Origin of the sequence: Burkholderia sp. B10 (assembly GCF_004368385.1) — a bacterium.
GTDB classification, from domain to species: domain Bacteria; phylum Pseudomonadota; class Gammaproteobacteria; order Burkholderiales; family Burkholderiaceae; genus Burkholderia; species Burkholderia vietnamiensis.
Window position 1 is genome coordinate 1 of sequence record NZ_PQMX01000054.1, and the last position, 43,445, is coordinate 43,445.

Annotated in this window: 36 protein-coding genes and 1 pseudogene; 24 read left to right on the forward strand and 13 right to left on the reverse strand. The window is 68.4% G+C overall.

Annotated features, from left to right (window positions below):
• Positions 1-370 precede the first annotated feature (370 nt).
• From C3Y15_RS23055 to ilvD, 3 genes are all read left to right on the forward strand, one after another.
• Positions 371-1,963 carry an aldehyde dehydrogenase (NADP(+)) gene (locus C3Y15_RS23055; protein WP_059897351.1) on the forward strand — a complete coding sequence of 531 codons (1,593 nt, stop codon included), beginning with the start codon at positions 371-373 and terminating at the stop codon, positions 1,961-1,963.
• Entirely contained in the window at positions 1,956-2,978 is a 1,023-nt protein-coding gene (locus C3Y15_RS23060; protein WP_034193846.1) for an Ldh family oxidoreductase, read from the forward strand. Before C3Y15_RS23055 ends, C3Y15_RS23060 begins: the two co-directional genes overlap by 8 nt.
• A 248-nt stretch (positions 2,979-3,226) precedes the next feature.
• Entirely contained in the window at positions 3,227-5,086 is a 1,860-nt protein-coding gene (gene ilvD, locus C3Y15_RS23065) for a dihydroxy-acid dehydratase (protein WP_069224586.1), read from the forward strand.
• 154 nt (positions 5,087-5,240) lie between these two features.
• Here the strand turns inward: ilvD and C3Y15_RS23070 are convergent, their stop codons facing one another.
• Together C3Y15_RS23070 and C3Y15_RS23075 are read right to left on the reverse strand one after the other, a co-directional pair.
• Positions 5,241-6,071, reverse strand: a complete 831-nt coding sequence (locus tag C3Y15_RS23070) for an SH3 domain-containing protein (protein ID WP_069240113.1) — start codon at positions 6,069-6,071, stop codon at positions 5,241-5,243.
• Positions 6,072-6,104: 33 nt separating this feature from the next.
• Positions 6,105-6,563, reverse strand: coding sequence for a hypothetical protein (locus C3Y15_RS23075; protein ID WP_069240112.1), 459 nt, complete (start codon positions 6,561-6,563; stop codon positions 6,105-6,107).
• Between the two features lie 311 nt (positions 6,564-6,874).
• Here C3Y15_RS23075 and C3Y15_RS23080 point away from each other — a divergent pair, with 311 nt between their 5' ends.
• Entirely contained in the window at positions 6,875-8,431 is a 1,557-nt protein-coding gene (locus tag C3Y15_RS23080; RefSeq protein ID WP_059464050.1) for a sigma-70 family RNA polymerase sigma factor, read from the forward strand.
• 190 nt (positions 8,432-8,621) lie between these two features.
• The gene (locus tag C3Y15_RS23085) at positions 8,622-9,500 is read left to right on the forward strand and encodes a helix-hairpin-helix domain-containing protein (RefSeq protein ID WP_011881982.1); all 879 of its coding nucleotides are present in this window, start codon (positions 8,622-8,624) and stop codon (positions 9,498-9,500) included.
• A 34-nt stretch (positions 9,501-9,534) separates the two neighbouring features.
• On the opposite strand, the gene C3Y15_RS23090 is transcribed toward C3Y15_RS23085, so the two are convergent.
• Both C3Y15_RS23090 and C3Y15_RS23095 read right to left on the reverse strand, forming a co-directional pair.
• Entirely contained in the window at positions 9,535-9,960 is a 426-nt protein-coding gene (locus tag C3Y15_RS23090) for a helix-turn-helix domain-containing protein (RefSeq protein WP_011881981.1), read from the reverse strand.
• Positions 9,961-10,153: 193 nt separating this feature from the next.
• Positions 10,154-11,668: an acetyl-CoA hydrolase/transferase family protein gene (locus C3Y15_RS23095; protein ID WP_011881980.1), complete on the reverse strand. Its 1,515-nt coding sequence runs from the start codon at positions 11,666-11,668 to the stop codon at positions 10,154-10,156.
• Positions 11,669-12,313: 645 nt separating this feature from the next.
• Here C3Y15_RS23095 and C3Y15_RS23100 point away from each other — a divergent pair.
• The 13 genes from C3Y15_RS23100 (at position 12,314) to arsA (ending at position 24,529) form a co-directional block, all read left to right on the forward strand.
• On the forward strand, positions 12,314-13,069 hold the full coding sequence (locus C3Y15_RS23100) for a CDP-alcohol phosphatidyltransferase family protein (protein ID WP_011881979.1): 756 nt from the start codon (positions 12,314-12,316) through the stop codon (positions 13,067-13,069).
• Positions 13,066-13,875, forward strand: coding sequence for a 2OG-Fe(II) oxygenase (locus C3Y15_RS23105; RefSeq protein ID WP_069246514.1), 810 nt, complete (start codon positions 13,066-13,068; stop codon positions 13,873-13,875). The genes C3Y15_RS23100 and C3Y15_RS23105 overlap by 4 nt, the downstream gene beginning before the upstream one ends.
• Complete coding sequence (locus C3Y15_RS23110; RefSeq protein WP_011881977.1) at positions 13,872-14,873, forward strand: HpnL family protein; 1,002 nt, start codon at positions 13,872-13,874, stop codon at positions 14,871-14,873. Before C3Y15_RS23105 ends, C3Y15_RS23110 begins: the two co-directional genes overlap by 4 nt.
• Positions 14,874-14,908: 35 nt before the next feature.
• Positions 14,909-15,676, forward strand: coding sequence for a phosphocholine cytidylyltransferase family protein (locus C3Y15_RS23115; RefSeq protein ID WP_011881976.1), 768 nt, complete (start codon positions 14,909-14,911; stop codon positions 15,674-15,676).
• On the forward strand, positions 15,673-17,358 hold the full coding sequence (gene aepX, locus C3Y15_RS23120; RefSeq protein ID WP_059559461.1) for a phosphoenolpyruvate mutase: 1,686 nt from the start codon (positions 15,673-15,675) through the stop codon (positions 17,356-17,358). The genes C3Y15_RS23115 and aepX overlap by 4 nt, the downstream gene beginning before the upstream one ends.
• Entirely contained in the window at positions 17,355-18,536 is a 1,182-nt protein-coding gene (gene aepY / locus C3Y15_RS23125) for a phosphonopyruvate decarboxylase (RefSeq protein WP_069246515.1), read from the forward strand. The genes aepX and aepY overlap by 4 nt, the downstream gene beginning before the upstream one ends.
• A complete protein-coding gene (locus C3Y15_RS23130; RefSeq protein ID WP_059475218.1) occupies positions 18,536-19,600 on the forward strand; it encodes a 2-aminoethylphosphonate aminotransferase in 1,065 nt (354 codons plus the stop codon). The genes aepY and C3Y15_RS23130 overlap by 1 nt, the downstream gene beginning before the upstream one ends.
• 133 nt (positions 19,601-19,733) lie before the next feature.
• Complete coding sequence (locus C3Y15_RS23135; RefSeq protein WP_011881972.1) at positions 19,734-20,057, forward strand: metalloregulator ArsR/SmtB family transcription factor; 324 nt, start codon at positions 19,734-19,736, stop codon at positions 20,055-20,057.
• 117 nt (positions 20,058-20,174) lie between these two features.
• Positions 20,175-20,672 (forward strand): arsenate reductase ArsC, encoded by a 498-nt coding sequence (locus C3Y15_RS23140; RefSeq protein WP_011881971.1) that lies wholly within the window; start codon positions 20,175-20,177, stop codon positions 20,670-20,672.
• A 23-nt stretch (positions 20,673-20,695) separates the two neighbouring features.
• Complete coding sequence (gene arsB, locus C3Y15_RS23145; RefSeq protein ID WP_011881970.1) at positions 20,696-21,766, forward strand: ACR3 family arsenite efflux transporter; 1,071 nt, start codon at positions 20,696-20,698, stop codon at positions 21,764-21,766.
• Entirely contained in the window at positions 21,763-21,927 is a 165-nt protein-coding gene (locus C3Y15_RS31835) for a hypothetical protein (protein WP_014725083.1), read from the forward strand. The genes arsB and C3Y15_RS31835 overlap by 4 nt, the downstream gene beginning before the upstream one ends.
• Complete coding sequence (gene arsD / locus C3Y15_RS32605; RefSeq protein ID WP_046427275.1) at positions 21,911-22,756, forward strand: arsenite efflux transporter metallochaperone ArsD; 846 nt, start codon at positions 21,911-21,913, stop codon at positions 22,754-22,756. The genes C3Y15_RS31835 and arsD overlap by 17 nt, the downstream gene beginning before the upstream one ends.
• 9 nt (positions 22,757-22,765) lie before the next feature.
• Entirely contained in the window at positions 22,766-24,529 is a 1,764-nt protein-coding gene (gene arsA, locus C3Y15_RS23155; protein WP_059475219.1) for an arsenical pump-driving ATPase, read from the forward strand.
• A gap of 336 nt (positions 24,530-24,865) precedes the next feature.
• Here the strand turns inward: arsA and C3Y15_RS23160 are convergent, their stop codons facing one another.
• The gene (locus tag C3Y15_RS23160; RefSeq protein WP_014725086.1) at positions 24,866-25,549 is read right to left on the reverse strand and encodes a glutathione S-transferase; all 684 of its coding nucleotides are present in this window, start codon (positions 25,547-25,549) and stop codon (positions 24,866-24,868) included.
• A gap of 136 nt (positions 25,550-25,685) precedes the next feature.
• Here C3Y15_RS23160 and C3Y15_RS23165 point away from each other — a divergent pair, with 136 nt between their 5' ends.
• Together C3Y15_RS23165 and pip are read left to right on the forward strand one after the other, a co-directional pair.
• On the forward strand, positions 25,686-26,261 hold the full coding sequence (locus tag C3Y15_RS23165) for a TetR/AcrR family transcriptional regulator (RefSeq protein WP_011881966.1): 576 nt from the start codon (positions 25,686-25,688) through the stop codon (positions 26,259-26,261).
• Positions 26,262-26,782: 521 nt separating this feature from the next.
• Complete coding sequence (pip, locus tag C3Y15_RS23170) at positions 26,783-27,715, forward strand: prolyl aminopeptidase (protein ID WP_011881965.1); 933 nt, start codon at positions 26,783-26,785, stop codon at positions 27,713-27,715.
• 40 nt (positions 27,716-27,755) lie between these two features.
• Here the strand turns inward: pip and C3Y15_RS23175 are convergent, their stop codons facing one another.
• From C3Y15_RS23175 to C3Y15_RS23205, 7 genes are all read right to left on the reverse strand, one after another.
• On the reverse strand, positions 27,756-28,028 hold the full coding sequence (locus tag C3Y15_RS23175; protein ID WP_011881964.1) for a hypothetical protein: 273 nt from the start codon (positions 28,026-28,028) through the stop codon (positions 27,756-27,758).
• Between the two features lie 185 nt (positions 28,029-28,213).
• Entirely contained in the window at positions 28,214-29,305 is a 1,092-nt protein-coding gene (locus C3Y15_RS23180) for a transglutaminase family protein (RefSeq protein WP_011881963.1), read from the reverse strand.
• A complete protein-coding gene (locus C3Y15_RS23185; protein WP_045578446.1) occupies positions 29,299-31,902 on the reverse strand; it encodes a circularly permuted type 2 ATP-grasp protein in 2,604 nt (867 codons plus the stop codon). The genes C3Y15_RS23180 and C3Y15_RS23185 overlap by 7 nt, the downstream gene beginning before the upstream one ends.
• A 210-nt stretch (positions 31,903-32,112) precedes the next feature.
• Positions 32,113-35,541 carry a transglutaminase family protein gene (locus C3Y15_RS23190; protein WP_069246516.1) on the reverse strand — a complete coding sequence of 1,143 codons (3,429 nt, stop codon included), beginning with the start codon at positions 35,539-35,541 and terminating at the stop codon, positions 32,113-32,115.
• Between the two features lie 93 nt (positions 35,542-35,634).
• A complete protein-coding gene (locus C3Y15_RS23195) occupies positions 35,635-36,609 on the reverse strand; it encodes a transglutaminase family protein (protein ID WP_011881960.1) in 975 nt (324 codons plus the stop codon).
• 8 nt (positions 36,610-36,617) lie between these two features.
• Positions 36,618-37,559 carry an alpha-E domain-containing protein gene (locus C3Y15_RS23200; RefSeq protein WP_059694840.1) on the reverse strand — a complete coding sequence of 314 codons (942 nt, stop codon included), beginning with the start codon at positions 37,557-37,559 and terminating at the stop codon, positions 36,618-36,620.
• Positions 37,560-37,627: 68 nt separating this feature from the next.
• Positions 37,628-39,043, reverse strand: a complete 1,416-nt coding sequence (locus tag C3Y15_RS23205; protein ID WP_011881958.1) for a circularly permuted type 2 ATP-grasp protein — start codon at positions 39,041-39,043, stop codon at positions 37,628-37,630.
• 574 nt (positions 39,044-39,617) lie between these two features.
• On the opposite strand from C3Y15_RS23205, the gene C3Y15_RS23210 reads away from it, so the two are divergent.
• The gene (locus C3Y15_RS23210) at positions 39,618-40,610 is read left to right on the forward strand and encodes a LysR substrate-binding domain-containing protein (protein WP_034193833.1); all 993 of its coding nucleotides are present in this window, start codon (positions 39,618-39,620) and stop codon (positions 40,608-40,610) included.
• Here the strand turns inward: C3Y15_RS23210 and C3Y15_RS23215 are convergent.
• Positions 40,553-40,942 carry a hypothetical protein gene (locus C3Y15_RS23215; protein WP_124259927.1) on the reverse strand — a complete coding sequence of 130 codons (390 nt, stop codon included), beginning with the start codon at positions 40,940-40,942 and terminating at the stop codon, positions 40,553-40,555. The genes C3Y15_RS23210 and C3Y15_RS23215 overlap by 58 nt on opposite strands.
• A gap of 333 nt (positions 40,943-41,275) precedes the next feature.
• Here C3Y15_RS23215 and C3Y15_RS23220 point away from each other — a divergent pair, with 333 nt between their 5' ends.
• The 3 genes and pseudogenes from C3Y15_RS23220 to C3Y15_RS23230 form a co-directional block, all read left to right on the forward strand.
• A complete protein-coding gene (locus C3Y15_RS23220; RefSeq protein ID WP_034193832.1) occupies positions 41,276-41,707 on the forward strand; it encodes a hypothetical protein in 432 nt (143 codons plus the stop codon).
• 62 nt (positions 41,708-41,769) lie between these two features.
• Positions 41,770-42,534 (forward strand): hypothetical protein, encoded by a 765-nt coding sequence (locus C3Y15_RS23225; RefSeq protein ID WP_045578114.1) that lies wholly within the window; start codon positions 41,770-41,772, stop codon positions 42,532-42,534.
• A 102-nt stretch (positions 42,535-42,636) separates the two neighbouring features.
• Positions 42,637-43,445: pseudogene (locus C3Y15_RS23230) on the forward strand (biofilm secretin PgaA); the annotation flags it as partial.

Consider the following 43,445-nt stretch of genomic DNA (forward strand, 5'->3'; position numbering starts at 1 on the left):
GGCGCATGACTGGCCGGCGCCCCCGCCGCTCGTCCGGACCGGCCGCCACCCGCACCGGCCCCGGCCCCGGCCCCGATACATCCCAGGAGACGCACCCATGCCAGCGCAACGCAACGCCCATCCGCCCGTCCCGTTGTCCCGATCCGCGGCGGCTTCGGCGGCATCGGCCGGCTCGCGCATCCGTACGACACGGCGGTCGTCGCGGCCGTCGCGCTCGTCCTCCATTACTGGGGCGCCCGCACCGGCATCCGTGCCGACGAGCTGCAGCTCGACGACGACGAAGGCTGACGCCCCGCTTTCCGCTTCTATCCGCCCCTTCCCACTCCGGCCGCACGCAGTGCGCGCGGCGCCGCATTTTCCAAGGAACCCCATGCAACTCACAGGCCAGCTCCTGATCGGCCAGACGGCCGTCGCCGGACGGAACGGCACCTTTCACGCGATCGCCGCCGCGACCGGCGAGCCGCTCGCGCCCGCATTCGGCGGCGCGAGCCCGCACGACCTCGACACGGCCTGTGCGCTCGCCGACGCCGCCTTCGACACCTATCGCGACACGCATCCCGAGCAACGCGCCGCGTTTCTCGAGGCGATCGGCCGCAACATCGTCGCGCTCGGCGACGAGCTGATCGAACGCTGCGTCGTCGAAACCGGGCTGCCGCGCGCGCGCATCGAAGGCGAGCGCGGCCGCACGGTCGGCCAGCTCGCGCTGTTCGCGGCGCTGCTGCGTGACGGCGCTTACATCGATGCGCGCATCGACCCCGCGCGCCCCGAGCGCAAGCCGCTGCCGCGCGTGGACCTACGGCTACGCAACGTCGCGATCGGCCCGGTGGCCGTGTTCGGCGCGTCGAACTTCCCGCTCGCGTTCTCGGTGGCGGGCGGCGACACCGCGTCGGCGCTGGCCGCCGGCTGCCCGGTGATCGTCAAGGCGCACTCGGCGCATCCGGGCACGTCCGAGCTCGTCGGCCGCGCGATCCAGCAGGCCGTGCGCGACTGCACGCTGCCGGCCGGCGTGTTCTCGCTGCTGTTCGACGCGTCGCGCGAGATCGGTCAGGCGCTCGTCGCCGACGCGCGCATCAAGGCGGTCGGCTTTACCGGCTCGCGCGGCGGCGGCGTCGCGCTGATGCACATCGCGGCCGTGCGCCACGAGCCGATTCCCGTCTATGCGGAAATGAGCTCGATCAACCCGGTGCTGCTGTGCCCGGCCGCGCTCGCCGAACGCCACGATGCGATCGCGGCGCAGTTCGTCGCGTCGCTCACGCTCGGCGCCGGCCAGTTCTGCACGAACCCCGGCCTGGTGCTCGCGATCGACGGCCCGGCCTTGCGTGCGTTCGAGGGCGCGGCGGTCACCGCTATCCAGGCGAGCGCGGCGCAGACGATGCTGACGCCGCACATGCATGCGAGCTACACGCGCGGCGTGATCGCACAGCGCGCGCACGGCGCGGTCGAGCTGCTTGCCGAAGGCGCCGAAGGCGGCCGCTATCAGGCGCGCGCCGCGCTGTTCGCGACGTCGGCCGACGCGTTCGTCGCGCACCCCGAATTGCGCAACGAAGTGTTCGGCCCCGCGTCGCTGATCGTGCGCTGCCCGGACGCCGATACGCTGCATCGCGTGCTGAAGTCGCTCGAAGGCCAGTTGACGATCGCCGCGCACATCGCCCACGACGACGCGCCGCTGTTCGCCGCGCTGCGCCCGACGCTCGAGCGCAAGGCCGGCCGCATTCTGGTCAACGGCTTCGGCACGGGCGTCGAGGTCGGCCACGCGATGGTGCACGGCGGCCCGTTCCCGGCGACGTCCGACACGCGCACCACGTCGGTCGGCGCGCGCGCGATCGAGCGGTTCCTGCGGCCGGTGTCGTACCAGGACGTGCCCGACGCACTGCTGCCCGACGCGCTCCGCGACGGCAACCCGCTGAACGTGCCGCAACGCATCGACGGCGTGCCGGCGCCGCGGGCAGCGCGCGATGTCTGAGCCGCGCGCCGACGTCGTGCTGGCGCTCGACGACGTCCATGCACTCGCGCTGCGGGTGCTGATACACCACGGGATGTCGCTTGCGCACGCGCATGCGATCGCCGACGTCATCACGCAGGGCCAGCGCGACGAGTGCCACTCGCACGGCGTGTATCGGCTGCTCGTATGCGTGCGCACGCTGAAGAAAGGCAAGGTCGATCCACGCGCCGTGCCGACGCTGCGACGCCTGTCGTCGTCGATCGTCGCGCTCGACGCGCATCGCGGCTTCTCGCTGCTGAGCTTCAAGACGGGGCTGCCGGTGCTCGTCGGGATGGCGAAGCAACACGGCATCGCGGCGATGGCGATCAACAACTGCTACCACTTCTCGGCGCTGTGGCCCGAGGTCGAAGCGATCGCCGCCGAGGGGCTGGCCGGCATCGCGATGAACCCGAGCCACAGCTGGGTCGCGCCGGAAGGCGGCCGCGAACCGGTGTTCGGCACGAATCCGATCGCGTTCGCTTGGCCGCGCCCGGGCGGACTGCCGTTCGTGTTCGACTTCGCGACCAGCGCGATCGCGCGCGGCGACATCGAGCTGCACGCTAAACGGGGCGACGCGATCCCGCCGCACTGGGCGATCGACGCCGACGGCCGGCCGACCACCGATCCGCACGCCGCCCTGCGGGGCGCGATGCGCACGTTCGGCGGGCACAAGGGCTCGGCGCTCGCGGCGATGGTCGAGCTGCTCGGCGGCGCGCTGATCGGCGACCTGACGAGTCAGGAGTCGCTGGCGTTCGACGGCGGCGTCGGCGCCACGCCGTGCCACGGCGAGCTCGTGGTCGCGTTCGACCCGAAGGTGTTCCTCGGCGACGACCTCGACGCGGGTCTCGCGCGCGGCGAACGGCTGTTCGACGCGATCACCGCGCAAGGGGCGCGACTGCCGTCGCAGCGGCGCTTCGACGCCCGTGCGCGCAGCATCGCGCACGGCGTGCGGATTCCGCGGGCGCTGTACGACGAGATTCTCGCGCTGGTCGAGTGAGGCGTGGCGGTGCGGGCCGGCCTACACGGCCTGCCCTGCGCGCCGCGGCCCGCGGCCGCTCATCGCCTATTGAATGGCCAAACCCCGCGTCCCACCGCCCGCTCCGACCGCCGGCGCACGCCCGGCGGCTGTGGGATAATTGCCCCGTTTGCCCAGGGCGCAGCTCAAGAGGTTGTTCGCACGGGCGCGAGAGAGGCCTTTATTCCCGTGCCTCCACCCTTTTCCGCGATATTTCTTCAGCCATCACAATGCCCACATACCGCTCCAAAACCTCCACCGCCGGCCGCAACATGGCGGGCGCGCGCTCGCTGTGGCGCGCCACCGGCATGAAAGACGACGATTTCTCGAAGCCGATCATCGCGGTCGTCAATTCGTTCACGCAATTCGTGCCCGGGCACGTCCACCTGAAGGATCTCGGCCAGCTGGTCGCGCGCGAGATCGAGGCTGCCGGCGGCGTCGCGAAGGAATTCAACACGATCGCCGTCGACGACGGCATCGCGATGGGCCACGACGGGATGCTGTACTCGCTGCCGAGCCGCGACATCATCGCCGACTCGGTCGAGTACATGGTGAACGCGCACTGCGCGGACGCAATGGTCTGCATCTCGAACTGCGACAAGATCACACCGGGGATGCTGATGGCCGCGATGCGCCTGAACATCCCGGTGATCTTCGTGTCGGGCGGGCCGATGGAAGCCGGCAAGACGCGCCTCGCGAACCCGGTCACCAAGACCATCGAGCTGAAGAAGCTCGACCTCGTCGACGCGATGGTGATCGCAGCCGACCAGTCGTACTCCGACGCCGACGTCGCCGAAGTCGAACGCTCCGCCTGCCCGACCTGCGGTTCGTGCTCGGGCATGTTCACCGCGAACTCGATGAACTGCCTGACCGAAGCGCTCGGCCTGTCGCTGCCCGGCAACGGCACGGTGGTCGCGACGCACGCCGATCGCGAGCAGCTGTTCAAGCGCGCCGGCCGCCGGATCGTCGAGCTGACCCGCCAGTACTACGAACAGGACGACGTGCGCGTGCTGCCGCGCTCGGTCGGCTTCAACGCGTTCGAGAACGCGATGACGCTCGACATCGCGATGGGCGGCTCGACCAACACGATCCTGCACCTGCTCGCGATCGCGCGCGAAGCCGGCATCGACTTCACGATGAGGGACATCGACCGCCTGTCGCGCGTCGTGCCGCAGCTGTGCAAGGTCGCGCCGAACACGAACAAGTACCACATCGAAGACGTCCATCGCGCGGGCGGCATCATGGCGATCCTCGGCGAGCTCGACCGTGCGGGCCGGCTGCACACCGACGTGCCGACGGTCCACGCGCCGACGCTGAAAGATGCACTCGACCAGTGGGACATCGTCCGTACGCAGGACGAAGCGGTGCGCAAGTTCTACCTGGCCGGCCCGGCCGGGGTCCCGACGCAGGTCGCGTTCAGCCAGGACACGCGCTGGCCCAGCCTCGACCTCGACCGCGCCGAGGGCTGCATCCGCTCGTACGAGCACGCGTTCTCGAAGGAAGGCGGCCTCGCCGTGCTGACCGGCAACATCGCGCTCGACGGCTGCGTGGTGAAGACGGCCGGCGTCGACGAGAGCATTCTCGTGTTCGAGGGTTCCGCGCACGTGACCGAGTCGCAGGACGAAGCGGTCGAGAACATCCTGAACGACAAGGTCAAAGCCGGCGACGTGGTGATCGTGCGCTACGAAGGCCCGAAGGGCGGCCCCGGCATGCAGGAAATGCTGTACCCGACGAGCTACATCAAGTCGAAGGGGCTCGGCAAGGCATGCGCGCTGCTGACCGATGGCCGCTTCTCGGGCGGCACGTCAGGTCTGTCGATCGGCCATTGCTCGCCGGAGGCGGCCGCGGGCGGCGCGATCGGCCTCGTGCGCGACGGCGACCGCATTCGCATCGACATCCCGAACCGCACGATCGACGTGCTTGTGTCGGATGAAGAACTCGCGCGCCGCCGCGAAGAGCAGAACGCGAAGGGCTGGAAGCCGGCGCAGCCGCGTCCGCGCAAGGTGTCGGCGGCGCTGAAGGCCTATGCGAAGCTCGTGATGTCGGCGGACAAGGGCGCGGTTCGCGACCTGTCGCTGCTCGACGACTGACCGTCGCCTTAGAGGCCGGGAACGGGCCGGAGACGGGCTCGTTCCCGGCCTCTACCCGAGCCCCACCCGCAGCCCGCCGGCCGGATCGGCAAGCTGCCCAAGCCGCTCTTCGGAGCGGCTTTTTTTCGTCCCGCGGCAACGCGGGCGCCGCGTGTCAGCGGCGAAACTCGTCGTTGCCGACGCCGCCGCCGTGGCCGCCGCCGGCATTTCCGCCACCTTGCGACCGGCCGCCGTAACCGCCGCCGCCTGGGTTTCCCTGCGGCGGCAGCATGCGCGGCCCGCCGCCCGGCCCGGGCGCCGGGCGCACGACGGCTGAACCGGGCGCCGGCCCGGGTTGCGGCGCCGCGTGCGGTGCGGCTGCCGGGCCCGGTTGCGGCGCCGCGTGCGGTACCGGCGCCGCCTGGGGCATCGCCTGTGGGGCCGGCATGCGGTTCGGTCCACCCCAGCCGCCGCGCGTGGCCGACGGCCGCGTATCGCGCTGCGCCGGCGGAGCGCCGCCGGGCGCGCGCTGGATCGGGCCGCCCGGCTGCGGGTGTCCCTGTCCCGGCGGGAGCCCTCCCGGACCGATGCGCGGCTCGGCGCGATGCTCCCAGCGATCGCGATCGTGGAACCACGGGCGCTTGCGGTAATAGCGGTCCCAGTACGCGCCGATCGCGAACCCGGTGACCGGTACGCCGACGATCGCGCCGTATTCGATCAGCGGCACGTAGTAGCCCTGGTATGGATAGTCGAGCTGCTCCGCGTCGATCCAGCCACGCACGCCAGGCAGCGCGACGTCGCACCACGAGTAGTCGCTCAGGCAGCCGAACACGTCCACCGCGGTGCCCGGCGGAAGCTGAGCGACCACCGGATAGTCGGGTGCCGGCCCGGCATAGAGCGCCGCGACCGAGTTCGTGTAGGCGCTGCTTTGCGCGGCGGCGATGCCCGGCGCCGCGGCGATGCCGAACAGGACGACGCACAGACTTCGAATCATCGTTTTGCTCATGGTGCTCTCCCGCGCGGTGCAGCCGCGCGTCCTTCAGTGTCGATGGCCGCCGTGGTGTCCGCCGCCCCAGTGCCCGCCGCCGCCCCAGTATCCGCGGAAACCGAAGCCGATCGAGATCGGCGGCCCGTACCAGCCGGGGTAGTACGCCGGATAGTACGCGGGGTAATAGACCGGATACGGCACGTAGGCCGGTGCGACATAAACGGGGGGCGGCGCGTAGGTGTAATCAGGCGGCGGCTCGGCTGGAGCTGGAGCTGGAGCCGGAACCTGGGCTTGGGCCCGAGCCGGCGCCCGAGCGGGGGCTGGAGTCGGCGCCGGTGCAGCCGCGGACGCCCCGCTCGCCGGCGCGACGAGAAGCTCGCGCTGCGACAGCAGTGCGGGCGCCGGTGCGTAATACGGTGCATAACCGTACGGCCCCGTGTAATAGCAACCACTCAGCGCGAGCATGACCAACGCCAGCGCGGGTCGCTTCGCAGCGGAAAGGGAAATCATCGAATGCTCCGGACGAAATCGGCGCGCCGCCGCGCGGCGCGCGCCTGTATCTAGCTTACGTCCCCTGCATATTTCTGCGGGTTTGATCGGTGACTTTTTGTTTCGCCGCATGAATCGGGCCGATGCGGCCCCACAGGCACGCCGCCTGCTTGCGCGTCTGCCGCGCCGACATTGAAGTTGGCGCGATCGCCCTCACGTTGGATATCGAGTCAGGCTGGCCGGCGCGGACGGGCGTTCGCGGCCCCCGGCGACCTGAAACCCGCGGACCTTCGGCCCGCCCATACAGGAGCGCGGCTCACGCCGCTATCGACATGACCCTGCCACGCCCCACGCTTCGGGCGGACACGCCCCTCGATCCGATCATCCAGCTGCTCGCGCGCGCCGGCGAGCAGGGATATCTGACGCACGCCGACCTCGTCGACGCGCTGCCGCCCGACAGCGACAGCGCCGATGCCCTGGAAGTCGTGCGCGCCGCGCTCGCGGACATCGGCATCGACGTGCTCGACGAGCCGGCCGCGCCCGCGCCGTTCGTCGGCACGACGCCGGTCGACGTCGATCGAGACACGCTCGACGAGAGCCGCGCGCTGCTCGGCGACCTCGCCCGCGGCGCGAGTGCGTCCACCGATCCGATGGCGCTCTACATGCGTCGTATCCATGCGGTGCCGCTGCTCAAGCGCGAGGATGAAATCGTGCTCGCGCGCGAAATCGAAACGGGCCGCCATCAGATCCTGCACGCGCTCGCCGGCTACCCGCCGGCGGTCGATGCGCTGCTGGCGCGCCACGGCGCGGCGAGCGCGACGGACGCGGCCGGCGACGAAGACGACGACACGCCGAACGACGAATCGCGCGCGCGGGCATTCGCACGCCGGGACGCGTTGCGCGACGCGCTCGCGACGCTGCGCGGCGCGCTGCACGCGCAGGGCTGCCGTTCGGCCGAATACCGCGACGCGCGCAACCGCGTGGCCGCGCTGCTCGGCGAGCTTGGCTGGGCCGTCCCGGCCGTCGACGACGCGAGCCGCGTCGTCGATGCACTGGCGCGCGCGCCCGCCAACGCGGCCGGCGATGCCGGCACCGACGCGGCGTGCTTCGATGCGCCCGCGCGGCGCGCGCTCGGCGCCGCGCTGCGCGACGGCCAGCAGAAACTGGGCGACGGCACGCGCGCGATGCTGGAAGCGAACCTGCGGCTCGTGCTGTCGATCGCGCGCAAGTACGTGAATCGCGGCGTCGATCTGCCCGACCTCGTGCAGGACGGCTGCCTCGGCCTGATGCGCGCGATCGAGAAGTTCGAATACCGGCGCGGCTTCAAGTTCTCGACCTACGCGACCTGGTGGATTCGGCAGGCGGTCGCGCGCGCGGTGGCCGACCGCTCGCGCACGATCCGCGTGCCGGTGCACGTCGGCGACCAGTCGCAGCGCGTGCAGCGGCATGCGCTGCGCTTTCGCCAGCGCCACGGCCGCCGCGCGACGCCGGCGGAGCTCGCCGCCGACACCGGCCTCGCCGAGGACAAGCTGCGCGCGTTGCTCGCGCTGCCTGCCGAGCCGCTGTCGCTCGATACGCCGCTGCCGGACGCGGAAACCGGCCTCGTCGACCTGATCGAGGACCAGACCTCGGCGAGCCCGTTCGAACGGCTGGCGAACACGCGCATGCGGGAATGCGTGAGCTCGCTGCTGCGCTCGGTCACGCCGACCGAGGCCGACGTGCTGCGTCGCCGGTTCGGCCTCGGGGGCGCCGAGCCCGACACCTACGACGCCATTGCGCAGGACGCCGGAATGTCGCGCGAGCGCGTGCGGCAGATCGAGAAGCGCGCGCTCGCGACGTTGCGCACGGCCGCGCAGGCGGAAGGCGCGCAGTCGTTCCTCGACGCATAAGCGGCCACGCGCGACGCGCCGCACACCGGTGCGAACGCGCGCGTGTGGGCTGCCGCACGCCCGCAACGTTCGCCGTTGATGCGCGTCAATTTCCATCCGTCACGGGCCGCGACAATGTGCTGAAATGAAGCGTGCTGCGGCGCATTGCGCGCCGCGTCCATCCCGTTTGCGCTTGCCCCGGTCCCGCGCCATGGAAACGACCATCAGCCACACCGACGAGGAAAACCGGCAGATCGCCGACCATCTGCGCGAGGCCGCGCAGTTGCTTGCCGACCAGGGAGCGAATCCGTATCGGGTGGCCGCCTACCGCGCGTCCGCCGATACGATCGAATCGCTCGACGAAGCGCTGCGCGCGCGGTTCGACGCGGGCGGCGTGGATGCGCTGGGCGCGCTGCCGGCAGTCGGCGCAGGCGTCGCGCAGGCGATCGCCGAACTGCTGGTGAGCGGCCGCTGGCGTCTGCTCGACCGGTTGCGCGGCGACGCCGAGCGCGTGTCCGCGTTCGAGGCCGTGCCGGGCATCGGCCACGGGCTCGCGCTGCGCATTCACGACCAGTTGCAGATCGATACGCTCGAGGAGCTGGAGCGCGCCGCGCGCAGCGGCCAGCTCGAAGCGATCGCGGGCGTCGGCCCGCGGCGTGCGGCCGGCATCCGCGCCGCGCTCGACGACGTGTTGAGCCGCCGCCGACGCTGGCAAGGCCATGCGCGCGACGCCGGCCTCGGCACCGAGCCGCCGGTCGAACTGCTGCTGTATATCGATCGCCTGTACCGCAACAAGGCGGCCGCCGGCATGCTGCCGACCCTCGTGCCGCGCCGCCTGAACGCGGACGTCAGCGTGTCGCCGCCCGTGATGCACATGACGAAGGGCGGCTGGCATTTCACCGCCCTGGCCGCGTGCCCTGCCCGCGCGCAGGAGCCGTCCGCGACCGCCGATTGGGTCGCGCTCTATTTCTACGATGCAACGCAGCGCGAACAGTTGCGCACCGTCGTCACCGGGACGCTCGGCGCGCTCGCCGGCAAGCGGGTCGTGCGAGGACGCGAGATGGAATGCCGCGTGTATCACGCGGGATGACGGGCCGTACGGCGTTCTAGCCCGTTCTGGCTCGTCAAGGGCTATCCGGTTTCGTCCGGCGCGCCGGGGCGCGATGCGCGGCGATGCGCAGCAGCTTGCGAAACGACGGACATTCGAGATGGCTCGGCGCCGGACAGGCGGCTGCATGTCGCAGCGCGTCGCGCACCGAGCCGAGGCGGCGGATCGTACGGTCGAGTTCGTCGGCCTTGCGCTCGAGCGTCGCGCGGTCGATCGCCGGTCGGCCGTCCGCGCCGAACATCGCCAGCATGTCATCGAGCGAGAAACCGGCTTCCCGGCCGAGCGCGATCAATGCGAGACGCTCCAGCACCGACGCGTCGTACTGACGCCGCAGCCCATGCCGTCCGCTCGGCACGATCAAGCCCTTTTCCTCGTAGTAGCGCAGCGTCGAGGCGGGGAGCCCCGAGCGGCGCGCGACCTCGGCGATATCCAGACGATTCATGCTTGGCCTCGAGTGAACTTGAAGCCGCAAGATAGTCGCTCGACCGTTCCGATACAAGCGCGACGCGTGCGTGCCGCCGCGGGGGTTGCGGCGTGATTGGAGCCGCCCGCCGCGCATGCAGCGCGGCAGCGACAAATTAACGGCGCGGCGGGGGCGCACGCGCGGCGCACGCCCCACTCCGCGCCGGTCAGGCTCAGACCTTCATCGAGCCGGTGCGCACGAAGCGCTCGTGCCACGACAGCGACTCGGCGAGCAGATGCGGCGTGTGCTTGCCGAAGCTCTCGCGCGACGCGCGCTCGAAGTAGTCCTCGAGCATCGGCCGGTAATCCGGGTGCGCGCAGTTCGCGATGATCTTGCGCGCGCGCTGCTTCGGCGACAGGCCGCGCAGATCGGCGAGGCCCTGCTCGGTGACGACCACCGCGACGTCGTGCTCGGTATGATCGACGTGGCTCGCCATCGGCACGATCCGCGAGATCGCGCCGCCCTTCGCGGTACTGGCCGACATAAAGCACGACAGATAGCCGTTGCGCGCGAAGTCGCCCGAGCCGCCGATGCCGTTCTGGATCTTCGTGCCCATCACGTGCGTCGAGTTCACGTTGCCGTAGATGTCGGCTTCGATCATCCCGTTCATCGCGATGCAGCCGAGGCGGCGCACGAGTTCCGGATGGTTGCTGATCTCCTGCGGACGCAGCAGGATCTTTTCGCGGAACGTCGCGATTTCGTCGGCGAAACGCTGCACGGCCGGCGGGCTCAGCGACAGCGCGGTGGCCGACGCGAAGCTCAGCGTGCCGTCGTCGAGCAGGTCGAGCATGCCGTCCTGGATCACCTCGGTGTACGCGGTGAGGTTCGAGAAGCCGGCCGTGCTCAGTTCGGCGAGCACCGCGTTGGTGATGTTGCCGACGCCCGACTGCAGCGGCAGCAGGTTTTCCGGCAGCCGGCCGCGCTTCACTTCATGACGCAGGAAGTCGATCAGTTGCGTCGCGATCTGCTTCGACGTGGCGTCCGGTGCGGAGAACGCGTTGCTGCGATCGGGCGCGTCGGTTTCGACGATCGCGACGATCTTCTCGGCCGGGCAGCGCAGGTACGGTTCGCCGATGCGGTCGTCGCTCTTCGTGAGCGGAATCGGCTTGCGGTGCGGCGGCAGCGCGGTGCCGTAATAGACGTCGTGCATCCCGTCCAGGCCGAGCGGCTGGCGCGAGTTGACTTCGAGGATCACGTGCTTGGCTTGCTCCAGCCACGTCTTGTTGTTGCCGATCGACGCGGACGGAATCAGCAGGCCGTCCTCGCGGATGCCCGCGACTTCGACGATCGCGACGTCGAGATCGCCGTACAGGCCGAACCATGCGTACTGAGCGACGTGGCTCAGGTGGACGTCCTGGTAATCGACTTCGCCGTTGTTGATCTTGTCGCGCAGCGTCGGGTCGGACTGGTACGGCAGACGCATCGAGATGCCGTCGGTGCGGGCGAGCGCGCCGTCGAGTTCAGGCGCGGTCGACGCGCCCGTCAGCACGTTGATCCGGAACGTTTCGCCGCGGGCGTGGGCCGCCTCGATGTGCGCGGCGAGCGCGGCCGGCACGGCCTTCGGATAGCCGGAGCCGGTGAAGCCGCTCATCGCGACGGTCATGCCGGGACGGATCATCGCGGCGGCTTCGTCGGCGGTGCGGACGAGCGAACGCAAAGCGGGAGCAAGGATGCGTGAAGAAGACATGGCTATATATCTGAAGCTTCTGGTCTGTCGTTGACGTCGCGGGGGGTGTCTCCTGAGCGACGCGAAGCCCTTGGGGCCGCGAGGGCGGCCCGGCACCACGGGCACGGTCCGAGTATCGCAGACGCCGTCGTCGCGAAATGTCAGCCCGAATGAAAAAGATTCTTGCCGGATGCGCCTGATATCGAACGGCACTTCTGTGTCAGTCGGTCGTAATTTGACCGAATGCGACAGAAAGCAATTCGAAAGAAAACGGCCATTCTCGCCCGGACAGCTTACGAAATGCTGAACGTCGACCGAGCGAAAACCGTCCGGATCCGGCGTCGGCAACCGGGCAATCCGCGCACGCCGAGCGCTTCGCGAATCGCTGCTGCGAATTGTCGCGCGGCGCCCCGTCTCGACCCGTGACCGAGATCAAAGCCGCACGCCCGCGCGGATCCGCGCCGAGCGCCGCTGCGCGGCCCGCCGGCCCTTGACGGCGGCGCGCGGCGAACCCCGCTGGAACCGGTACGATCCGAAGGCGGGAACGCCAATTCACGGGCCCGGATTACAACTTGCCAACACCCGGAATACTCCGTAACACAGGCACATGTCAGGACATTGGTCCAAGGAAAAGCAACAAATTACAATTCCGTATATATTTCGCCGATGGACCAAAGAAAAACCGCCAACCGTTCCGAGCCCCCCCTGCCCCGTACCTGGGATGCGCGGCTCGCGCGCGCGCTCGTCCGACCGCTGATCGACACGCCCGTTACCCCCAACCACCTCACCACCCTGCGCCTGCTGATCGGCGTCGCGGGCGCGTGGTGCCTCGCGCAAGGCGGCTTCGGCTGGATCAACGCCGGCGCGCTGCTGATCGTGCTGTCCAACTTCGTCGACCATACCGATGGCGAGCTCGCCCGCATCAGCGGCAAGTCGAGCAAGATCGGTCACTTTTACGACCTCGCCGCCGATGCGCTCGTCACGGTCGCGCTGTTCGTCAGCATGGGCGTCGGCGTCGTCGCACAGGGCGGCCAGATGATCGCGTCGCCGGTGCTGCTGGGCGCCGCGGCCGGCGCGGCCGTCGCGCTGATCTTCTTCCTGCGGATGCGGATCGAATCGATCGCCGGCAAGGCAGGCACCAAACAGGCATTCGCGGGCGGCTTCGAGACCGAAGACGTCCTCTACCTGCTGCCGCTCGTCACGCTCGTCGACGGCGTGCAGCCGTTCCTGCTCGCGGCGTCGATCGGCGCGCCGCTGTTCGCCGCATGGGTCGTGATCGACTGGTGGCGCGTCGTGCGCCGCGACGGCGCCGCGCAATCGAACGCCGCGCCGCAGGTCTTCATGTCCCCGTCGAGCGGCCGCGCACGCAGCGACCGGCCGGGCGGCACTCAAAATCAAACTGAAATCCAGGCTTCCAAATGACTTCTAGCACGCGCGACGACTCCGTGCTGAGCCCGGCACGCCCCGCGCCTGCGCGCGCGGCGGCAGCCGATCCCGATCGCACCGTGGCCGACTGCGTCGGCCGTCTCGACGTCGATCGCCTGCGCGGCGACTACACGCGCCAGGGATCGTTCCTGTATCTGGACAGCTTCCTGCCGCCCGACGCGCACGCGAAACTCGCGGCCGCCGCACGCGCGATGCAGGCCGGCCTGAACCGCAATTACCTGCCCGGCCACAAGCAGGGCGGCAGCGTGAGCCGGCACACGATCGACGAACAGGCGCCGTACATCGCCGAGCTGTACCGCTCGAAGGCGCTGATCGGCTTCCTCGAGAAAATCACCGGCGACAAGCTGATGCTGTCGCCGGACGACGATCCGCACGCTTACGCGCTGTACTACTACACGAAGCCGGGCGACCACATCGGCTGGCACTACGACACGTCGTACTACGACGGCCGCCGCTACACGCTGCTGTTCGGCGTGATCGACGATTCGACGTGCCGGCTTGACTACGAACTGCACACCCGCAACCCGGACGTGCCCGACGAAGCGGGCTCCGTGCAGATCGCCGACGGCGGCATCGTGCTGTTCGACGGCGACAAGCTGCGCCATCGCGTCACCCCGCTCGGCCAGAACGAGATGCGCGTGTCCCTCACGTTCGAATACGTGACCAATCCCGGCATGCGGCCGTGGAAGCGCTTCGTCTCGAACATGAAGGACGCGATCGCCTATTTCGGCTTCCGCCAGGTGTTCAAGCAGCTGGCGACGCGACGCGCGACCGGGTTATGACACGCGCTGGCCTGATCCTGCTGTCCGTCGGAACGGCATTGTTCGTCGCGCTGCTCGCGTGGCAAGGCGTCGGCGCCGTCGCGTCGACGTTCCTCGCGGCCGGCTGGGGCCTCGCGCTCGTCGCGGCGTTCCACGTCGTGCCGCTTGTGATCGACGCGCTGGCGATATCGGCGATGTTCCGCCGCGGCCAGCCCGGCGCCGCGCTCGGCAACGCGCTGCGCGCGCGCTGGGTCGGCGAGTCGGTGAACAGCCTGCTGCCGGCCGGTCAGATCGGCGGCCCCGTGCTGATGGTGCGCTACCTCGCGCAGCGCGGCACGCGGATGGCCGACGCGGCCGCCACGGTCACCGTCAGCACGACGATGCAGGCGCTCGCGCAGATGGCGTTCGCGTTGATCGGCATCGCCGCGTTCAGCGCGTATGCGACGCACGAATCGGTCACGCACCTGCGCACGCCGGCGCTGATCGCCACCGGCGTGCTCGGCGCGCTCGCCGTCGCGTTCTACGCGGCGCAGCGGCGCGGGCTGTTCGGCCGCGGCATGCGTCTCGCGTCGAAGCTGCTCGGCCCCCGCGACTGGTCGTCGCTCGCGACGCGCGCCGACGCGATCGACCATGCGGTCGGCGCGCTGTACCGCGATCGCGCGAAGGTCGCGAAGACCTTCGCACTAAGCCTCGTCGGCTGGATCGTCGGCACCGCCGAGGTGTGGCTCGCGCTGCACTTCCTCGGCCACCCGGTCAGCTGGCTCGACGCGCTGCTGCTCGAGAGCGTCGGCCAGGCGATCCGCGGCGCCGCGTTCGCGATCCCCGGCTCGCTCGGCGCGCAGGAAGGCGGTTACCTGCTGCTCGCGCCGCTGGTCGGACTGCCGCCCGACGCGGCGCTCGCGCTGTCGCTCGCAAAGCGCGCGCGCGAACTCGCGCTCGGCCTGCCCGGCCTGCTCTATCTGCATTTCAGTGAAAGAAACTGGCAACGGCGCCATGCGCCGCAGCCGCTCGCCGACTGATCGTTCAGATCGCCGGCTTTTTGGTTGGAGAACCCATGCGAGCCATCATTCTTGCGGCAGGCCTCGGCTTGCGCCTGCAACAACCACCCGAGGCGCAATTTCCGAAATGCCTGCTGCGCTTCGACGACGTGTCGCTGCTCGAGCGCCATCTGCGCGTGCTCGACGCCGCGGGCGTCGATGAAATCGTGCTCGGGCTCGGCTTCCAGGCCGCGAAGGTCGAGCAGGAATTGAAGCGCCTCGGCCGCAGCGCCGAGATCGTGCTGAACGAGCGCTACGACCTCGGCAGCGTGCTGACCGTGCACACCGTCGCCGACGCGATGACGCGCGGCGGCGACGTGCTGCTGATGGACGCCGACGTGCTGTACGACGAGAACATCCTGCACGCGCTGGTGGCGAACGCGGACCGCCCGGTCGATCGCCTGCTGATCGATCGCGACTTCGAGGCCGGCGACGAGCCCGTCAAGCTGTGCCTGAAGAACGGCGTGCCGGTGGAACTGCGCAAACAGCTCGCAGTCGATCTCGACTACGACACGATCGGCGAATCGGTCGGCTTCTTCCGCTTCACCGAGGCCACCGCGCGCCGCCTCGCGACGATCGTCGCCGGCTACGTCGACAGCGGCCGCGCGAACCTGCCGCACGAGGAAGCCGTCCGCGATCTGCTGCTCGAGGGCGGCCATTCGTTCGACGTCGCCGACGTCACCGGCATGCCGTGGATCGAGATCGACTTCCCGAACGACGTCGCACGCGCGACCCAAGACATCCTTCCCCTGATCCAACGCACGACCGCAGGAGCCGCACGATGAACGCACGCGAACCCAACTTCTCCGAATCGCGCAGCGCGCGCCTGCGCCGCATGCTGGTCAGCGACCAGCTCGAGTTCCTGATGGAAGCGCACAACGGCCTGTCGGCGCGGATCGTGCGCGAAGCCGGCTTCAGGGGAATCTGGGCGTCGGGCCTCGCGATCTCCGCGCAATTCGGCGTGCGCGACAACAACGAAGCGAGCTGGACCCAGGTCGTCGACGTGCTCGAGTTCATGGCCGATGCGAGCGACTTGCCGATCCTGCTCGACGGCGACACCGGCTACGGCAACTTCAACAACGTGCGCCGCCTCGTGAAGAAGCTCGAGCAGCGCGGCATCGCCGGCGTGTGCATCGAGGACAAGCAGTTCCCGAAGACCAACAGCTTCATCGACGGCGAACGCCAGCCGCTCGCCGAGATCGAAGAATTCTGCGGCAAGATCAAGGCCGGCAAGGATTCGCAGAGCGACCCCGACTTCTCGATCGTCGCGCGCGTCGAGGCGCTGATCGCCGGCTGGGGGATGGACGAGGCGCTGCGCCGCGCGAACGCGTATGCCGAAGCCGGCGCCGACGCGATCCTGATCCACAGCAAGCTGTCGCGCCCCGACGAGATTCTGCAGTTCGCGCGCGAATGGAGCGGCAAGGCCCCGCTCGTGATCGTGCCGACCAAGTACTACAGCACGCCGACCGACGTGTTCCGCCAGGCCGGCATCAGCACCGTGATCTGGGCGAACCATCTGATCCGCGCGTCGGCCTCCGCGATGCAGGCCGTCGCACGCGAGATCCACGAGAACGAAACGCTGATCAACGTCGAGGACCGCGTCGCGTCGGTCAACGAGATCTTCCGCCTGCAGGACGCCGACGAATACTCGGCGGCCGAGCGCATCTACCTGTCGTCGTCGTCGCGTGCGTCGAACGCCGCGATCGTGCTCGCCGCGAGCCGCGGCAAGGGGCTCGAGGCCGTCACCGAGGACAAGCCCAAGGTCATGCTGCCGGTCGCCGGCAAGCCGCTGCTGCGCTGGCTCGTCGACGGCTTCAAGAAGCATGGCGTGAACGACATCACCGTGGTCGGCGGCTATCGCGCCGACGCGATCGACACGTCGGGCATCAAGCTGGTCGTGAACGAGCGCCATGCACAGACGGGCGAGCTCGCGTCGCTCGCATGCGCGGCCGAACGCCTGACCGGCGACACCGTGATCTCGTACGGCGACCTGCTGTTCCGCAGCTACATCCTGCGCGACCTCGCGGAGAGCGAGGCGGAGTTCAGCGTCGTCGTCGATTCGTCGCTGACCGAAACCAACCAGAGCGTGCGCGACTTCGCGCTGTGCTCGGCGGCCGACGATCGCGGGCTGTTCGGCCAGAAGACGTATCTGCAACGCGTGTCGAGCGACGTTGCCGCCGGCGCGCCGCACGGCCGCTGGATCGGCTTGCTGAACGTGCGCGGCGCGGGCGTCGAGCGGCTGAAGGCGATGCTCGCAACGCTGCAGGCGCGCGCCGACTTCGACACGCTCGACATCCCGTCGCTGCTCAACGAGCTGATCGCCGCCGGCGAGAAGATCGAAGTGCAGTACGTGCACGGCCACTGGCGCGGCGTCAACGATCTCGAAGACTTCCGTCGCGCGGGCGACTTCGCGCACGGCCAGACGCCGCTGTCGGAGCCGGGCACCGCCAACGGAGGCGCGCAATGATCGAAGCGGCGCAGTTCGTCGAGGCCGCGCGCGAGCGCGGGTTCGACTGGTACGCGGGCGTGCCGTGCTCCTACCTGACGCCGTTCATCAACTACGTGCTGCAGGATCCGACGCTGCATTACCTGTCGGCGGCCAACGAAGGCGACGCGGTCGCACTGATCGCCGGCGCGACGCTCGGCGGCAAGCGCGGCATCGCAATGATGCAGAACTCGGGCCTCGGCAACGCCGTGAGCCCGCTCACGTCGTTGACGTGGACGTTCCGGCTGCCGCAGCTGCTGATCGTCACGTGGCGCGGCCAGCCGGGCGTGCCCGACGAGCCGCAGCATGCGCTGATGGGGCCGATCACGCCGGCGATGCTCGACACCATGGAGATCCCGTGGGAAACGTTCCCGACCGACCCCGAACAGGTCGGCCCGGCGCTCGACCGCGCGGTCGCGCACATGGACGCGACGGGCCGTCCGTACGCGCTCGTGATGCAGAAAGGCAGCGTCGCGTCGTATGAGTTGAAGGCGAACCCGGCGGCCGCGCCGCGCGCGCACGTCGCCGCGCAGTCGGGCGCGCGCGCCGCATCGCCGGCCGCGTGGCCGACGCGCCACGACGCATTGCAGCGCGTGATCGCGCATACGCCGGTCGATTCGACCGTCGTGCTCGCGTCGACCGGCTTCTGCGGCCGCGAGCTGTATGCGATCGACGATCGGCCGAACCAGCTGTACATGGTCGGCTCGATGGGCTGCGTGACGCCGCTCGCGCTCGGTCTTGCGCTCGCGCGCCCGGACCTGCGCGTGGTGGCCGTCGACGGCGACGGCGCCGCGCTGATGCGCATGGGCGTGTTCGCGACGCTCGGCACCTATGGGCCGTCGAACCTCACGCACGTGCTGCTCGACAACGGCGCGCACGAATCGACGGGCGGTCAGGCGACCGTCTCGCAGCATGTGTCGTTCGCGGGCGTGGCTGCCGCGTGCGGTTACGCGTCGGCCGTCGAGGGCGACACGCTCGACGTGCTCGATGCGACGCTCGCGGCGCAGGCCGACGGCACACAGTTCGTACGGGTCGCGATCCGCACCGGTGTGCCCGACGGGCTGCCCCGCCCGACCGTCACGCCGGTCGAAGTGAAGACGCGCCTGATGCGGCATATCGGCGCCGCACGGACCGAAGCCCACGTTGAAGGAGCCCATTGATGCTGCTGCTCAATCCCGGCCCGGTCACGCTCAGCGAACGCGTGCGCCGCAGCCTGCTGCAACCGGATCTGTGCCATCGCGAAAGCGAATTCTTCGATCTGCAGGACGAGGCGCGCGCGCGACTCGTCGCCGCGTATGAGCTCGATCCGGCCGAATGGGCCGCCGTGCTGATGACCGGCTCGGGCACCGCCGCCGTCGAAAGCATGATCGCGGCGCTCGTGCCGCAGGACGGCAAGCTGCTCGTGATCGAGAACGGCGTATATGGCGAGCGCATCACGCAGATCGCGACGCAGTACGGAATCGCGCACGACGTGCTGAAGCACGAATGGATGCAGGCGCCCGATGTCGCGGAAGTCGCCGCGCGGCTCGACGCGGGCGGCTATTCGCACGTCGCGGTGATTCATCATGAGACGACGACGGGCCGGTTGAACGATCTCGGTGCGATCGCCGACGTGTGCCGTGCGCGCGGCGTGAAGATGCTCGTCGATGGCGTGAGCAGCTTCGGCGCCGAAGCGATCGACTTCGGCGGCGGCGTGATCGATGCCGTTGCCGCGACCGCCAACAAGTGCCTGCACGGCGTGCCCGGTGCCGCATTCGTGATCGTGCGTCGCAGCGCGCTCACGAAGGCCGCGAGCCGGACTTACTATCTCGATCTCGGCCGGCTGGCGAAGCTGCAGGATCAGCGCAATACGCCGTTTACGCCTTCGGTGCATGCGTATTACGCGCTCGTCGAAGCGTTGCGCGAGTTCGACGAAGCCGGCGGCTGGCGCGCGCGGCATGCGCGTTACAAGGCGCTCGCCGATCAGGTCCAGGCCGGGCTCGCCGCACGAGGGATGCCGCTGGTGTTGCCCGAAGGTGAATCGTCGGTCGTGTTGCGTGCGTACCGGTTGCCGCAGGGCGTGGCGTATGAAGCGCTGCACGACGGGTTGAAGGCGCGCGGGTTCGTCATCTATGCCGGGCAAGGCGGGTTGTCGAAGGAGCTGTTCCGCATCTCGACGATGGGCGCGATCGAGGCCGCGGATGTCGAGCGGTTGCTGGAGGGGTTTACGGCGTTGACGCGGTGAGTGGTGGTTGCAGGTTGCGTCAAGGAAAAGGCCCGTGAGGGCCTTTTTTGTTGGGTAGTCGATCTTGAACGAATCGAGCAGACCGGACAAACACCTTGTTGCTCCCGCCCATCATTTCGACTATATTCGAAATATGGAAAACAAAGATGCTGTCCGCGCTTTCGCCGCGCTTGCTCACGAACTGCGCCTGAACGTATTCAGGATGCTCGTCGTCGCAGGTCCGGCCGGATTGACGCCCGGCGCCATCGCGGCGCAACTCGACATTCCCAACGCCACCCTCTCGTTCCATCTGAAGGAATTGACGAACGCGGCGCTCGTCACGCAGGAGCGCGATGGCCGCAGCCTGATCTACCGAGCTGCCTTCGAGCAGATGAACGCGCTGCTCGGCTTTCTCACCGAGAACTGTTGCAGCGGCGAGCCGTGCGTCGCCGCGGCCGCCGATTCCTGCAAGTGCTGAAGGATCACGTTCATGAGACGGTTTTACATTCGCGCCGACATCCGCGATCCGGCGGCCAGCGTCGCGGCAGCTCTGCGCCAACTTGTGCGCGACATCAGCAAGCGATAAGGCACGCCCGTGACGACGACCAACGTACTCATTCTCTGCACCCACAATTCCGCGCGCAGCGTGCTCGCCGAGGGCATGCTGAACCACTGGGCGCAGAAGCTCGGCAAGGATGTGCGCGCATATAGCGCCGGCAGCGCACCGAGCGGCCGGGTCAACCCGTTCGCGCTCGAAGCGCTCGCGAACGCGGGCGTCGATACGCGCGACTATCGCAGCAAAAGCTGGGACGAATTCGCAGCCGACGACGCACCGCGCATGCGCATCGTCATCACGGTGTGCGACAGCGCAGCCGCGGAACAATGTCCGTTCTGGCCGGGCGCTCCGGTCAAGGTCCACTGGGGCTATGCCGATCCGTCGAATGCGCCGGGCGGCGATGACGGCAAGCGGCAGGCGTTCGAACTCACGCGCGAGGCCATCGGCTATCGCATGCTGCAATTGCTCGCCCTTCCGCTCGACCGTCTGAGCGATGCCGAACTCCTGCACGCGCTCGACGGCATCCTGAAAAGCTGAGCGCTCCTTTTGCGAATCGCCCCATGACCGCTACCGACCTTACCGCTTCGAACAAGCCGCCCGCGAAGCCGCCCATCGGCTTCTTCGAGCGCTACCTCACCGTCTGGGTCGCGCTCTGCATCGTCGCCGGCGTCCTGGCCGGCCAGTTTTTCCCTGCGATGTTCCAGACGATTGGCCGCATGCAGTACGCGCAGGTCAATCTGCCCGTGGGCCTGCTGATCTGGGTGATGATCATCCCGATGCTCGTGAAGGTGGACTTCGGATCGTTGCACGAGGTACGCCAGCACCTCAAGGGCATCGGCGTCACGCTGGTGGTGAACTGGCTCGTCAAACCCTTTTCGATGGCGTTGCTCGGCTGGCTGTTCATCAAGCACCTGTTCGCTCCGATGCTGCCTGCAGCGCAACTCGACAGTTACGTTGCGGGCCTCATCCTGCTGGCCGCCGCGCCCTGCACGGCGATGGTGTTCGTCTGGAGCCGACTGACCGGCGGCGATCCGCTGTTCACGCTGTCGCAGGTGGCGCTCAACGACAGCATCATGGTGGTGGCCTTCGCGCCGCTTGTCGGCCTGTTGCTCGGCATCTCGGCCATCACGGTGCCCTGGGCGACGCTCTTCACTTCGGTCGTGCTCTATATCGTGATCCCGGTAGCCGTGGCGCAGTTGCTTCGCAAGGCGCTGCTCGCAAGAGGACAGGCAGCATTCGACGCAGCCATCGCGAAGATCGGCCCCTGGTCCATCACAGCGCTGCTCGCGACGCTCGTCCTGCTGTTCGCGTTCCAGGGCGCGGCCATCCTCGACCAGCCGCTCGTGATCGCGCTGCTCGCGGTACCGATCCTGATTCAGGTGTTCTTCAACTCGGCGCTCGCGTACTGGCTCAATCGCGCGGTGGGTGAAAAGCACAACGTGGCGTGCCCGTCCGCGCTGATCGGCGCATCCAATTTCTTCGAGCTGGCGGTCGCGGCGGCCATCAGCCTGTTCGGCTTCAATTCGGGCGCGGCGCTAGCCACCGTGGTGGGCGTGCTCATCGAAGTGCCGGTCATGCTGCTCGTGGTCCGTATCGTCAACCGGACGAAGGACTGGTACGAGCGGGGGTGATAGATGCTGAAGCGGTCGAACATGAGGGGCAGAACGATGCCAATCTCGCCGCCCAGGACACGCGCCCGATGAGCGGCACGATCGCGAGCGATGCATCGCCATTCCGCATACGAATCATCACGGCACACTTGAAGGAGCGCGGTCATGAGTACGCCCGTTGACGAAATTCGCCGGGCAGTCGCCACGGACTTCGACCGCATCGTCGCGTTGCTGAACCTGTGCGGGCTGCCGGCCAGCGATCTCACACCACAGAGCCTCGACGGCTTCCATGTCGCCATACTCGCCGGTGAGATCGTCGGAGTGGCAGGACTGGAACAATCCGGCGATGCGGCCCTGTTGCGCTCGGTCGCAGTTCGGCCGGAAATGCGCCAATCCGGCCTGGGCAGCCGCCTCATCGACGCTTCCATTGCGCTAGCGCAAACGCGATCGCTGCGCGCGCTCTACCTTATTCCGAACGATGAACCTGCGCTCGCGTTCTTTGTGCGGCGCGGCTTCACGCAGATCGAGAGACGCCGCCTTCCGGAGGCGATTCGCGGTCTGCCCGAATTCACGCACCTGTGCCCACAGACGCATCCGTGCCTGTGGAAAGCGCTGAATTCCGATTGCCTTGAGGAAAGTGCCATGAAGAAGCTCGAAGTGTTCGATCCGGCGATGTGTTGCTCGACGGGCGTTTGCGGTGTGGACGTCGACCCGGTGCTGGCGCAATTCGCCGCCGATCTGAAGTGGGTCGAGGCGCACGGCGTGACCGTGGCCCGCTACAACCTGGGTCAGCAGCCGCAGGCATTCGCCGCCAACGCGGCGGTGGTCAAGGAAATGGAAGCGGGTATGGAGCGGCTGCCGATCCTCGCGATCGACGGCCACATCGTATCGACCGGCATGTATCCGTCCCGCCAGCAGCTTGCGCAGAAGCTGGGCATCGCGCTGACGACGGCGGACAAGCCTCATGTCAAGGCCGGCAGTTGCTGCTCGCCCGGCTCCGGCTGCTGCTAGGGAGCGCACATGTCCCTCCCTGACACGCAGACCCGCTATCTGTTCTTCACCGGCAAAGGCGGCGTCGGCAAGACCTCGCTTTCCTGTGCGACCGGGCTGGCGATGGCGGATGCCGGCAAGAAGGTGCTCATCGTCAGCACCGACCCGGCGTCCAATCTCGACGAGGTACTCGGCGTCGGCCTGAGCCAATCGCCGACGGCCGTGCCCGGCGCGTCCGGTCTGTTCGCCTTGAACATCGATCCCGAAGCGGCCGCGCAGGCGTACCGCGAGCGCATGGTCGGACCGTATCGCGGCGTCCTGCCTGCCGCGGCGATCCGCAACATGGAGGAGCAGTTCTCCGGTGCCTGCACGGTCGAGATCGCGGCTTTCGACGAATTCTCCAAACTGCTCGGCGATCCCGCCGCGACGGCCGATTTCGATCACGTCATCTTCGATACGGCACCGACCGGCCATACGCTGCGCCTGTTGACGTTGCCTTCCGCGTGGAACGAGTTCATTTCGTCGTCGACCGGGGGCGCCTCCTGCCTCGGGCCGTTAGCCGGGCTGGAGAAGCAGAAGGCGCTGTACGCGGCGACCGTCGAACGACTGTCGAGCGCGGTGGACACCACCGTCGTCCTGGTGAGCCGGCCGGAAGTCGCCGCGTTGCGCGAAGCGAATCGCACGTGGCACGAACTGGCCGAGCTCGGCATTCGCAACCAGGTGCTGGCGATCAATGGCCTCTTTGCCACCGAGCGGCATGACGACGCGATTGCAACCGCGATGGCCGAGCGCGCGCGACAGGCACTGGCCGACATGCCGCGCGAGCTGTCAGTGCTGCCGCAGACGCGCATTCCGTTTCTGCCGCGCGGCACGGTCGGACTGGACGCGCTGCGCGACATGGCGCACCCCGAACGCGTGCGCATGCCGACCGAGCGCCGCATGCCCGACACCGCATTGCCGCCCGGCCTCGGCGGGCTCGTCGACGCGCTGTCGGCTACGGGCCACGGCGTAATCATGACGATGGGCAAAGGCGGCGTGGGCAAGACCACGGTTGCGGCCGCCATCGCCGTCGCGCTCGCGGGGCGCGGACACGACGTGATCCTGTCGACCACCGACCCCGCTTCGCACGTGGCTGCCACGGTCGACGGCGTGGTGCCGCGGCTGAGCGTCACCCGCATCGACCCGGCGCGCGAAGTACAGCAGTACACCGAAGAGGTGCTGGCGAAAGCGGGATCGCACCTCGATGCGGGCGGCCGGGCCATGCTCGAGGAAGACTTGCGCTCGCCGTGCACCGAAGAAATTGCGGTCTTTCGCGCGTTCGCACGGACGGTGGATCAAGGCAAGTCCGGCTTCGTGGTGCTCGATACGGCGCCGACCGGGCATACCATTCTGCTGCTCGACGCTGCCGAGGCTTATCACCGCGAAGTGATGCGCACGCAGGGCGACATGCCGGAGTCGGTCCGCCAGTTGCTGCCGCGTTTGCGCGATCCGGATTACAGCCGCATCCTCATCGTCACGCTGCCTGAAGCGACGCCGGTTCACGAAGCCGAACGCCTGAGCGCCGACCTCGCCCGTGCCGGGATCACGCCATATGCCTGGGTCATCAACCAGTCGCTGTTGGCGAGCGGCACGACCGATCCGATGCTGTGTCAGCGCGGCACGTACGAGGTCCCGTTCGTGCGCCGCGTGGCGGACGATCTGGCGCAGCGCACCGCGCTGATTCCGTGGCTCGCGGAGGCGCCGGTCGGGCCAGTGGGGCTCGAGCATGTGATCAGGGCGGGGGCTGGTGCGTAGCGCGACGCGTCTGGTTGATTTGCCAACCGGCGAATGCGATGTGGACGCTGAGGGCCGGTTGGTGAACGGGTGGCTAAAGCGGGTTTTCCGGTTGGGTGAGCAAGCAATCTGTAGACGCACGTGCCGCCACCGCGTCCTGCCACCCCGCTTTTGCAACGCGACCACCGCGCGCAGGCCTCGGAACCGTTACGATCGACAGATTTACTGCGCAACACTGGCGTCGTCTGATCCGGTATCGATTGAATAGACGAGTCGCCGATGTCGCGTAGGCAGGCCGTCCCCGATTGCAACCAAAGATTGGCCGATCATCGATGACGGTCGGGCGCGGCTGCTATTTCACGCGAACGCCGGCTGGTTCCTCACGCTTGGGCGCTCCTGCATTCTCATGTACCAATCTACAAGGGCCTCGCACTCCGTAGGCACGGGCAACTTCACGATTGACGCAAAGACCAGTCCGCCGATAACGGTGATGTCGGCCATAGAGAACGCATCCCCAGCGACAAATGGCTGCCTTTTCAGAACGTCATTGAAGTAGTGCATGCCTCTCAGGGCTTTGTCGCGCTGACGAAGCCCCCATTCGGCGTTCTGATAGAGCTCGACGTTAGGTCCTAACCCTGGCGTGGCATGGTGGAAATAGACGCTGATTGCGTCGAGCAACTCCAGCTCGGCGCGCTTGCTCATCATGTGGATCACACCCTTTTCGAGTGGTGTCCGGCCGGTCAGCGTGGGCGCACCATCGAGCGTATCGAGGTATTCGGTAATGGCGGTGCATTCGGCAATGCACGTTCCGTCTTCGAGCTCGAGGACCGGCAGCGTTCCCGAGTAGTTTTTCTCGGAGATGAACTCGGGCCTTTTGTGCTCCCCTTTGTAAAGGTCGACCATCACGAACTCGACGCGCGATCGCAGACCTTTCTCGGCCAGGGCGATACGGACGCGTGTCGGATAGGGTCCTTTGGGGAAATCGTAGATCGTCATGATCGGAAGTTTGGTTACGTCGAAGTTCATGCTGCTGGAAGCCATGCGTGCCTCTCTCTAAGCGGTCTGTCACACGGGGGGCGGACGATATCCGGCCTGTCACCTACATCCAACCTAACGTTAGTTAGGTTTACGTTAGAGCGTATAATTGCTCGTGTCAACGGTCGCGGAGGCGGTAGCAGTGAAGAATGATTCAGGCCTGAGCTCCAGGGAGCGAATCCTGGTGGCAGCCACAAAGATTGCGCAGGCCCATGGCTACAGCGGCTTGAATTTCCGTGATCTCGCCGAAGCTGTCGGCATCAAGGCTGCGAGCATCTACCACCACTTCGCAAGCAAGGCCGATCTCGGCGCAGCAGTGGCAAGGCGGTATTGGGAGGAATCAGCAGCGACTCTGGATGCGCTTTTGGCCGAATCCGCAGATCCGCTCGATTGCCTGCGCCACTATCCCGATACGTTTCGCAAGGCGCTTGAGCGTGGCAATCGCATATGCCTGTGTAGCTTCCTGGCTGCCGAATCTGACGACCTGCCGGAAACGGTGGTGAAAGAGATTCAGACTTTTGCGGATGTCAATGTTGCGTGGCTGAGCAAGGTGCTGTCCGCCGCGGCCGTGGTCAGCCCCGAGGATATCGAGCGGCGTGCTCGCGCCATCTACGCGGCCGTCGTCGGCGCTCAGCTCGTTGCCAGGAGTCGCTCGGACATTTCTCTCTATGACGGATTGATTGAAAGTTATCGCATCGCTGGTCTTCTGCCGGCATAGCCGCATCGAGCAAACCGGCTTTGCGGCCCTATCGATCACCGCACACGTCACGAAGGCAGAGAGCGACAGCGCCAAATCCTCCTACACGGGAGAGCGCACCGTGCGCACCGTCGTCAAATACGACGGCAAGTCGTACGGAATCGACACGTACCGGACCTTCTGGTATTCGCCCGCCGCGATGGAGCGCGTCAAGTAACGCGCCGACGACCTGCGTGTCGCGCGCGATATAGCAAACCCTCCCCGAAACGGTTTCTCGACCAGCAGAAGCTGCCCGTCCCGGTCGACAGCGGACAAACGAAACCGGGCAAGGACGCACGCCGCACCCGGCAATGCCGAATTCGCGATCGATTCACACCGCCGCGGCCGCCCCACGCCCACAAAACACCGCCCCACACCACCCCAAATTGCACGGGCATAATGACAACCCGTACTCGCCGGCGGCCGCTTCGATGCACGCACAACGATCCGTTGCGGCACCGCAATATCCCGCACTTTCGCCGACCCTCACCCGGAGCCTGCCTGTGTACCCACCGATCGAACCCTACGCCCACGGCCACCTCGACACCGGCGACGGCCATCGCATCTACTGGGAGCGCTGCGGCAACCCGTCCGGCAAGCCCGCGGTATTCCTGCACGGCGGCCCCGGCGCGGGCTGCAGCCCCGACCATCGGCGTCTGTTCGATCCCGCGCGCTACGACATCCTGCTGTTCGACCAGCGCGGCTGCGGGCGCTCGACGCCGCATGCGAGTCTCGACAACAACACGACCTGGGATCTGGTCGCCGACATCGAACGGTTGCGCGAAATGGTCGGCGCCGAGCAGTGGCTCGTCTTCGGCGGCTCATGGGGCAGCGCGCTCGCGCTCGCCTATGCGCAGACGCACCCGCAGCGCGTGAGCGCGCTCGTCGTGCGCGGGATCTTCACGATGCGTCGTGCCGAGCTGCTTTGGTACTACCAGGAAGGCGCGTCGTGGCTGTTCCCGGACCTGTGGGAAGAGTTTCTCGCGCCGATACCGGAAGCGGAGCGCGGCGACCTGATGGCCGCCTACCATCGCCGGCTGACGGGCGACGACGAAGCCGCGAAGCTCGAAGCCGCGCGCGCATGGAGCATCTGGGAAGGCCGCACGATCACGCTGCTGCCGAACCCGGCGCTGGCCGCACACTTCGCGGACGGCCACTACGCGCTCGCCTTCGCGCGGATCGAAAATCACTACTTCGTCAATCGCGGCTTCGTCGACGAAGGCCAGTTGCTGCGCGACGCACATCGCCTCGCCGGCATTCCGGGCGTGATCGTGCAAGGCCGCTACGATGTGGCGACGCCGGCCCGCACCGCGTGGGAACTCGCGAAAGCATGGCCGGACGCAACCTTCGAGATCGTGCCGGACGCCGGCCATGCGTACAACGAACCGGGCATCCTGAAAGCGCTGCTCGCCGCGACGGACCGCTTCGCCGCGTAAGCGGCACGAGGCGACATCGCGCGTGCACGCGCGACTGCGCTCACAACGCGGCTTCGACGATGGTCCGGCCGCTGATCGCCCGCTCGACGAGCCGTTCGTCGCCGACCTTGCGGATCGCATCGTCGAGCAGCCCTTCCGGCGCCTCGGTCGCGACCTTCAGCAGCCCCGACAAGCCGCGCGCGTCGAGCACCACCAGCGTCTCCATCGAATCCGCGCGGCTCACGAGCACGCGCCGAAATGCCGGGCCCGCGCCGAAGCTCGCGCAAAGCGCGATCGTCTGATCGTCGAGCGTGTAGTCGAAGTGCTTGATCATGGATGCCGCCCCTGCATTCGGCCGGCGACGCGCGTCGGCGCGCCGTCATCGCGGCGGCGCACCCGCACGTGCCACCGGCGCCGGACCAGCGTGCGATCCGTTCGCCAGCATCACCATGCTAAGCCGGCCGTATTAACGAAGACTTAAACGCAGGACGCGCGGCGCGGGCGGCCGATCATGCCGCGTCACGCTCCCTCGTCGAGCGGCTCGACCGTCACGCCGACCTTCAGCTCCTGATCCGCGCCGCCGCCGCGGATCACGCCGCGCAGCGGCGTCACGTCCGCGTAGTCGCGGCCGATCGACAGCATCACGTAGTCGTCGCCCGGCGCGCGGTCGTTGGTCGGATCGAGCTGCAGCCATCCGCCATCTTCGGGCCACGCCGGATCGTACACGTCGACCCACGCATGCGATGCATCGGCGCCGATCAGCCGCGGCTGGCCGGGCGGCGGCTGCGTCAGCAGATACCCGCTCACATAGCGCGCGGCCAGCCCGAGCGAGCGCAGCGCGCCGATCATCACGTGCGCGAAATCCTGGCACACACCCTTGCGCAAGCGCAGCGCATCGAGCGCGGTAGTCGTGATGTCGGTGCTGTTCGGCGTGTACGCGAAGTCCGCGTGAATCCTCCGCATCAGGTCCCACGCGGCCTGCACCAGCGGACGCTGCGGCGTGAAGCTCACGGCCGCATACGCGGCCAGCTCCGGATCGCACGCGACATGCGGCGACGCGAACACGAATTCGCTCGCCGCATCGTACGGCGCACCGGCGCGGAACCGCAGGCGCTCGCGCACGGCCTCCCACGCGGTCGCATGATCGGCATCGGGGTTCGCGATCGCCGGCGGCGGCGCGCCGCGCGCGCCCCGCGACCACACGGGCGGCGTCACGCGCACGGTGCTGCAGCTGCGCACGAGCAGCGCATCGTGCGGCTGGTTCAGCGCGAACGAGGCACGCGCGTTGCCGAACGCGTCGACGTCGGTGCCGACCGTCTCCGGCACCGGCTCGATGTCGAGCGCGAACGACAGCACCTGCTGGCGCGGCGTCGCGAGCGGCTGCAGCCGCGCCTGGTGCTGCGCCGATTCGACGCGCGCCGCGTAGCGGTATTCGGTGTCGTGCGTGACGCGCAACAAGCGCCCGCGCGCGCCGGCCGATGGCGTCGATGCGGTCGATGCTGCCGATGCGGCGATCGCGCCCTCCGTCTGCTTCGCGCCGACGGCATCGCCAGCCTCGCCGTTCGCCTGTGCCTTCGCCTTCGTCTTCGCCGCATGTTTGCTCGTCACCATAGCGTCCTGCCCGCCTCGCGCACGTGACTGAAATAGCGCTCGCCGATCCGGTTCGACAGATCCCACACGGCCTTCACGGTCTCGTCGAGCGCGGCGAGCAGCCGCTCGTGCCGGCCGCCTTCGGTCTCGCACAGTTCGTGCAGCGACCACGCCGGCACGTCCGGGATCGTCTCGGCCAGCTCGGACAACGCATAGCCTTCGCTGCGCTCGACCTTCGTGAGCCGGCCGCGCAGCGCCTGCACGACCCAGCCCAGCGAGCGCGGGTTGTCGGTGTCGAGCACCAGCAGCGACAGCAGCGGCGCGATGTCGAAGCGGCGCTGGAACCGCGAGCGGAACGTGATCGTGCTGTCGAACAGCTCCAGCACGAGCTCGAAGCCGTCCTGCCGATGCACCGCGCCTTCGTCGAACGCGAACTTCAGCACGCTGCAGAGGAAGTCGAGCCGATCGATCTGCCGGCCGATCGACAGCAGGCGCCAGCCGTCGTCGCGCGTCATGTGGTCGGTCTGCGCGCCGGTAATCGCGCCGAGCAGCAGGCCGACGCGCTCCAGCAGCTGCAACGCCTCGTTGCCGATCTGCTCCTCGGCTTCGGGATGGTCGGCGCTGTCGGCGAACAACTGCGTCGCGTCGTCGATCAGTCGCCACTGCTCGCTCGACAGCCGCTCGCGGATCGCGGCCGCCGCGCCGCGCATCCCGAACAGGCAGGACGCGATGCCCGAGGTGCGATCCGCGCCGCGCGTCAGCGACGTCGCGAGCGCGTGCTGGAACGCGCGCGGCGCCTCGACGGCATTCGGCGCATCGGCGGCGACCAGCCCGGTGTCGCGGCACAACGTGTCGATCAGCTCGAGATGCGCGGGGCTGTCGACGTCGTCCTCGCCGCGCAGGCGCTCCAGCGCCGCACGCGCGAGGCGCATCAAATTGGTCGCGCGCTCGGTGTAGCGGCCGAGCCAAAACAGGTTCTCGGCCGCCCGGCTCGCGATCGCGCGCGGCCGCCCGACCAGATCGTCGGGGCCGAGGCGCGCCTGCAGCAGCGTCGTCGAATCGACGATGCCGTCGGTCATCACCCAGGTATCGACGGTGCTGCCGCCGCGCGGCATCGGCGCGTTGAACAGCGTGTCGCGCGTGCCGACCCGCGACAGGCCGCCCGGCAGCATCCGCCAGCGCTGCGCGCCGTCGGCCAGTGCGAACACGCGCAGCAGCAGCGGCTTCGGCACGATGCGCGCGCCGCCGTGGCCGTCGGACGTGCCGTTCCCCGGCCAGGTCGGCGCCTGCGACAGCGGCAGATCGGCCTGTATCGTGTAGTGCTCGGGCTGCGCCAGAATCCGCGCGCGCCACTCGGCAAGCTGCGCCGACGTGAGCCGCGCGCCGATCACCGGATCGAATGCGCCGCCGGCCTGCACGTCGGGCGGATACGACGGCTTCACGATGCAGCGCGCCAGTTGCGGCAGCGCGTCGTCGCACGCGGCAGCCTCGCCGCACCACCACGAATGCACGGCGGGCAGCGTCAGCGTTTCGCCGAGCAGCGCCTCGGCGAGCCGCGGCAGGAACCCGAGCACGCCGGGCGATTCGAGAAAGCCGGAGCCCGGCGCGTTCGCGAGCAGCACGTTGCCCGCGCGCACCGCCTGCAGCAGCCCCGGCACGCCGAGCAGCGAATCGGGCCGCAGCTCGAGCGGATCGAGCCAGGCGTCGTCGACGCGCCGCAGGATGCCGTGCACGGGCTCGAGCCCGCCGAGCGTCTTCAGGAACACGTGGTTGTCGCGCGCGGTCAGATCGCCGCCCTCGACGAGTGTCAGCCCCAGGTAGCGCGCGAGATACGCATGCTCGAAATACGTCGCGCTGTGCGGCCCCGGCGTCAGCAGCACGATCCGCGAGTTCTTCGCCGTCGGGCTCAACGCCTGCATGCTTTGCAGCAGCGACCGATACGCGGATGCGAGCCGCTGCACGCGCAGCCCGCGAAACGCGCGCGGAAAGAGCCGCGACACGATCAGCCGGTTCTCCAGCAGATAGCCGAGCCCGGCCGCGCCCTGCGTATGCTGCGCGACGATGCGCCACTGCCCGTCGGGGCCACGCGCGAGATCGAACGCAACGACGTGCAGCCACGTATCGCCCGGCACGCGCGCGCCGCGCATCGCGCGCAGATAGCCGGGATGGCCGGTGACGAGCGCGGGCGGCAGCAGCCCGCGCTCCAGGAGCGTCTGCGGGCCGTACAGGTCGGCCATCGTCGCGTTCAGCAGCCGCACGCGCTGCAGCACGCCGCGCTCGATCGCGGCCCAGTCGTCCGGCGTGACCATCAGCGGCAGCAGATCGAGCGACCACGGGCCGGCGGCGCCGTCGCCCACGCGCTGTTCATGGAGCTGGTAGAACAGGCCGTTCTCGCGCATGCGCCGTTGCAGCGCGTCGGCGCGGCGATCGAGGTCGGCGACGCCGTCGCTGCCGAGCGACGTGAAGAAACTGCGCCACGCGGGCGCGAGCATGGGTGCGTTCAGGCCGGCGGCGCTGCCGCGCAGCTCGTCGTAGCGGCCGGCCGCAGCCGGCGCCGCGAGCGCGGCGGCGAGTTCCGCGGCGTCCGGCTGAGCGCCGGTATCGAAAAGCGTGGGCATCGCGTCGGCGTCGGCGAGATCGTCGGGGTATAAGGGCGGCACGGTCAGGGCGTTGCGTCGTCAGGATGGGATGGCAGCTGCGCGCTGCCGCCCGGCATGCGGTCACGGCCGGCGCGTCGGCCGGCCGCGGCCTGTCGGCATCCTAGCACCTGACGCGGCGTGCCGGGGGCGCGCGAAACGCGCATCGTGGTCCGTCCTTTCATCGGCGATTCAGGGCCGTCGCAGGTCGAGCGTGAACGGAAATTCACGGCTCGGCGCGACCGGCGATACGGCCATCCGCCCCGGCGTATGCCCCATCGCGACGAAGCGCGCGAGCCGCCGGCTCTCGGCCTCGTACGCGTTCACCGGGAACGTCGCATAGTTGCGGCCGCCCGGATGCGCGACGTGATACCGGCAGCCGCCGAGCGAGCGCTCGAGCCACGTATCGACGATGTCGAACGTGAGCGGCGCATGCACGCCGATGGTCGGATGCAGCGCGGACGGCGGCGCCCATGCCTTGTAGCGCACGCCCGCGACGTATTCGCCGGCGGTGCCGGTCGGCTGCAGCGGCAGCGCGCGACCGTTGACGGTCACGACGTGCCGGTTGTCGTTGAGCCCCGTCACGCGCACTTCGAGCCGTTCGAGCGACGAATCGACGTAGCGCACGGTGCCGCCGGTCGCCCCCTCCTCGCCCATCACGTGCCACGGCTCCAGCGCGCCGCGCAGCGACAGCTGCATCCCGTTCACCGCGATCTGCCCGAACAGCGGGAAGCGGAATTCGAAATGCGGCGCGAACCACGCCGCATCGAATGCGAAGCCGGCATCGCGCAACTCGGCGAGCACGTCGTCGAAGTCCATCTTCAGGAACGCGGGCAGCATGAAGCGATCGTGCAGCGCGGTGCCCCAGCGCGTGAGCGGCGTCGTGTACGGCGCGGCCCAGAAGCGCGCGACGAGCGCGCGCAGCAGCAGTTGCTGCACGATGCTCATCCGCGCATGTGGCGGCATCTCGAACGCGCGCAGCTCGAGCAGCCCGAGCCGCCCGGTCGACGAGTCGGGCGAATACAACTTGTCGATGCAGAACTCGCTGCGGTGCGTGTTGCCCGTCACGTCGATCAGCAGGTTGCGCAGCACGCGGTCGACGAGCCACGGCGGCATGTCCTGGCCATACAGCAGCTTGTTGCGCTGGATCTCCGCGAACGCGATGTCCAGCTCGTACAGCTGGTCGTTGCGCGCTTCGTCGACGCGCGGCGCCTGGCTCGTCGGCCCGATGAACAACCCCGAGAACAGATACGACAGCGACGGATGGTTGTGCCAGTACGCGATCAGGCTCGCGAGCAGGTCGGGGCGGCGCAGGAACGGGCTGTCGGCCGGCGTCGCGCCGCCGAGCACGAAATGGTTACCGCCGCCGGTGCCGACGTGCCGGCCGTCGACCATGAACTTCTCGGTCGACAGGCGCGACTGCCACGCGGCGTCGTAGAGGAATTCGGTCTGGTTAACCAGCTCGTCGAAGCTCTTCGCCGGATGGATGTTCACCTCGATCACGCCGGGATCGGGCGTGACCTGCAGCAGCTTGAGCCGGGCATCGCGCGGCGGCGGGTAGCCTTCGAGCACGAGCTTCACGTCGAGCGCGTGCGCGGTCAGCTCGATCGCCGCGAGCAGTTCGAGATAGTCCTCGAGCGCGGCGAGCGGCGGCATGAACAGATACAGGATGCCGTTGCGCACCTCCGCGCACAGTGCGGTGCGCGTGATCCACGCGGCCGATTCGAAGCGCTCGGGGCGGCGCTGCAGGTCGTGCTCGCCGTCCGCGGGCTGCCCGCGTCCGACGCTGCGGTCGCCGCGGTCGCTGCGCCACTGCATCACCGTGTGCGCCGGCGCTTCGCGCTGCACGCCGGCCAGGTAGCGCGGCGCGTCGGCGGCGCCCGCATGACGCGCGCGGAGCGCGGCCGCGTCGGGCAGCACGTCGCGCGGCGCGAACGGATCGCGCTCGACGAGATACGGATAGTCGGCATCGGCGACCCACGGCAGCGAATCGAGCGGCAACCGATAGCCCATCGGCGAATCGCCCGGCACGAGGTACATCCGCTCGTCGCGGAAGAACCACGGGCCGGTCTGCCAGCGCGGACCGTCGAGTGCCGCCCCTTCGTCGACGCGCTTGATCGGCAGCACGTAACCGACCACGCTGTCGAGTTGCCGGTCGAACACCTTGCGCAGTCGCGCGCGTTCGAGCTCGTCGTCGAGCCGCGAGTCGAACGGATCGACGTTGACGGGCAGCCGGCGCTCGCGCCACAGGTAGTACCACACGTCCTCGTAGCCGGGCACGACGAATTCGTCGGTCAGGCCGAGGCGCGCGGCGAGTGCGTCGATGAAGCGCTTCGCGTCGTCGGTCGTGCATGCGGACGGTTCGCGCTCGTCGGCGAACAGCGACGGGTCGTGCCACACCGGCTGGCCGTCGGCGCGCCAGTAGATCGACAGCGCCCAGCGCGGCAGTTGCTCGCCCGGATACCACTTGCCCTGCCCGAAATGCAGGAAGCCGCCGTCGCCGTATTCGGCACGCAGCCGCTGCACCAGTTCGGTCGCGTAGCCGCGCTTGGTCGGGCCGAGCGCATCGGTGTTCCATTCGGCGCCGTCGCGATCGTCGATCGACACGAAGGTCGGCTCGCCGCCTTGCGTCAGCCGGACGTCGCCTGCCGTCAGCGCGCGGTCGACCTGCCCGCCGAGCGTGCACACGGCGTCCCACTGCGTTTCGGTATACGGCTTGGTCACGCGCGGCGATTCGTACACGCGCGTCACCACCATCTCGTGCTCGAACGCGACTTCGCATTCGTCGATCAGCCCCTCGACCGGCGCCGCGCTCGTCGGCTGCGGCGTGCAGGCGAGCGGAATATGCCCTTCGCCGGCGAGCAGCCCTGAGGTCGGATCGAAACCGATCCAGCCCGCTCCCGGCAGATACACCTCGCACCATGCATGCAGGTCGGTGAAATCGACCGACGTGCCGCTCGGGCCGTCGAGCGCCTTCACGTCGGGGGTCAGCTGGATCAGATAGCCGGACACGAACCGCGCGGCGATGCCGAGATGGCGGCACAGCTGCACGAGCAGCCATGCGCTGTCGCGACACGAGCCCGATGCGAGCTCGAGCGTCTGCTCGGGCGTCTGCACGCCCGGCTCCATCCGCACCAGATAGCCGATGTCGCCCTGCAGCTGCTGGTTCAGCGCGACGAGGAAGTTCACGGTGCCGGCCGGCGTGCGGTCGACGCCGTCGAGATAGGCGCGGAACAGCGGCGCCGCGCTCGTCTGCGCGTCGCACGCGAGATACGGCGCGAGCTCGGTCTTCAGCGCGTCGTCATAGCTGAACGGATATTGCTCCGCGCTCGCTTCGAGGAAGAAGTCGAACGGGTTGTACACCGACATCTCGGCCACGAGGTCGATCGTGACTTCGAAGTGTTCGGTGCGCTCCGGAAACACCAGCCGCGCGAGATAGTTCGAGAACGGGTCCTGCTGCCAGTTGATGAAATGCTGCGCGGGCTCGACCGTCATCGAATACGAGAGGATCGGCGTCCGGCAGTGCGGCGCGGGCCGCAGCCGCACGATCTGCGGCCCGAGGTTGATCGGCCGGTCGTAACGGTAGCGGGTGGTGTGATGCAGCGCGACGTGGATGGGCATGGGAGAGCCGCTCGGTTCGGGTTGAGCCGGCCGCGCATCGCGCGTCGCCGCCGATACGGCGGGACGGCGCGGCGGCCTGGGCAGAGTTGCGGGTCAGACGAGTTCGGGCGACTGCACGACGCTGATCTCGACGCCGACGGTGCTCGCGCCGAGCCCCGTCACGGGCTGCGCGTCGCGATAGTCGAGGCCGACGGCGATGCGCACGTAGCGCTCGTCCGGGCAGCGGTTCATGAACGGATCGAAGCCGACCCAGCCGAGCCCTTCGACATGAGCCTCGGCCCACGCGTGTCCGGCCGGCTGCTGCATCAGCGCGGCCGGTTGCGGCTGTGCGCCGAGCGCCGCCAGCGGCACGCGCTGCGACTGCGCGGCGTGCGACGCGCCGAGCACCTGCTGCATGCCGTCGGCGCTTTGCAGCGCGAGCATTTCCTCCTGTTCGCCGTCCGCTGCACTCTGCTTCGAGTCTGCCATGCGCTGCATCGCGCCGTCGGCGAGCACGTAGCCCGAGATGTAGCGCGCCGGCACCTTCAGCGCGCGCGCGGCCGCGATGAACGCATGCGCATGATCGCGGCTCGTGCCCTCGCCGTTTTGCAGCGCCGTTTCGGCATCGACGGGCGCGTCGGTCAGATTCGGTGCATACGCGATGCGGCCGTGCACTTCCGTCATCAGCCAGTGCAGCGCATCGAGGCTGTGCGGCTCGATCGGCAACGCCTGCGTCAACTCGCGCACGGTGTCGCCGGCCTTCGTGAGCGCGGTCTCCCGCTCGAAGATCCACGGCGGCGCATAACCGTCCTGATTGCCGAGAATGCCCGCGCGGTCCTGCGTCTCGACGACGCCGGCGGCGACCACGACGATCTCCGGCTTCGCGCCGCGCTCGTGACGCACGAGATCGACGCGGTTGCCGAGCCCGTCCGCATAGGACAACGTCGGCTCGACGCCGTCGATCGTCACCTGCCACGCACGCACCGTCTGCCCCGGCCCGGATTGCGGCCGCAGCCGCAGCCGCTGCAGCGCGTGGGACGCCTGCTCGTCGAACTGATAACGCGAGATGTGTCGGATAGCGAGTCGCATGGCAAGTCTCAGTCGAAGTTGTAGGCCTGGGCGATGTCGACGCCGAGGCTGTTGTTGCGGCCGATGAAGTCGGTCAGGAACTCGTGCAGGCCGCTCTTGAAGATCCGCTCGACCGACGTGTCGGACAGCATCTGCAGGATCTTGGTGGCCGTGTCGTGACACGGATGTGTCACGCCGTAATCCTTCGCGAGCAGGTTCAGGCTCGACACCACGCGCCCGTAGCAATAGCGCAGCGAACGCGGCATGCGGCCGTTCAGGATCAGGTAGTCGGCGATGTTCATCGGCTTGTACTGGACGTCGTACACCCAGCGGTACGAACGGTGCGCGGCCACGCAGCGCAGGATCGTCTCCCACTGGTAGTTGTCGAGAATCGTGCCGACGTGCGACACCGACGGCAGCAGCAGGTGGTACTTCACGTCGATGATCCGCGCGGTGTTGTCGGCGCGCTCGACGAACGCGCCGATCTGCGCGAAATCGAAGATCTCGTTGCGCAGCATCGTGCTGTAGAAGCTGCCGAGGATCAGCGCGGTCTCGCGCTTCACTTCGTCGAGCACCGCGGGCAGCGCGCTCTCCGGCACCGGCCGCGCGAGCGCCTGGCGCAGCGCGAGCCACGCGCCGTTCACGCTCTCCCACGCCTCGCGCGTCAGCGCCGTGCGCACCATCCGCGCGTTCGAGCGCGCGGCTTCGATGCACGACAGCACGCTCGACGGATTGTCGCGGTCGCGCAGCAGATAGTCGGTCACGGTGTCGGCGGCATACGCGTCGTATTTGAGCCGATAGCCGTCGTCGGCGCCCGAGCTGACCAGCACCGACGACCATTCGGCCGGCGCGTCGGACGTGCGCGTGAGCGCCATCCGCAACCCGGCGTCGACGATGCGCGCGATGTTCTCCGCGCGCTCGATATAGCGGTACATCCAGTACAGACCGCTCGCAGTTCGTCCCAGAAGCATCTCGTGTCCACTCCGTCTTCGTTCGGTTCGCGCGCCGGCTGTGGCGCGCGCGTGCGTGCGTTCCCGGCTCAGTCGGCCAGCACCCAGGTGTCCTTGGTGCCGCCGCCCTGGCTCGAGTTGACGACGAGCGAGCCTTCCTGCAGCGCGACGCGCGTGAGGCCGCCGGGCGTGATGCGGATCCGGTCCGACACCAGCACGAAGGGCCGCAGGTCGACGTGGCGCGGCGCGAGGCCGGCGTCGGTCAGGATCGGTGTCGTGGACAGCGCCAGCGTCGGTTGCGCGATGTAGTTCGCCGGCCGCGCGCGCAGCTTCGCGGCGAACGCGGCGAGTTCGGCCTTCGACGCGCACGGGCCGACCAGCATCCCGTAGCCGCCCGAGCCGTGTACTTCCTTCACGACCAGCTCGTCGAGATGGGCGAGCACGTATTCGAGGCTGTCGGCGTCGCCGCAGCGCCACGTCGGCACGTTCTCCAGCAGCGCCTTGCGGCCGGTGTAGAACTCGACGATCTCCGGCATGTACGAGTAGATCGCCTTGTCGTCGGCGATGCCGGTGCCGGGCGCGTTCGCGATCGTGATGTTGCCGGCGCGGTAGACGTCCATGATCCCGGCCACGCCGAGCACCGAGTCGGGCCGGAACGTGAGCGGATCGAGGAACGCGTCGTCGACGCGGCGGTACAGCACGTCGATCGCGCGAAAGCCTTCGGTCGTGCGCATCGCGACGCGGCCGTCGATCACCTGCAGATCGCTGCCTTCGACGAGATGCACGCCCATCTGGTCGGCGAGGAACGAATGTTCGTAGTACGCGGAGTTGTGGATGCCGGGCGTGAGCACGGCGATGGTCGGATTGTCGGCGTTGCCGCCGGGCGGGCACACGGCGGCGAGCGACTGGCGCAGCATCTGCGGATAGGTCTCGACCGGGCGCACCTTGACCTGCTGGAACAGCTCGGGAAAGAGCTGCATCATCGTCTCGCGGTTCTCCAGCATGTAGGACACGCCGGACGGCGTGCGCGCGTTGTCCTCCAGCACGTAGAACTGATCTTCGCCGGTGCGCACGATGTCGACGCCGATGATGTGCGTATAGACGTTGCCGGGCGGCCGGAAATCGATCATCTCGGGGATGAACGCCTCGTTGTGCGCGATCAGATGCTTGGGCACGATGCCCGCGCGCACGATCTCCTGGCGATGGTAGATGTCGTCGAGGAAGGCGTTGAGCGCCATCACGCGCTGCTCGATGCCGAGCGACAGGCGGCTCCATTCGGCGCCCGAGATGATGCGCGGCACGATGTCGAACGGGATCAGGCGCTCGGCCGCCTGGGCGTCGCCGTAGACGGCGAACGTGATGCCCGTCCTGCGGAACACGGCCTCCGCATCGTGGGCCTTCTGGGCGAGGCTGGCAGGGTCCTGCGTGTCGAGCCACTGCTTGAGGCGCGCATAAGGCGCCCTCACCATGTCGCCGGATTGCAGCATTTCATCGAATGGCTTCATCGATCTTTTTCTCCATCGATCATTCTTCCCGGCATTGCGCATGCCGGACCGGCGTAAATACTGCTTTGCAAGGACCGTGCCTTGCCGTACCCGTGCGTTTCCCCCGTTTTGCGCCGCGCCGCGCACGCTTGCGCGCCATGCCGCACCATGTCGGTGCAACGGCGGCCCGGCGCGTCGCATCGACAGCGTGCAATTGCGCGATCACCGCGCCAGACGTCGAACTTAGTGCGCGTGCGTGTCACGCGTATGCAATCTGCACCGCGACGATTCGCCGGCACGCCGCGGCCCCGAATCGCGGCTGAAGCGGGCCGGCCACGGTTGCCGCGGCCGGCCCTTGGGGAAGTACCGTCTGCGGCGCCCGGTTCGACGCGATGAACTAACCGGTTAGCCGGTTCCGGCGTCTCAAACTTATGCAGCCGTAATGCCGCCGACAATGCCCATGCATATTTCGACTGACACCGATCGAAAAAAAACATCGGTCTGCTCGCGGCGAGGCGCGGTACGCTAGAAAGTTCGTGCAGCGAAACCGTGGCGCCGCGCCGTGGGCCCCCGACTATAAAAAGCGAAGAAAGAAATGGAAGCAAAGTGGCTGGAAGATTTCCTGAGCCTCGCGGATACCAAGAGTTTTTCCCGGGCCGCGCGTCATCGGCACCTGACGCAGTCGGCATTCAGCAGACGAATCGCCGCGCTCGAAACCTGGATGGACGCCAAGCTGGTCGACCGCAGCATCAACCCGGTCGCGCTGACGCCGGCCGGACAGATGTTCCGCGCGCTGGCGGCGGACATCCTGCGCAGCATGTACGCGGCACGCAACCTCGTGAACGGCTACGACCAGTTCGCCGCCAGCGATCAGGTCGTGCGCTTCGCGGTCGCGCATACGCTGGTATTCACGCTGTTCCCCGAATGGCTGAAGCAGTTGAACGGCGAAGTCGGCAATGTGACCGCCCGCGTGAATGCGGTGAACGTGCCGGAAGGCGTGCAGCAGCTCGTCGAAGGTGAATGCGATCTGCTGCTCGGCTATCACCATCCGCAACTGCCGATCGTGCTCGATCCCAACCATTTCCCGTTCGTCACGCTCGGCGTCGAGCGGATTCTGCCGGTGTCGACGCCCGATGCGCACGGCAAGCCCGTATTCGAGCTGCCGGGCGCCGCCGATGCGCCGCTGCCGCTGCTCGCCTACTCCTCCGGCGCGTTTCTCGGCAACGTCGTCGAAATGCTGCTGCTGAATGCGGCGGGGCCGTATGCGCTGCACCGGTGCTTCGAGACGCATATGTCCGAGGCGCTGAAAGGCATGGTGGTGGCCGGCCACGGAATCGGCTGGCTGCCGGAGAGCTGCGTGGCGAAGGAGCTCGCCGACGGCTCGCTGGTGCGCGCGGGGTCCGCCGAGTGGGTCACCGAGCTGGAGATCCGGCTGTACCGCTCGGCGCGCCAGCGCGGGCTCGCGGCCGAGCAGCTGTGGACCTACATCATGAACCGGCCGCGCGCAGCGAACGACGCCGCCGTGGGCGGTCAGTCGCCTGCCACGGCAGCGGTGCGCGTCGCGCGCGGCAGCGCGCGCGGGCGGTAGCGGCGTCGCGGTTCGCGGGGTACGTCGGCGGCGATCCTGCACGCGCCGGCCGATCGCCCAGGCGGGCGCGGCTGCACATTTTTCGAGCCTGTGCCGGTAAATATGCAGGCCGCCGCACGCGCGATCAAATCGGCCGTCACACCAAACGTTTGCGAATCCGGACCGCCGTTATTGCCGAATGCAAAATCGATCGCCGCCGCTGCGCGATTCGTATGCCGGAAATACCTCGTTACAAAACAAAATAAAAATCCCGACTTGCGCGCAATGGTGATAATCACCAAAAACGTCGCACCCTCATTTACTGCCGATTGAATCTGTGCATTCGCCGTCACTGCAGCGCGTCGAATACAGACGCAAATGTTTCTTTTATCAGTCGTTATTTTTCGGCACGAAGTTCGGTACAACCACCACGCAGAGACCTGCTTCCTGCCATTCCTACCGCGGCCCAATTTCGACGACCGGAAATAGCGACTTTGTTCAGAGCCGATTCATTTCGTCCAATTAATCCATATTCCGTTTAAATAATACCTTTAAAGCGCGTCCGATATCCGCCACCCGTGGTTGTTTGTTCAAAATCCATCGTGTATCAATAGCGTGTCGCAAAAGAACGCCGTTAATTTCGACCCGGAATAAATCAGTGCGATGAATTCCGGATGGAGGTGACAATGTCTTCCTCGTCGCTCAAGGAGCATGCGCGCGTGCTCGTCGGCGTCGTCGCATTCGCATGTCTCGCGCATGCCGGCGCCCAGACGCAGCCAGGCGGCGGTGCACCTGCGTCGGGCATCGCGCCCGGTCGCTACATGATTTCGTACATCTGCGGCGACGCACGCATCGACGGAACCGCGCCGCTGCCGCCTGACGGTCGCCCGTACAACCTCGGCGTGTCGTTCGTGTCGGGCGGCACCGGGCAGCCGCTGTCGAACGTTCAGGTGCGGCTCAGACGACATGGCCGCGTACTCGTCGAGTTCAAATCGAGCGGGCCGCGCTGCCTGTTCAGCGTGCCCGACGCGAGTTACCGGATCGAAGGAACCTATGCGGGCGCGACACAGTTCGCGGTCGTCGAAACGGGGGCGCTCACCACGCAACTGAAGTGGTAGGCGCCGGCCGATCGCGCGCGGTTGCGCCATCCATCGGATCCGCGCGCACCGAGGAGCATCGAATGACTCGTGGAGAACGACCGGGCGACTCCCCCGCCGGGCCACCGAAACCCTCGTGGGGCCCCGGCAGGAATGCGGCGCTCAGCGTCGTGGCGTTTGCCGCGATCTTCGGCGCGTTTGCGCTCGTCGAGCGCAACCCGGGCCGCGGCCACGCAAGCATCGCCCGCGACGTGGCGGGCGAGATCGGCACGGCCGTCGGCAGGTATCGCAACGCATTCGTCGCCGCGTCGGCACCGGTCGGCGCCGCATCGACGGCCGCGCTGTCGGCGTCGCTCATCCCGCCTGCATCGGCCGCGGACGCGGAAGCGGCCGCCGCACCGCAAGCGGACGCCGGTTCCGCCGCGAAACCGCCGCGCGGTGCGGACCCGCGGCACGCGGCGCTCGCGACGAGCCCGCACGACACATCGGGCGGCGCGCGCGCAACGGACACGGGCGACACGCACCGGACGTCGCGTTCGCCAGCGCCGGGACACACGCGCAGGCACCGCGCGGCTGCGTCGCAACTGCGGCCCCCACCGCAACAGCAGCTTCCTGCGCAGCCGCCCGCGCCGGCGCAGTCGTATCTGACCGACGCGGCCCGGATGGAGACCACCAGCGTCACGCACGACGAGCTCGCAAGCGCTCGTGCGCTGGCAAGAGCGCGCCGGTGCGCGCAGCTCGACCAGTGGCAATGCGTCGAGCAAAACGCGAGCCGTGCGCTCGCCATCGATCCGACGAATAGCGAATCGCGTGCGCTGCTTGGGCAAGCGATACGCAATCGTCTGTAGACGGTCCACGGCCGGCGGGCATGGCCGCCCGCCCGCGCGATCGCGGCGACGTGCGTCGCCGGGCGCGCAACGGTCGTGACCGATTCGGACAGAGGAGACATCGTGGCCAGCAATCGCCAGCAACAATGCACGTCCGTCGCGCCGCCCAACCGGCGGATCCTGCTGCATGCGCCCCTGCTGTTGCTGCTCGTCGCGTCGGGCTCGTGTCTGGCCGGCGAAGGCGATGCGTCAGCTCTCGGCGCGCGCGAAATCGCCGAGGCCGACGCCGGCGGCGGGCGCGATGCGCTGCCGCCCGATATGCAGCCGGCCGGTACGACGGTGCAAGTCGTGCAGGTGGCCGACGCCGAGCCGCCCACGGCGCCGACCCCGATCGCCCGGGCCTCCGATGCATCGATGCAGGTCGCGCAGGCGCGGCAGGCGTCGGCGATGCCGACCACGGTCGTCGTCGAGCCGGATACGTCGCCGACAAGCGAACCGCGTGCGGTCGAGCCGGCGCTGGCCGCTCCGGTTCGGTCGATGGACGCGGTCGGCACGTCGGACGCCGCCTCCGCGGACACGATGCCGGACACGACGCCGGCCGCTGAGCATACGCCGGATGGATCGCTGCACAGTTCGCCGGGTGCGGCTGAGTCGATGTCGTCGGTGTCGGTGTCGGCCTCGTCGCCGTCCTCGGTGTCCTCGCCGTCCTCGCCGTCCTCGGTGTCCTCGGTGTCCTCGGTGTCCTCGGTGTCCTCGGTATCCTCGATGTCGTCGCCACCTTCACCACCCGCTACACCGCCGACGCGCACGCCTACCCCCGCACCGCCTACATCCGCGTTCGCCCTGCCCGAGCCGACCACACCAGCGCAGCCCACACCGGCCACGCCGCAACTGCTAGCCCAGGCCGCGCCCCCCGCTGCACCGACCCGAAC

Coding starts and splice junctions, on each gene's coding strand:
- C3Y15_RS23055 (WP_059897351.1), top strand. CDS start 371: ATGCAACTCACAGGCCAGCTCCTGATCGGCCAGACGGCCGTCGCCGGA.
- C3Y15_RS23060 (WP_034193846.1), top strand. CDS start 1,956: ATGTCTGAGCCGCGCGCCGACGTCGTGCTGGCGCTCGACGACGTCCAT.
- ilvD (WP_069224586.1), top strand. CDS start 3,227: ATGCCCACATACCGCTCCAAAACCTCCACCGCCGGCCGCAACATGGCG.
- C3Y15_RS23070 (WP_069240113.1), bottom strand. CDS start 6,071: ATGAGCAAAACGATGATTCGAAGTCTGTGCGTCGTCCTGTTCGGCATC.
- C3Y15_RS23075 (WP_069240112.1), bottom strand. CDS start 6,563: ATGATTTCCCTTTCCGCTGCGAAGCGACCCGCGCTGGCGTTGGTCATG.
- C3Y15_RS23080 (WP_059464050.1), top strand. CDS start 6,875: ATGACCCTGCCACGCCCCACGCTTCGGGCGGACACGCCCCTCGATCCG.
- C3Y15_RS23085 (WP_011881982.1), top strand. CDS start 8,622: ATGGAAACGACCATCAGCCACACCGACGAGGAAAACCGGCAGATCGCC.
- C3Y15_RS23090 (WP_011881981.1), bottom strand. CDS start 9,960: ATGAATCGTCTGGATATCGCCGAGGTCGCGCGCCGCTCGGGGCTCCCC.
- C3Y15_RS23095 (WP_011881980.1), bottom strand. CDS start 11,668: ATGTCTTCTTCACGCATCCTTGCTCCCGCTTTGCGTTCGCTCGTCCGC.
- C3Y15_RS23100 (WP_011881979.1), top strand. CDS start 12,314: ATGGACCAAAGAAAAACCGCCAACCGTTCCGAGCCCCCCCTGCCCCGT.
- C3Y15_RS23105 (WP_069246514.1), top strand. CDS start 13,066: ATGACTTCTAGCACGCGCGACGACTCCGTGCTGAGCCCGGCACGCCCC.
- C3Y15_RS23110 (WP_011881977.1), top strand. CDS start 13,872: ATGACACGCGCTGGCCTGATCCTGCTGTCCGTCGGAACGGCATTGTTC.
- C3Y15_RS23115 (WP_011881976.1), top strand. CDS start 14,909: ATGCGAGCCATCATTCTTGCGGCAGGCCTCGGCTTGCGCCTGCAACAA.
- aepX (WP_059559461.1), top strand. CDS start 15,673: ATGAACGCACGCGAACCCAACTTCTCCGAATCGCGCAGCGCGCGCCTG.
- aepY (WP_069246515.1), top strand. CDS start 17,355: ATGATCGAAGCGGCGCAGTTCGTCGAGGCCGCGCGCGAGCGCGGGTTC.
- C3Y15_RS23130 (WP_059475218.1), top strand. CDS start 18,536: ATGCTGCTGCTCAATCCCGGCCCGGTCACGCTCAGCGAACGCGTGCGC.
- C3Y15_RS23135 (WP_011881972.1), top strand. CDS start 19,734: ATGGAAAACAAAGATGCTGTCCGCGCTTTCGCCGCGCTTGCTCACGAA.
- arsB (WP_011881970.1), top strand. CDS start 20,696: ATGACCGCTACCGACCTTACCGCTTCGAACAAGCCGCCCGCGAAGCCG.
- arsD (WP_046427275.1), top strand. CDS start 21,911: ATGAGTACGCCCGTTGACGAAATTCGCCGGGCAGTCGCCACGGACTTC.
- arsA (WP_059475219.1), top strand. CDS start 22,766: ATGTCCCTCCCTGACACGCAGACCCGCTATCTGTTCTTCACCGGCAAA.
- C3Y15_RS23160 (WP_014725086.1), bottom strand. CDS start 25,549: ATGGCTTCCAGCAGCATGAACTTCGACGTAACCAAACTTCCGATCATG.
- C3Y15_RS23175 (WP_011881964.1), bottom strand. CDS start 28,028: ATGATCAAGCACTTCGACTACACGCTCGACGATCAGACGATCGCGCTT.
- C3Y15_RS23180 (WP_011881963.1), bottom strand. CDS start 29,305: ATGGTGACGAGCAAACATGCGGCGAAGACGAAGGCGAAGGCACAGGCG.
- C3Y15_RS23185 (WP_045578446.1), bottom strand. CDS start 31,902: ATGCCCACGCTTTTCGATACCGGCGCTCAGCCGGACGCCGCGGAACTC.
- C3Y15_RS23190 (WP_069246516.1), bottom strand. CDS start 35,541: ATGCCCATCCACGTCGCGCTGCATCACACCACCCGCTACCGTTACGAC.
- C3Y15_RS23195 (WP_011881960.1), bottom strand. CDS start 36,609: ATGCGACTCGCTATCCGACACATCTCGCGTTATCAGTTCGACGAGCAG.
- C3Y15_RS23200 (WP_059694840.1), bottom strand. CDS start 37,559: ATGCTTCTGGGACGAACTGCGAGCGGTCTGTACTGGATGTACCGCTAT.
- C3Y15_RS23205 (WP_011881958.1), bottom strand. CDS start 39,043: ATGAAGCCATTCGATGAAATGCTGCAATCCGGCGACATGGTGAGGGCG.
- C3Y15_RS23210 (WP_034193833.1), top strand. CDS start 39,618: ATGGAAGCAAAGTGGCTGGAAGATTTCCTGAGCCTCGCGGATACCAAG.
- C3Y15_RS23220 (WP_034193832.1), top strand. CDS start 41,276: ATGTCTTCCTCGTCGCTCAAGGAGCATGCGCGCGTGCTCGTCGGCGTC.
- C3Y15_RS23225 (WP_045578114.1), top strand. CDS start 41,770: ATGACTCGTGGAGAACGACCGGGCGACTCCCCCGCCGGGCCACCGAAA.